General features: G+C 34.6%; 64 protein-coding genes (1 of these 64 running past the window's edge). 35 read left to right on the forward strand and 29 right to left on the reverse strand.

Features of this window, described 5'->3' with window-relative positions; all coding sequences use genetic code 11:
• From ACTIEI_RS06785 to ACTIEI_RS06830, 10 genes are all read left to right on the forward strand, one after another.
• Positions 1-432: DUF2268 domain-containing putative Zn-dependent protease (locus ACTIEI_RS06785; RefSeq protein ID WP_439505537.1), on the forward strand; the 432-nt coding region annotated here is incomplete at its 5' end.
• Positions 433-636: 204 nt separating this feature from the next.
• Positions 637-1,308: a DUF6904 family protein gene (locus tag ACTIEI_RS06790; RefSeq protein WP_439505538.1), complete on the forward strand. Its 672-nt coding sequence runs from the start codon at positions 637-639 to the stop codon at positions 1,306-1,308.
• A gap of 192 nt (positions 1,309-1,500) precedes the next feature.
• Positions 1,501-1,794: a nucleotidyltransferase family protein gene (locus ACTIEI_RS06795; protein ID WP_264901089.1), complete on the forward strand. Its 294-nt coding sequence runs from the start codon at positions 1,501-1,503 to the stop codon at positions 1,792-1,794.
• On the forward strand, positions 1,787-2,122 hold the full coding sequence (locus ACTIEI_RS06800) for a HepT-like ribonuclease domain-containing protein (RefSeq protein ID WP_439505539.1): 336 nt from the start codon (positions 1,787-1,789) through the stop codon (positions 2,120-2,122). The genes ACTIEI_RS06795 and ACTIEI_RS06800 overlap by 8 nt, the downstream gene beginning before the upstream one ends.
• A 211-nt stretch (positions 2,123-2,333) precedes the next feature.
• A complete protein-coding gene (locus ACTIEI_RS06805; RefSeq protein WP_439505540.1) occupies positions 2,334-3,158 on the forward strand; it encodes an SDR family oxidoreductase in 825 nt (274 codons plus the stop codon).
• 219 nt (positions 3,159-3,377) lie between these two features.
• Positions 3,378-4,373 (forward strand): hypothetical protein, encoded by a 996-nt coding sequence (locus ACTIEI_RS06810; protein WP_439505541.1) that lies wholly within the window; start codon positions 3,378-3,380, stop codon positions 4,371-4,373.
• A gap of 265 nt (positions 4,374-4,638) precedes the next feature.
• Positions 4,639-5,124, forward strand: coding sequence for a GNAT family N-acetyltransferase (locus tag ACTIEI_RS06815; RefSeq protein ID WP_439505542.1), 486 nt, complete (start codon positions 4,639-4,641; stop codon positions 5,122-5,124).
• A gap of 450 nt (positions 5,125-5,574) precedes the next feature.
• The gene (locus ACTIEI_RS06820; RefSeq protein WP_439505543.1) at positions 5,575-5,997 is read left to right on the forward strand and encodes a hypothetical protein; all 423 of its coding nucleotides are present in this window, start codon (positions 5,575-5,577) and stop codon (positions 5,995-5,997) included.
• 262 nt (positions 5,998-6,259) lie between these two features.
• Positions 6,260-6,766, forward strand: coding sequence for a VOC family protein (locus ACTIEI_RS06825; protein WP_439505544.1), 507 nt, complete (start codon positions 6,260-6,262; stop codon positions 6,764-6,766).
• A gap of 52 nt (positions 6,767-6,818) precedes the next feature.
• Positions 6,819-7,685: a DUF808 family protein gene (locus tag ACTIEI_RS06830; RefSeq protein ID WP_439505545.1), complete on the forward strand. Its 867-nt coding sequence runs from the start codon at positions 6,819-6,821 to the stop codon at positions 7,683-7,685.
• A gap of 31 nt (positions 7,686-7,716) precedes the next feature.
• Here ACTIEI_RS06830 and ACTIEI_RS06835 read toward each other — a convergent pair whose 3' ends face one another.
• The 8 genes from ACTIEI_RS06835 to fucP are packed head-to-tail and all read right to left on the reverse strand — an operon-like array spanning position 7,717 to position 15,608.
• On the reverse strand, positions 7,717-8,496 hold the full coding sequence (locus ACTIEI_RS06835; protein WP_439505546.1) for an SDR family oxidoreductase: 780 nt from the start codon (positions 8,494-8,496) through the stop codon (positions 7,717-7,719).
• A gap of 8 nt (positions 8,497-8,504) precedes the next feature.
• Positions 8,505-9,332 carry an amidohydrolase family protein gene (locus tag ACTIEI_RS06840; protein WP_439505547.1) on the reverse strand — a complete coding sequence of 276 codons (828 nt, stop codon included), beginning with the start codon at positions 9,330-9,332 and terminating at the stop codon, positions 8,505-8,507.
• Positions 9,329-9,667, reverse strand: a complete 339-nt coding sequence (locus ACTIEI_RS06845; protein WP_439505548.1) for an L-rhamnose mutarotase — start codon at positions 9,665-9,667, stop codon at positions 9,329-9,331. Before ACTIEI_RS06845 ends, ACTIEI_RS06840 begins: the two co-directional genes overlap by 4 nt.
• Positions 9,668-9,673: 6 nt before the next feature.
• Positions 9,674-10,525: a fumarylacetoacetate hydrolase family protein gene (locus ACTIEI_RS06850; RefSeq protein ID WP_439505549.1), complete on the reverse strand. Its 852-nt coding sequence runs from the start codon at positions 10,523-10,525 to the stop codon at positions 9,674-9,676.
• 18 nt (positions 10,526-10,543) lie between these two features.
• Positions 10,544-11,890: an alpha-L-fucosidase gene (locus ACTIEI_RS06855; protein WP_439505550.1), complete on the reverse strand. Its 1,347-nt coding sequence runs from the start codon at positions 11,888-11,890 to the stop codon at positions 10,544-10,546.
• 5 nt (positions 11,891-11,895) lie between these two features.
• A complete protein-coding gene (locus ACTIEI_RS06860) occupies positions 11,896-12,660 on the reverse strand; it encodes an SDR family NAD(P)-dependent oxidoreductase (protein WP_439505551.1) in 765 nt (254 codons plus the stop codon).
• 15 nt (positions 12,661-12,675) lie between these two features.
• On the reverse strand, positions 12,676-14,331 hold the full coding sequence (locus ACTIEI_RS06865) for a UxaA family hydrolase (protein WP_439505552.1): 1,656 nt from the start codon (positions 14,329-14,331) through the stop codon (positions 12,676-12,678).
• Between the two features lie 2 nt (positions 14,332-14,333).
• Positions 14,334-15,608, reverse strand: coding sequence for an L-fucose:H+ symporter permease (fucP, locus tag ACTIEI_RS06870; protein WP_439505553.1), 1,275 nt, complete (start codon positions 15,606-15,608; stop codon positions 14,334-14,336).
• A 111-nt stretch (positions 15,609-15,719) separates the two neighbouring features.
• Between fucP and ACTIEI_RS06875 the strand changes: the two genes are divergently transcribed.
• From ACTIEI_RS06875 to ACTIEI_RS06885, 3 genes are all read left to right on the forward strand, one after another.
• The gene (locus ACTIEI_RS06875; protein WP_439505554.1) at positions 15,720-16,634 is read left to right on the forward strand and encodes a PH domain-containing protein; all 915 of its coding nucleotides are present in this window, start codon (positions 15,720-15,722) and stop codon (positions 16,632-16,634) included.
• Positions 16,615-18,108, forward strand: coding sequence for a PH domain-containing protein (locus ACTIEI_RS06880; RefSeq protein ID WP_439505555.1), 1,494 nt, complete (start codon positions 16,615-16,617; stop codon positions 18,106-18,108). The genes ACTIEI_RS06875 and ACTIEI_RS06880 overlap by 20 nt, the downstream gene beginning before the upstream one ends.
• Before the next feature lie 109 nt (positions 18,109-18,217).
• Positions 18,218-19,129, forward strand: coding sequence for an SPFH domain-containing protein (locus ACTIEI_RS06885; RefSeq protein ID WP_439505556.1), 912 nt, complete (start codon positions 18,218-18,220; stop codon positions 19,127-19,129).
• Here ACTIEI_RS06885 and ACTIEI_RS06890 read toward each other — a convergent pair whose 3' ends face one another.
• Both ACTIEI_RS06890 and ACTIEI_RS06895 read right to left on the reverse strand, forming a co-directional pair.
• Complete coding sequence (locus ACTIEI_RS06890) at positions 19,130-19,966, reverse strand: DUF6671 family protein (RefSeq protein WP_439505557.1); 837 nt, start codon at positions 19,964-19,966, stop codon at positions 19,130-19,132.
• A 10-nt stretch (positions 19,967-19,976) separates the two neighbouring features.
• Positions 19,977-21,317 (reverse strand): dihydroorotase, encoded by a 1,341-nt coding sequence (locus ACTIEI_RS06895; protein WP_439505558.1) that lies wholly within the window; start codon positions 21,315-21,317, stop codon positions 19,977-19,979.
• A gap of 90 nt (positions 21,318-21,407) precedes the next feature.
• On the opposite strand from ACTIEI_RS06895, the gene ACTIEI_RS06900 reads away from it, so the two are divergent.
• Together ACTIEI_RS06900 and ACTIEI_RS06905 are read left to right on the forward strand one after the other, a co-directional pair.
• Positions 21,408-22,607 carry a DUF2130 domain-containing protein gene (locus ACTIEI_RS06900; RefSeq protein ID WP_439505559.1) on the forward strand — a complete coding sequence of 400 codons (1,200 nt, stop codon included), beginning with the start codon at positions 21,408-21,410 and terminating at the stop codon, positions 22,605-22,607.
• On the forward strand, positions 22,600-23,697 hold the full coding sequence (locus ACTIEI_RS06905) for a hypothetical protein (protein ID WP_439505560.1): 1,098 nt from the start codon (positions 22,600-22,602) through the stop codon (positions 23,695-23,697). The genes ACTIEI_RS06900 and ACTIEI_RS06905 overlap by 8 nt, the downstream gene beginning before the upstream one ends.
• A gap of 1 nt (position 23,698) precedes the next feature.
• On the opposite strand, the gene ACTIEI_RS06910 is transcribed toward ACTIEI_RS06905, so the two are convergent.
• The gene (locus tag ACTIEI_RS06910) at positions 23,699-24,334 is read right to left on the reverse strand and encodes a 4'-phosphopantetheinyl transferase family protein (protein ID WP_439505561.1); all 636 of its coding nucleotides are present in this window, start codon (positions 24,332-24,334) and stop codon (positions 23,699-23,701) included.
• A 68-nt stretch (positions 24,335-24,402) separates the two neighbouring features.
• Here ACTIEI_RS06910 and dcd point away from each other — a divergent pair, with 68 nt between their 5' ends.
• On the forward strand, positions 24,403-24,939 hold the full coding sequence (dcd, locus tag ACTIEI_RS06915; RefSeq protein WP_439505562.1) for a dCTP deaminase: 537 nt from the start codon (positions 24,403-24,405) through the stop codon (positions 24,937-24,939).
• Here dcd and ACTIEI_RS06920 read toward each other — a convergent pair.
• Entirely contained in the window at positions 24,936-25,409 is a 474-nt protein-coding gene (locus ACTIEI_RS06920; RefSeq protein ID WP_439505563.1) for a TspO/MBR family protein, read from the reverse strand. The two genes, dcd and ACTIEI_RS06920, sit on opposite strands and share 4 nt — an antisense overlap.
• Complete coding sequence (locus tag ACTIEI_RS06925; RefSeq protein ID WP_439505564.1) at positions 25,399-26,514, reverse strand: DUF3810 domain-containing protein; 1,116 nt, start codon at positions 26,512-26,514, stop codon at positions 25,399-25,401. The genes ACTIEI_RS06920 and ACTIEI_RS06925 overlap by 11 nt, the downstream gene beginning before the upstream one ends.
• Positions 26,515-26,632: 118 nt before the next feature.
• Between ACTIEI_RS06925 and ACTIEI_RS06930 the strand changes: the two genes are divergently transcribed.
• The 13 genes from ACTIEI_RS06930 (at position 26,633) to ACTIEI_RS06990 (ending at position 38,048) form a co-directional block, all read left to right on the forward strand.
• Positions 26,633-27,178: a YceD family protein gene (locus ACTIEI_RS06930; protein ID WP_439505565.1), complete on the forward strand. Its 546-nt coding sequence runs from the start codon at positions 26,633-26,635 to the stop codon at positions 27,176-27,178.
• 27 nt (positions 27,179-27,205) lie between these two features.
• Positions 27,206-27,400 carry a 50S ribosomal protein L32 gene (rpmF, locus tag ACTIEI_RS06935; protein WP_026751917.1) on the forward strand — a complete coding sequence of 65 codons (195 nt, stop codon included), beginning with the start codon at positions 27,206-27,208 and terminating at the stop codon, positions 27,398-27,400.
• Positions 27,401-27,435: 35 nt separating this feature from the next.
• Entirely contained in the window at positions 27,436-28,383 is a 948-nt protein-coding gene (plsX, locus tag ACTIEI_RS06940) for a phosphate acyltransferase PlsX (RefSeq protein WP_439505566.1), read from the forward strand.
• Positions 28,384-28,401: 18 nt separating this feature from the next.
• A complete protein-coding gene (locus ACTIEI_RS06945) occupies positions 28,402-28,971 on the forward strand; it encodes a 1-acyl-sn-glycerol-3-phosphate acyltransferase (protein WP_439505567.1) in 570 nt (189 codons plus the stop codon).
• Positions 28,972-29,010: 39 nt separating this feature from the next.
• Complete coding sequence (locus tag ACTIEI_RS06950; RefSeq protein ID WP_439505568.1) at positions 29,011-30,366, forward strand: pyridoxal-phosphate dependent enzyme; 1,356 nt, start codon at positions 29,011-29,013, stop codon at positions 30,364-30,366.
• A 6-nt stretch (positions 30,367-30,372) separates the two neighbouring features.
• A complete protein-coding gene (locus tag ACTIEI_RS06955; protein WP_439505569.1) occupies positions 30,373-31,272 on the forward strand; it encodes a LysR substrate-binding domain-containing protein in 900 nt (299 codons plus the stop codon).
• A 58-nt stretch (positions 31,273-31,330) separates the two neighbouring features.
• Positions 31,331-32,491, forward strand: a complete 1,161-nt coding sequence (locus ACTIEI_RS06960; RefSeq protein ID WP_439505570.1) for a threonine synthase — start codon at positions 31,331-31,333, stop codon at positions 32,489-32,491.
• Positions 32,492-32,630: 139 nt separating this feature from the next.
• A complete protein-coding gene (locus tag ACTIEI_RS06965) occupies positions 32,631-33,404 on the forward strand; it encodes an ABC transporter substrate-binding protein (protein WP_439505571.1) in 774 nt (257 codons plus the stop codon).
• A gap of 38 nt (positions 33,405-33,442) precedes the next feature.
• Positions 33,443-34,510 (forward strand): class II fructose-bisphosphate aldolase, encoded by a 1,068-nt coding sequence (gene fbaA / locus ACTIEI_RS06970; protein ID WP_439505572.1) that lies wholly within the window; start codon positions 33,443-33,445, stop codon positions 34,508-34,510.
• Between the two features lie 145 nt (positions 34,511-34,655).
• Entirely contained in the window at positions 34,656-36,029 is a 1,374-nt protein-coding gene (locus ACTIEI_RS06975) for an HAD-IB family phosphatase (protein ID WP_439505573.1), read from the forward strand.
• Positions 36,030-36,064: 35 nt separating this feature from the next.
• Entirely contained in the window at positions 36,065-36,991 is a 927-nt protein-coding gene (gene accD / locus ACTIEI_RS06980) for an acetyl-CoA carboxylase, carboxyltransferase subunit beta (RefSeq protein ID WP_439505574.1), read from the forward strand.
• Positions 36,991-37,422, forward strand: a complete 432-nt coding sequence (smpB, locus tag ACTIEI_RS06985) for an SsrA-binding protein (RefSeq protein ID WP_439505575.1) — start codon at positions 36,991-36,993, stop codon at positions 37,420-37,422. Before accD ends, smpB begins: the two co-directional genes overlap by 1 nt.
• On the forward strand, positions 37,422-38,048 hold the full coding sequence (locus ACTIEI_RS06990; protein ID WP_439505576.1) for a methyltransferase domain-containing protein: 627 nt from the start codon (positions 37,422-37,424) through the stop codon (positions 38,046-38,048). Before smpB ends, ACTIEI_RS06990 begins: the two co-directional genes overlap by 1 nt.
• Here the strand turns inward: ACTIEI_RS06990 and ACTIEI_RS06995 are convergent.
• The 8 genes from ACTIEI_RS06995 to ACTIEI_RS07030 form a co-directional block, all read right to left on the reverse strand.
• Entirely contained in the window at positions 37,993-39,048 is a 1,056-nt protein-coding gene (locus ACTIEI_RS06995) for an agmatine deiminase family protein (protein WP_439505577.1), read from the reverse strand. The genes ACTIEI_RS06990 and ACTIEI_RS06995 overlap by 56 nt on opposite strands.
• A 5-nt stretch (positions 39,049-39,053) precedes the next feature.
• Positions 39,054-39,929, reverse strand: a complete 876-nt coding sequence (locus ACTIEI_RS07000) for a carbon-nitrogen hydrolase (protein WP_439505578.1) — start codon at positions 39,927-39,929, stop codon at positions 39,054-39,056.
• Position 39,930: 1 nt separating this feature from the next.
• Entirely contained in the window at positions 39,931-40,662 is a 732-nt protein-coding gene (gene bshB1 / locus ACTIEI_RS07005; RefSeq protein ID WP_439505579.1) for a bacillithiol biosynthesis deacetylase BshB1, read from the reverse strand.
• Between the two features lie 91 nt (positions 40,663-40,753).
• A complete protein-coding gene (locus tag ACTIEI_RS07010) occupies positions 40,754-41,005 on the reverse strand; it encodes a type B 50S ribosomal protein L31 (RefSeq protein ID WP_439505580.1) in 252 nt (83 codons plus the stop codon).
• Positions 41,006-41,113: 108 nt separating this feature from the next.
• A complete protein-coding gene (locus ACTIEI_RS07015) occupies positions 41,114-41,605 on the reverse strand; it encodes a YajQ family cyclic di-GMP-binding protein (RefSeq protein ID WP_439505581.1) in 492 nt (163 codons plus the stop codon).
• 76 nt (positions 41,606-41,681) lie between these two features.
• Positions 41,682-44,138 carry a TonB-dependent receptor domain-containing protein gene (locus ACTIEI_RS07020; RefSeq protein WP_439505582.1) on the reverse strand — a complete coding sequence of 819 codons (2,457 nt, stop codon included), beginning with the start codon at positions 44,136-44,138 and terminating at the stop codon, positions 41,682-41,684.
• A gap of 149 nt (positions 44,139-44,287) precedes the next feature.
• Complete coding sequence (locus ACTIEI_RS07025) at positions 44,288-45,433, reverse strand: prolipoprotein diacylglyceryl transferase (RefSeq protein WP_439505583.1); 1,146 nt, start codon at positions 45,431-45,433, stop codon at positions 44,288-44,290.
• Positions 45,434-45,544: 111 nt separating this feature from the next.
• On the reverse strand, positions 45,545-45,961 hold the full coding sequence (locus ACTIEI_RS07030) for a BrxA/BrxB family bacilliredoxin (protein ID WP_439505584.1): 417 nt from the start codon (positions 45,959-45,961) through the stop codon (positions 45,545-45,547).
• A 206-nt stretch (positions 45,962-46,167) separates the two neighbouring features.
• Between ACTIEI_RS07030 and ACTIEI_RS07035 the strand changes: the two genes are divergently transcribed.
• Positions 46,168-46,587, forward strand: a complete 420-nt coding sequence (locus tag ACTIEI_RS07035; RefSeq protein ID WP_439505585.1) for an Hsp20/alpha crystallin family protein — start codon at positions 46,168-46,170, stop codon at positions 46,585-46,587.
• Positions 46,588-46,659: 72 nt separating this feature from the next.
• On the opposite strand, the gene ACTIEI_RS07040 is transcribed toward ACTIEI_RS07035, so the two are convergent.
• Positions 46,660-46,866 carry a YgaP family membrane protein gene (locus ACTIEI_RS07040; RefSeq protein ID WP_439505586.1) on the reverse strand — a complete coding sequence of 69 codons (207 nt, stop codon included), beginning with the start codon at positions 46,864-46,866 and terminating at the stop codon, positions 46,660-46,662.
• Positions 46,867-46,965: 99 nt separating this feature from the next.
• Here ACTIEI_RS07040 and ACTIEI_RS07045 point away from each other — a divergent pair, with 99 nt between their 5' ends.
• Genes ACTIEI_RS07045 through ACTIEI_RS07055 form a run of 3 tightly spaced genes read left to right on the forward strand, consistent with a single transcriptional unit; the run spans position 46,966 to position 48,975 of the window.
• On the forward strand, positions 46,966-47,820 hold the full coding sequence (locus tag ACTIEI_RS07045; RefSeq protein WP_439505587.1) for a TraB/GumN family protein: 855 nt from the start codon (positions 46,966-46,968) through the stop codon (positions 47,818-47,820).
• Between the two features lie 5 nt (positions 47,821-47,825).
• Positions 47,826-48,329 carry an RNA polymerase sigma factor gene (locus ACTIEI_RS07050; protein WP_439505588.1) on the forward strand — a complete coding sequence of 168 codons (504 nt, stop codon included), beginning with the start codon at positions 47,826-47,828 and terminating at the stop codon, positions 48,327-48,329.
• A 10-nt stretch (positions 48,330-48,339) separates the two neighbouring features.
• Positions 48,340-48,975, forward strand: coding sequence for a hypothetical protein (locus ACTIEI_RS07055; protein ID WP_439505589.1), 636 nt, complete (start codon positions 48,340-48,342; stop codon positions 48,973-48,975).
• 14 nt (positions 48,976-48,989) lie between these two features.
• On the opposite strand, the gene ACTIEI_RS07060 is transcribed toward ACTIEI_RS07055, so the two are convergent.
• Positions 48,990-49,448: a nuclear transport factor 2 family protein gene (locus ACTIEI_RS07060; protein ID WP_439505590.1), complete on the reverse strand. Its 459-nt coding sequence runs from the start codon at positions 49,446-49,448 to the stop codon at positions 48,990-48,992.
• Positions 49,449-49,564: 116 nt separating this feature from the next.
• Between ACTIEI_RS07060 and ACTIEI_RS07065 the strand changes: the two genes are divergently transcribed.
• Positions 49,565-50,593 carry an acyltransferase family protein gene (locus tag ACTIEI_RS07065; RefSeq protein ID WP_439505591.1) on the forward strand — a complete coding sequence of 343 codons (1,029 nt, stop codon included), beginning with the start codon at positions 49,565-49,567 and terminating at the stop codon, positions 50,591-50,593.
• A gap of 9 nt (positions 50,594-50,602) precedes the next feature.
• Here ACTIEI_RS07065 and ACTIEI_RS07070 read toward each other — a convergent pair whose 3' ends face one another.
• From ACTIEI_RS07070 to thrS, 5 genes are all read right to left on the reverse strand, one after another.
• Positions 50,603-52,039 (reverse strand): arginine decarboxylase, encoded by a 1,437-nt coding sequence (locus ACTIEI_RS07070; protein WP_439505592.1) that lies wholly within the window; start codon positions 52,037-52,039, stop codon positions 50,603-50,605.
• A 115-nt stretch (positions 52,040-52,154) separates the two neighbouring features.
• Positions 52,155-52,499, reverse strand: a complete 345-nt coding sequence (rplT, locus tag ACTIEI_RS07075) for a 50S ribosomal protein L20 (protein ID WP_439505593.1) — start codon at positions 52,497-52,499, stop codon at positions 52,155-52,157.
• 60 nt (positions 52,500-52,559) lie between these two features.
• Complete coding sequence (rpmI, locus tag ACTIEI_RS07080; RefSeq protein ID WP_026751942.1) at positions 52,560-52,760, reverse strand: 50S ribosomal protein L35; 201 nt, start codon at positions 52,758-52,760, stop codon at positions 52,560-52,562.
• Positions 52,761-52,882: 122 nt separating this feature from the next.
• Positions 52,883-53,449, reverse strand: a complete 567-nt coding sequence (gene infC / locus ACTIEI_RS07085; protein ID WP_439505594.1) for a translation initiation factor IF-3 — start codon at positions 53,447-53,449, stop codon at positions 52,883-52,885.
• A gap of 48 nt (positions 53,450-53,497) precedes the next feature.
• Positions 53,498-55,435: a threonine--tRNA ligase gene (gene thrS / locus ACTIEI_RS07090; protein WP_439505595.1), complete on the reverse strand. Its 1,938-nt coding sequence runs from the start codon at positions 55,433-55,435 to the stop codon at positions 53,498-53,500.
• Positions 55,436-55,541: 106 nt separating this feature from the next.
• On the opposite strand from thrS, the gene ACTIEI_RS07095 reads away from it, so the two are divergent.
• Positions 55,542-56,729 (forward strand): hypothetical protein, encoded by a 1,188-nt coding sequence (locus tag ACTIEI_RS07095; protein ID WP_439505596.1) that lies wholly within the window; start codon positions 55,542-55,544, stop codon positions 56,727-56,729.
• Here the strand turns inward: ACTIEI_RS07095 and ACTIEI_RS07100 are convergent.
• Positions 56,726-57,671, reverse strand: partial view of a TonB-dependent receptor gene (locus ACTIEI_RS07100; RefSeq protein WP_439505597.1) — the end only. Its footprint extends 1,412 nt past the window's final position; only the last 946 of its 2,358 coding nucleotides appear in the window; the start codon falls outside the window, past its right edge — the gene reads right to left on this strand; the stop codon is at positions 56,726-56,728. The two genes, ACTIEI_RS07095 and ACTIEI_RS07100, sit on opposite strands and share 4 nt — an antisense overlap.

Genomic DNA, 57,671 nt, shown 5'->3' on the forward strand with positions numbered 1-57,671 from the left:
AAACTTAATACAAGTGTTCTTTCAATGGTTGCTCACGAATTAGGACACACTCAACAAAATGGGAATAACACAAACTTATTAGGTAATTGCATAAAAGAAGGTGCTTGTGATTTCATAGCAGAATTGCTACTTGACAAACCAATACAATCACCATATATGACCTATGGTAAAGCAAATGAAAAAATGCTATGGGAATTATTTAAACAAGATATGTACGGACAAGAAACTAAAGAATGGCTTTACAATGGTGGGCAAGCTCCAATAGGGAAAGCAGACTTAGGGTATTATATTGGTTATGTAATTTGTAAGTCTTATTACGAAAATACAAGTGATAAAACAAAAGCCTTGAAACAGATAATTGAATTAGATTTTAGTAAGAAAAGTGTTGTGAAGTTTCTAAAAAAATCTAAATACCTTGGTGGCGGACAGTAATAAAACTGCTGCCAACAAAAGGCTTTACGCAAGTTGGGCTTTCAGCAATGGCCCATCAGCTTTGGAGTTTCAAATCAACTTCAGTAATTTGGCTTTAGCTAATCACGTCAGTAGTGGCCAAGCCAGCAGAGGGAACAATCCTTCCCCACCCTGCGTAAAGCCTCGGCCGTTAGGCACAATTTTAGATAAACAACTCAAAAGACTATGCTTCAATCATATCCAACTAAAAATGGGACAGGGATTTCAATTTTTGGGAACTTTGCGGAATTGAATTTTCTGTATGACACTATTCACCATTTTGCTGAAACCTTAGACGAAACTAAAAACAATATACAAAAAGCTCAAAGCAATCTTTTAATGAATTTTGCTTATGAAGTTCGTAAAGCATCTTACGGAAACCGCTTGACAGAAAAGTTTACCTATTCAGGCGACAATACTGAACATACTTTATACGGCTTTCAACTTGTTTGGACAGATGTTTTAATTTTTATTAATGTTTTACGATTTAATGCAGGCTTTATTCAAAGCGATAAACTTCAACAAGCAATCCTTTATAATCTCGAATACACAGTTGAAGCATCCCTATTTGACTATGACTCTGAAGGGGCAAATCACATCAAAAATTATATTGGACATGGTATTAATATTACAGATGAATTTGCATTTATCATTTACCAAGCTTTGCACATAAAGTATGTGACAATGAAAAGTGGTAAGACAAGGTTTCGTAAAATCCCACATCTTCTGGATGGACATTTTTCAAGTTGGAAAGAAGAATACAAAAATATAATTGCTTCTTTTCGAATATCTGCAAAACAACAGAATTGTGAAGTAACGGATTTGGGATTTTCCGAATTCCCTGAAATTGTATGGTAGAAAATCTGTGCCTAACAAAAGGCTTTCAGCAATGGCCCATCACCTTTGGTTTTTCAAATCGGCTTCAGTAATTTGGCTTAAACTAATTGAGTCTTTAGTGGCCAAGCCAGCTGTATTAACACAGATTATCCAACCAGCGTAAAGCCACGGACGTTATGGGCTATTTATTATCAGGTTTCGTATCTTTGAAGTATGACACAGTTGGAATCCATAAAAGATTTGCTGCTTAGACTCAAACCAGAGCTAATGGAAAAGTATTCTATCAGCTCTATTGGCCTTTTTGGATCAGTGGTGCGCAATGATTTTTCACCAACAACAAGCGATATCGATATCATTGTAGATTTTTCTAAGCCTATCGGAATTGAATTCATTGATTTGGCCGATTACCTCGAACAGAAGATTAAAAGAAAAATAGATCTTGTATCGAGAAACGGAATCAAGCAGAAGTATTTTCAAGCCATAGAATCTGATATCATTTATGTCTAAAAGATCTACAGACCTACTAATTGGCGATATCCTTGATAGTGGACATAAAATCCTTGATTATACTTATGGCTTGACTCTGGAGCAATTTTCAGCTGACTCAAAAACAGTAGATGCTGTAATCAGAAATTTCGAAATCATAGGAGAAGCGGCTAACAGATTACCCGAAGATTTTAAGGAGATGCATTCAGAAATTGACTGGCATAAAATACGTGGCTTCAGAAACAGAATTGTTCACGACTATTTTGGAATAGATTATTCTATTGTTTGGGTAATAAAAGAGACATTTCTTCCTAAAATGCTCGAACAGTTAATTAAACTTAAAGGCTAACTTACACAGCCCATAACAGAAGGCTTTACGCTAGTTGGAGATTCAGCAATGGCCCATCAGCTTAGGTATTTCAAATGTGCTTCAGTAATTTGGCTTTAGCTAATCGAGTCTATAGTGGCCAAGCCAGCAGCGGGAACAATCCTTCCCCACCCTGCGTAAAGCCTCGGCCGTTAGCAGTAACCTTACTTATACTCAGTAAAGATGTAAATGAATGAATAAAAAAATAATTGTTGTAGTTGGAGCTGGCTCAATTGGACAGGCTATTGTGCGGAGAATTGGAGCAGATAAACATATTTTACTTGCAGACATAAACGAAGCAAATGCGAATAAGGCAGATGAGGTTTTAAGCGAAGCAGGTTTTCAAGTAAGTACTACAACAGTTGATGTTACTTCAAGGCAATCGATAATTTCTATGATTAAAGTTGCTTTAGAATTTGGTGACATTGTAGGATTAATTCATACCGCTGGAGTTTCACCTTCGCAAGCTTCACCTGAAACTATTATAAAAGTTGATTTATATGGAACAGCAATTGTGCTTGAAGAATTTGGAAAAGTAATTTCACAAGGTGGTTCAGGTGTTGTAATTGCTTCACAATCTGGACACAGATTAGAGCCTTTATCAATTGAACAAAACAAAGCACTTGCTACAATACCAACCGAAGAATTGCTTGCATTACCATTTCTCCAACTTGACAATATAAAAGATTCACTTCACGCGTATCAACTTTCAAAAAGAGGAAACTCTTTACGAGTAATGGCAGAAGCAGTTCGCTGGGGAAAACGAGGTGCGAGAATAAACACAATTAGTCTAGGCATTATTATTACACCTCTAGCAAAAGAAAAGCTAAATAGACCAAGAGGAGACGGGTATAGAAAAATGATAAACTCTTGTGCAGTAGGTAGAGCAGGCACACCAGACGAAGTTGGAAATGTTGCAAATTTATTAATGGGACAAGATGGAGCATTTATAACAGGGAGTGATTTTCTTATGGACGGTGGTGTAACAGCTGCATATTGGTACGGCGACATTACTTGATTTTAGAATTAACAAGGCTACTGCTAACATAAGGCTTTACGCAAGTTGGGCTTTCAGCAATGGTCCATCAGCTTTGGAGTTTCAAATCAACTTCAGTAATTTGGCTTTAACTAATCACGTCAGTAGTGGCCAAGCCAGCAGTAGGAACAACTATTCCCAACCTGCGCCAAGCGTGGGAACGTTAGCGGCAAATGCTTGACACATCCTAAAACTCATAAAATGATTCGAATTCTGATTTTTATATTAGCATTGCCTATTAATCTTATTGCTTGTTCTTGTGGAAACTTTTGGGGCCCTGTAACTATAAAAGATTACAACAACAGTGAATTTATTATTTCAGGCAAAGTGGCTAAGGTAATAATAAATACAAAAGAAACTGTATACAGACAAAGACAAATTGAATTTCAAATTGACGAAGTATTTAAAGGAAAAATAGGTTTAAAGACAGTGACTATATATACAGCATTAAGTGACGCTACATGTGGTTTATTTGTTAAAGAAAATGAAGAATGGTTAATATGGGCTTATTTGCAGAACAATGCAATTTCAACAAATTTGTGTACGAGAAGCCGTCAAAAAAAGTATGTATCAGAGTTCGATTATAAATCACTGCAATATTTTAAATCAAATCCCTCTACTTCTGAATGGAAAAATGATTCAGGTGTTTTAATCGCTGTTGGCAAATTAGAAAACAATACACCAGTTGGACATTGGAAATATTTCTATAATAACGGATACTTAGAATCAGAGGGTTCATATAAAAATGGAATTTATGACGGCAAATGGATTAAATATCTAGACCCAGAAGGTATAGTAACTCGACTTCGATATGACAAAAAAATTCCTGAAGACTCTACACAAGATTTGCACTTACTTAAAAATAAGGTTTGGGAAATTCAAAACTTCAAAGACGGAATTAGAGAAGGTGAATTTATTCAATATGCTTATCATTCAATAGACAAGCCCAAAAGAATTACGAACTACAAAAATGGAGAATTAGAAGGAAAATCAATCTATTACTTCGATAATGGGATTATTAATTATGAACAAAATTATAAAGAAGGAAAATTAAACGGATATGAAAGGTTTTATCATTCAAATGGACAATTAAAACAAGAAGGAAAATTTATTCAAAACAAAGCAACAGGTGAATTCAAATTATATAATGAGAATGGAGAGTTAATAAAAACTTCTCTGGATAGAAGACCTGAGTAATGCATCTGCCGCTAACAAAAGTATTTGCAAAAGCAGGGCTGGACATTCTAACATCAGCTATGTGCAAGCATCAGCAGCGGTTCGGGCTCGACGTTCAATGTTCAGCTTTAGTTCTTAACTTCAACAACATATTTTCAAATGGGTATTTGTACCGCGCTAGACAATCAATGAATTCCCTGCCTTCGCAAAAACACGGACGTTAGCGGTCAAGCTAAAACGAAACCTCTATAAACTAAGAATATAAAAATTAATTTAAAATAATGTTATGTCTTTTGAGAAGTTCATAATTGAAAAATATTCAGATAAATATCGAAATCAAGTTCTTGACGTTTGGGAGAAATCTGTATTGGCAACACACAACTTTTTAAAACCGAGTGACTTTAAAGAAATCAAACAACTCGTACAGACCTTCAATTTTAATGAATTTGAAGTTTATTGTCTAAAACAAGATGACGAAATAGCAGGATTTATTGGTCTCGCTGAACGAAAAATAGAAATGCTTTTCTTTTCGCCTGAATATATTGGAAAAGGTCTTGGAAGAAAGCTGACTGACTTTGCTTTTTCAGAATTAAACGCCGAAAAAGTTGATGTAAATGAACAAAACACAAATGCGGTTAAGTTTTACAAAAAACTAGGCTTCAAAACATACGAACGAACAGAAAAAGATGACCAAGGAAAGGAATATCCCTTGTTGAGAATGAAACTTGAAACAACAGAAAACAAACAACGAAAACAAAGCACGAACCGCTAACTGCACTTTTGCACCTTCTGTTGCGGACTTATGGCAAAGATGTGGAATTAGTAATAACCTTTTTCGTTTTATTCTATCAGACTTAACGACTCTGGAAATGAAAAGAATTATTTTGTGGGGTGGTGTACAAATGGACAATGAAATAGCTGTGAACTATTATAAAAAAATGGTTTTAAAACATTAGGACAATTTACTTATAACGGAGATAACTATGATATGATTTATGATATTCCAATCAAACATGAAAAATGATTGAACGGCATTCAACAGAAGGCTTTACGCAAGTTTGGCTTTCAGCAATGGCCCATCAGCTTTGGAGTTTCAAACCAAATACAGTAATTTGGCTTTAGCTAATCGAATCTATAGTGGCCAAGCCAGCAGTAGCAACACAGATTATCCAACCAACGTAAAGCCACGGCCGTTATGTGCAATTAATAAAATCTATATTCTATGAAATCAAAATTATCATTTACTACCCTCATCATTCTTTTGTTTATTGGACTTTATGGGTGTTCAGGAAAAGAACAACCTTCAATCAAACCAAAGTTTTCTGATAAGGAAAAAGTAATCGACAGTATTAAAAATGCATACCAAGCTCAAGTTATTGAATTTGAAAATTGGGAAGCAGACGATGTTACAGATTCTACTCTAACAGTCTGTATCGTTAACAGTAAAAAATTGCCTTCCAAAGATCCAGCTATTGCGTCAAAAGAATTTAAAAGCATTGCTTCTGATATTCGAAATTCACTTTTAGACAAAACTAGTTATAATTCGTACTATATTATATTTGTTAAGACTGACACAGCTGGTTTAATGCAAACTCGATCACATGCGGCAGGTGCTGACGTTTCTGTTGAATTACTTAAACCGTAAGTTAGTATTCAAGGTTGAAGAACTAGCTCATTCTGTAATAGAGGCCAAGGAATGGGATAGTATAAAAAGTGTAATTTTTGCTTTTATACCAGTTAATACGCAATCACATGGACAATATGACGAAAACAAAGAGTCAATTATTTTAGGGTACTCTATTATTAGGAAGAAGACAAAAAAGAATACCGGTTTGATATTGCCATCGCTAACGACGAACAGTTAGGAATCATGCTTCATCTTCAATTTACAAGAAAAAACAAAATCAATGATAAAGTTTTTCCTTCTTCTAATTCTATTGTTTAATGCATCCTTTTTAATTGCCCAAAAAAGGACTGCATGGTATAACCATACATTATTGGATGTAAAGAATTTAGAAAAGAGTGTAACATTTTACACAAAAGTCTTTCAGTTAGACACTATACCGTATCCATTTCCTCCCAGCCCCCAATATATTGTAAAATGGTTGAGAGTTGGAGAAGGAATTGAACTGCATTTATCACAGTGGCTTAACGACACCACTAAAGTTATCAGTGAAATACCCTCCGTACCAGGACATATAGGTTTTGTACACTTAGGTTTTATGGTAAATTCTATGGATGCTTTTCTGAAGAGGCTTATGGAATTGAGCAGCGATTACAAATCAGGCAAATACAAGCACCCGATTATTGAAAGAATGCCCTACGGTGCAAAAACTATCGAGATTAAAGACCCTGATGGAAACGAAATACATGTTATTGAAGCAATGCCTGCAAACAATAGCAGGAATCGCTAACTATATTGAATAAATAGGTTTTCTTTGCAATTAAATCAAATTTAATACAATTATGGCTTCAGGTTTTTTTGCAATTTTAGATGATATAGCCGCTTTAATGGATGACGTTGCAATAACCGCCAAGCTTGCAACAAAAAAAACAGCTGGAATTCTTGGTGATGATTTAGCCGTTAATGCGGAAAAATCAACAGGATTTGTATCATCAAGAGAAATCCCTGTTTTGTGGGCTATAACAAAAGGTTCATTCATTAATAAATTGATTATTGTACCCATAATTTTATTGCTAAACTTATTTCTACCAAAAGCTATTATAGTAATTCTGATAATTGGAGGATTTTACCTTGCTTATGAGGGTGTAGAAAAAATTGCAGAATATTTCTTTCATAAAAATGAACCTAATAAGCAAGAGGTAACTGGTGTAATCAAACAAGAAGCTGAACTGGAAAAAGCAAAAATAAAATCTGCTATAACTACTGATTTTATTTTATCTATTGAAATAGTAATTATTGCTTTAAGCACGGTCTTAGACAAAACTTTAAGTTTACAAATTTTAACACTAACTGTTGTTTCTATAATAGCTACCATAGGTGTTTATGGAATTGTAGCGTTGGTTGTTCGAATGGATGATTTGGGATTTCAGCTCATTGAAAAATCGAATAAAAAAGGATTTTTGAATACAATTGGCTTGTTATTAGTGAAAGCGCTTCCTATGTTTATCAAAGCTTTTTCTGTGATTGGAACCATTGCATTATTGCTTGTAGCGGGCGGAATCTTTTCGCATAACATTGAATATTTTCACCACATCCTTTCCCAGTGGCCCAGTATTTTAAAAGAATTTATTTTAGGTATTTTAGGTGGAATATTCGCTTTAGTTCTAATCGTATTAGTCAAAAAAGTGCTTACCTATTTCAAGAAATAATTGTTGAAAATCAGTTAATTCAAAATGTGTGCTATATCGCCCTATCTAAATGGGTGTACCCACCATCTACATGAATCAACTGACCAGTAGTATGTGAAGATTTTTCAGATAAAAGAAAAGCAACCATATTGGCAATTTCCTCTGCAGTTGTCATGCGTTTGCCGAGGGGGATTTTATTGGTAATCATTTTTAATTGCTCTTCTGGATGATCAAATGTTTGAATCCAAGATTCATACAGTGGGGTAAAACATTCTGCAACAATGACTGCGTTCACCCTGATTCCATATTGTAGTAATTCTACTGCCCACTCTCTTGTTAGCGCATTCCTTCCCCCATTTGCTGCTGCGTAAGCAGATGTATTTCCTTGACCAGTCTCTGCCGTTTTAGAGCCAATATTTACAATAGCCCCTGCTGATTTTTTCAATGCGGGCAATGCATACTGTGCCATCAAATAATAATGTACTAAGTTTTTATGCAAGGATGCTATAAATGATTCATAGCTCCCATTCTCTAATCCCACTCCGTCATTCACCCCTGCATTATTTACTAACCTGTCAATTCTACCAGCAATAGCCAGTACTTCATTTACAGCTCTCTCGCAATCGACAGGATTGGTTAGCTCTGCAGTTATAAAATGAGCTCGCCCATTAGCTGATTGTATTGCTGCAACGGCTGCTTTATTATCTGCTTCACTCCTACCTATAATAAAAGGGATTGCTCCTTCAGCTGCCAATACTTTAGCAATCCCCAAGCCAATGCCTTTTGCACCGCCTGTAACAATAATTGATTTCCCTTTTAGCTGTAAATCCATATGGTAAATTATAGATTATAAAATTGAATTGCGTTCAACCCAAATATTTTCTCTTGATCTTCCATTGAATGTTTCGCAAAATATTGTTCCACTATACTAATCACTTCAGTGTAAGAACCTCCTAGTAAGCAAACGGGCCAATCACTTCCAAACATCAACCGATCTACCCCAAATGATGCGGTTACCACATCCAAGCAATACGTAAAATCTTGTATATGCCAATTTTCCCAGTCAGCTTCGGTTACTAAACCAGAAACTTTGCAATAAACATTTTGATGATTCGCAATTGCCCTTATTCCTTTTTCCCATTCTAGAAAATTAGCTTTTTTAAAATCAGGTTTGGCTAGATGATCAATTACAAATGGTTGTGAAGGAAATTTTTCAACTACAGTTTTTGCAAAAGGTAAATGTTTGGGGAAAATCAATAGGTCATAAGTGAAAGGATAATTAGCCAAATGTGAAATGCCCCTACAAAAATCGGGGCGGAGTAAAAAATCATCCGCTGGTTCAGCCTGAACTATATGGCGAAATCCTTTTAGCTTTTTACACGCAGCATAATGTAATAATCTATCTGAAATATTTTCAGCACACAAATCAATCCAACCTACGACGCCTTTAATAAAATCATTATCCGCAGCCAATTGCAAAAGAAAATTAGTTTCTGTTTCACTTTGATCAGCTTGTACTGCAACAACTCCATCAATATTATTTTCTTGACATAATGCATATAAATCATGAGGCATAAAATCTCGCTGAATTTTCTGCATCTCATTGGTAATCCAAGCATCTTTAATTGGATGGTACTTCCAAAAATGTTGATGGCTATCTATTCTCATGGCAGTTCAAATATTTTTTCCATCAACATCCATTTCTCCCCTTGCTTTGCCCATGGTAATGCCTGCTGAAACTTCCACATCAACTGCTCCCATTCTTGCACTTTTTCATTACTAGCATCCAACTTTGCTTTTTTCTCAAACGAAAATGTTTCATCTGCTTCAATAATCATGAACAAACGATTGCCCACACAATAAATATTCAACAAATGAATCCCAGCATCTTTTATACTTTGAATCACTTCAGGCCAAACAGCTTGATGATGGGCTTTATAATCAGCTATCAAAGCTTCGTCTTCAATTAAATCTAATGCCAAACAAAATTGCTGTATAGCCATGATTCATTATTTATATGCAACTGCTATTTGTTTACTAGTGCCTAACCCTTCAATTCCTAATTCAATATCATCCCCTGCCTTAATATATATTGGTTCAGGTTTTATGCCTAAACCCACTCCTGGTGGCGTGCCCGTGCTAATGATATCACCTGGCAGTAAAGTCATGAACTGACTGATATAATGTACTAAAAAGGGAATTTTAAAAACCAAGTTGGAGGTATTACTGTTTTGAAAGGTTTTACCATTTACGGTCAACCACATGTTTAAATTATTTACATCAGCTATTTCATCCCTGGTAGCTAACCAGGGCCCAAGGGGAGCAAAACTGTCGCATCCTTTACCCTTTGCCCATTGTCCACCACGCTCTAACTGAAAAGCTCTTTCACTATAATCATTATGTAAACAATATCCTGCCACATAATTCATAGCATTTGCTTCTTCTACATAACTTGCTTTCTTACTCATCACGAATGCAAGTTCTACCTCCCAATCGGTCTTTTCACTGTTGCGTGGGATAATCAATTGATCGTTGGGGCCACATAATGCAGTGGTAGATTTAAAAAAAATAATTGGTTCTTCCGGAATGGGCGCATTGGTTTCTTTACAATGATCTATATAATTTAAACCAATACAGATGATTTTAGAAGGTCTTGCTATAGGCGAACCAAGTCGAATGCTTTGATCTACTTCTGGTAAAGTTGGATTTTTTGCAATAAAGGATTGGAGTTGATTTAAACCATCCTGTTCAAAAAAAGCTTCATTAAAATCGGTAAAAAATGCAGACAAATCATACCATTTGTTATTCATTATAATGCCTGGCTTTTCTTTTCCTAATTCACCAAATCGTATCAATTTCATATGCTATAATTTAAATTGTTATAATCCCCCCTGCCCTCTATATAATTTAATCGGTTTATCTAAAGTTAATTTAATGACGGTTACATATTTGTCTAATGCAGCTTCTGGAAGGTTGATATAAACCAACCCTGGCACATGACTCCAACTGATCTTTCCTACTATTTTATGTGTTGGTTTAATGCTAGAACCTATAACTGTAATGTCTTTTATTTGATTCTCTAATCCCTTTAACATGAGTTGGCAACTGTTTTTACCATTTACAAAAAGATATAAACTGGTTGAATCTTTTGACAATGTAGAAGGTCCATAATAATGACCTTGAGGGATACCTCCAATGGTATTGAAAATGGCTTCTCCATTTTTTTTATTCCACGCACCCAATTCTTTTAATACATTAATTTGTTCTGCAGGAATTGTGCCATCTTCCATTGGCCCCATGTCTAATAGCAAATTACCTCCATTGGCAACTGCATCTACAAAAATGGTAATTACTTCATAAGGTGTTTTCCAATTATTATCGTGATGAAAACCCCAATTATCATTCGTAGTCATGCAGAGTTCCCACCAATTATCCTTTGGTCTTGATACTGGAAAATTTTGTTCGGGGGTGGCATAATCGCCATAACCTTGTAAACGACCATTGATGATTGCCTTGGGGTTTTTAGTCAGAATCATGCTTCGCACTTTTTCTGATTCCCATTCTTCTGCACTATGTTCCCAGTCTCCATCAAACCACCACAAATCTGGATTAAACTGATTGGCTATTTCTTTGATTTGCCCTTGAAAAAAATTCCTGAATCTGTTCCAACGCTCGTAGTCGTTTTTAACCTGATACCTAGTACTATCTTTGATAAAGCCCGGATAATCTTGGTGTGACCAATCAATTAAAGAATAATAAGCACCCGTTTTAATATTTCGCTTACGTAATTCTTCAAAGAAGGGTTGAATCATATCTTTTTTGGCAGGTGTTGCTTTTACGCTACTCAGCTCATTCATTTTGGTATCATACATGGCAACCCCATCATGATGCTTGGTGGTAATCACAGCATATTTTGCTCCACTTTCGTGAATTAGTTCAGCCCAAGCTGAAGGATTATATTTTTTTAAAGTAAACCCATTCAATTGTTTCATGTAATTGGCATAACTAATTTTTTTGTTATGAAAACTCCATGATTCATCAATTCCATCTACCGCATAAATTCCTGCATGTATAAATATACCCAACTTGGCGTCTGCAAACCATTGCATTTTGTCCTTGATTGAAGCGGGATTTATTTTTTGCTGTGCATTCATGCAAATACAATTAATCAATAAGATTGACATTGTACCCAGCTTACTAATTAATAATCGGTTGATATGATTCATGCTACTTAATTATTCAATTTAATAAAACCACCATCAATAGGATAATCACTGCCTGTTATAAATGCAGCTTCTTCGCTAGCTAAAAATAAGGCCAATGCAGCTATTTCTTCGGGTTTACCCATTCTGCCAATTGGTTGAGATTGTGATAGCTTTTCAAATATTTGCGCTTGTTGATCAGGATAGTTTTTTTCGATAAAGCCGTCTACAAAGGGCGTATGTACCCTGGCAGGTGAAATAGAATTGCAGCGAATATTTTCTTTTAAATAATCTTTTGCTACGGACAATGTCATTGCCATTACGGCGCCTTTAGCAGTGGAATAAGCAAAACGATCTGCGATACCAACCCAAGCTGCTATAGATGCCATATTGATAATAGAACCACCATTTTGCTTTCTCAATTGCGGTATAGCAGCACTGATACAATTATAAACCCCCTTTACATTTACTTGCATGATTTTATCGAAATCTGCTTCAGATGTGGTGTCGGCTTTACCAATATGTGCAATTCCTGCATTATTTACCAAAATATCAATCGCACCAATTTGATTAAAGGTATTCTTTACAGATGCGTTAATAGATACATCACAGGCATGAGCATAGGCAAGTCCTCCCTCTTTAACGATCTCGTCTACTGTTGCGTTAGCCTGCTCCATTGTGAGTTCGATGATATGAATTACGGCACCCTGTTTTGCATATAATTGGGCAATGGCTTTTCCGATACCACTACCCCCTCCTGTTATCACGGCTATTTTATGATCTAGTCTAAACATTTGTCTAAATTAATTTTATAAACTTACTCCTCTTTTCCAAGGAATAAAATCATCTTGATTTAATTGCACCGCTTTGGGAATGATGATGCCACTTGCTGCATTGATACAATATTCAAAAATGGCTTCCCCCATTTCTTCAATAGTTTTTTCACCACTGATTACAGGCCCACAATCTATATCAATAATATCGCTCATCTTTTTGGCTAATATAGCGTTAGTAGCCACTTTTATAACAGGACATACTGGATTTCCAGTTGGGGTGCCTAACCCTGTAGTGAACAATATTAGCGTAGCTCCTGCTGCTGCTTTTCCAGTGGTCGCTTCTACATCATTGCCGGGTGTACATACTAAACTTAATCCTGGTTTTGTAGCAGATTCAGTATAATCCAACACATCAACCACTGGTGCAGTACCTCCTTTTTTTGCAGCTCCTGCACTTTTCATTGCATCGGTTATCAATCCATCTTTGATATTACCTGGTGAAGGATTCATGTAAAACCCTGAACCTACTTTATGTGCCAATTCATCATAGGATTGCATTAGATTAATAAACTTTTGAGCGATTGCCTCATTCACACATCGATCAATTAGGTTTTGCTCTACTCCACATAATTCAGGAAACTCTGCTAGTAAAACTTTTCCACCTAAGGCAACCAATAAATCTGCTACATAACCCACAGCAGGATTAGCCGAAACACCGCTAAATCCGTCACTTCCGCCACATTTTACACCAATGGTTAATTTACTTAAAGGAGCAGGTTTTCTTTGCTTTTGATTAATTTGAATCAGCCCTTCAAAAGTTTGTTTAATCGAATGTGCAATTAATTGTTCTTCGCTTTCAGATTCTTGTTGTTCAAAAATATATAATGGTTTATCAAATTGTGGATTTTGATCCTTAATATCATTTATTAATTGCTGCACTTGCAAATGCTGACAACCTAAACTTAATACCGTAATGCCCCCAACATTGGGATGATTGGCATAAGATGCCAACAAAGCACTCAATGTAGCAGCATCTTGCCTGGTCCCTCCACATCCTCCTTGGTGGTTTAAGAATTTTATGCCATCTACATTTTTAAATACTCGGTTGATATTGGCAGATGGTGTTAAACTAATATTGACTGAGTCAAGGCTTTGGCCATTTTGAAAAGCAGTTAATAAATCTTGTGTATAGCGTAAATATTTATCTGATACAGCATATCCTAATTGATTATGTAAAGCCTCTTTAATAACATCTAAGTTTCTGTTCTCGCAAAAAACAGTTGGTATAAATAACCAATAATTTGCTGTTCCTACTTGGCCATCGTTTTGATAATATCCATTAAATGTGGTGTGTGAATATTTTGATACATCAGGTGCCTGCCAATGATAAGACACTCCCCTGTAACCATAAGGTTCAGCAGCGTGTTTTAAATTTTCTGTTGTCATTAAACAGCCTTTTTTTACGCTAGCTTGCACTTTACCAATTAATACTCCATACATGATTATTTCAGCTCCCGCATCTAAATCACTCGTATAAAATTTGTGCTTGGCTTTTATTTTATCCTGTAATGTATATACCTGATTTTCAAATTCAACTGCTGTATCTTTTTCCAAATCAGTCAATGCAACTAATACATTGTCGGTTGGATGCATGCGGATGACTTGACGGTTAATAATATTCTCGTTCATTTTTATTGCAATACTTCTTTTTTGATTGTCCTCATTTTTAACGCAAATAATAAGACAACAATAAAACAAATGAAGGGAATAAAATACCCATTTTGTATACTGCCTGTCTTATCAGAGATTATTCCCAAGATTGGCGGCAGCAACGCTCCCCCTACAATAGACATAATGATTAAACTAGAAGCTGGTTTGGTTGCATTGCCCAATCCTTTTATTCCTAAAGCAAAAATGGTTGGGAACATAATCGACATAAAAAAAGCAATGCCGATTAGCGAATAGATAGTAATCATTCCTTTACCATAAATAGCGACTAAAGAAAGTAAAATATTAATTATTGCATAAATGGCTAATAGCTTTACCGGTTCTATATACTTCATAAAAAAAGTACCTGCAAAACGTCCTATCATAAATGCAGCACCATAGAATGCAGTATAGGTTGCCGCTTCTTTATCTGTTAAGCCAGCCGAAGTTGCTGCAAAAACTAGGAAAAAGCTCCCCACACATACTTGAGCACCTACATAAAAAAACTGTGCAAAAACGGCCCAGGCCAATTGTGGATGTTGTAGTGCGTATAAGAAGCTGCTATTTTCTGTAGTAGACTCTTCTTTTATATCTGGTAAAGGGGTATAATAAAAAATGATTGCCATAATTAATATTATTATCCCAAGTACTACAAATGGCAATTTTACGCTGTTGGTTTCTGTTTGAATAAATACTGCTAAAGCATCTCCCGATAACGCACTGATTGCTGCATCTGTTTTATCTGTATCAGTTAAAATTAACCACCTTCCTACCAAGGGTGCAATGAATGCAGCCAATCCATTGAAAGACTGTGCCAAATTTAAACGGAAAGCTGCGGTTTCTGCAGGTCCTAATACAATAGCATAAGGATTGGCAGCTGTTTCTAAAATAGCCAATCCACATGCTATAATGAACAATGCACCTAAAAAGAATCCATACGTATGGGTATTGGCTGCTGGCACAAACAAAAAGGCACCGCATGCAAAAAATAATAATCCAATAATGATTCCTGAACGATATCCATATTTTTTCATAATTATTCCAGCTGGTATAGCCATTAAAAAATAGGCGATAAAAACGGCAGAATCCACCAATGAGGACTGCAGAATAGTTAGCTGAAATGTTTTTCTTAAATGGGCGATTAATATTGGATCAATATTATGTACGAAGCCCCAAAAGAAAAATAAGCTGGTAATTAAAATAAATGGAAATAGCCAACCTTTTCGGGCACTTAGGTCATCTATATTTTTGTTCCGCATACTTGTTTGTAGTCCCATAGGAATAAATATAAGGCATATATTTATATATTCAAATACACAATCAATCAAGTTATATTAGACCGCATTTTAGTTAATTTATAAGCAGTAATAATGAACCAATTTTTAGCACAAATATCAATCGTAGTAGATGATTATGATAGAGCGATCGAATATTACACTAAACAATTACATTTTGATTTAATTGAAGATACTAAACTCAGTGAAAGCAAAAGATGGGTAAAAGTAAAGCCAAAAGGGTTGGGAACATGTAGTTTGTTGTTAGCTAAAGCTGCTACTGATGAACAGCAATCAAGAATTGGTAATCAAACCGGTGGTCGTGTCTTTTTATTCTTACACACCGATGATTTTAAACGCGATTATCAAAATTTACTAAATCATCAAATTACCATCATAAGAGAACCTAGTAGGGAAATATATGGAACTGTAGCAGTATTTAAAGATTTGTACGGTAATTTATGGGATTTAATTGAGCCAGTGAGTCAAATAAATCAAGCAATCTCATCAGCTCAAATTCCAAAATATAGCGAAGTAGATTTAGCGCCTGTTGAAACTAGTTACAAAAAAGTGCTCTACATTAGCTGGAGTTTCTTTTTTGGTTTAGTTATTAGTATTCTTTTACCAATATTTTATTGGATTGAGTCATTACAGAAATCATGGATTGTTTTGTCGGTTATTGGAACTATTCTACTATGCATAGTTGTTTTAATAGCATTTATTGAAATTGGATTTAAAAATTTGGCATGGGCATTAAGGGATAAGGATATAATTTTTAAAAAAGGATGGCTTTTTCAATCAACCTATATCATTCCATTTGTTAAAGTGCAGCATTGTGAATTACTTAGTGGGCCTATTGGGAGAAAATTTGGTTTAGCTTCCATAAAACTCAATACAGCTGCAAGTAATGATATTGATATTAGCATTAATGGCTTAAAGCAGGATACTGCTGAACAGTTGAAGGCTTTTATAATTAATAAAATTGAAACTGATGAGCACCAACAAATTTGATTGGTCTGAGCCGCAAAAGCTCTCCCCTGTTGCATTGGTGTTTATTTTAGTCAAAATAATCAAAGATAGCTGGCCCCTTGTTTTAATTGCACTAGGTAGAATAATCATCAATGAACAAAATGAAACAAAAAGAAATACCAGCTTTGGTGTGTATTTTGTTTTAGGAATAACTTTTTTGATATTATTAATACATCTTAAACAATTAATTAATTTTTTCAAATTTCGTATTTACATACAAGGAACTGAATTAATGGTTAAAAGTGGGTTACTATCGAAATCTATTACCATTGTGCCTATCAATAGAGTACAATCTGTTCACTTAATAGAAAATTACTTGCATAAATTAACCAATACCTGTAAACTTAAGATTGAAACGGCAGGATCCGAAGCAACCGAAATAGAAATTGAAGCAATTAGCAAAGAGCGAGCGATATCACTTCAAGCATTGTTACAAAATGCCGCAATTGAAACGATACAGCAAAAAAATATTGAACAGGTGCAGATTATGGGAATAAGATTTGCAGACGTAATAAAATTAGCCATTTCTGAAAATCATATCAGAACATTCTTAATTATACTTGGATTTGCCTATTCAAGAATTGAAGATTTAAAACAATTATTTGGCTATGATGCATCCAATATTATTGATGAGCAAGTTGAACAAGCCGATTTTTCTACTTTGGGTATTTTGACTTTATTAACTTTTGGCTTATTAGTCACATTAATTGTCTCATTTATTCGAGTATTGCTTCGATATAATGAAATGACCATATTTTCTAACAAAAAAGGGTTTCAAATGGAATGGGGATTTTTACAAACCCAACAAAAAATGCTCATTCAAAATAAGGTTCAGTTAATTAGTTGGGACAATAATTTTATTCGAAAAGCGCTAGGAATTAAAATCGTTCGGTTTTTTATGACAGGAGAAGACATACTTAAACCAAAACAACATATTCAGCTACCTATAATGCAATCAGCTTTATTGTATCAATTGATTTCACCTTATCAAGCAATATGGCCTTCGCAAGATGAAAAGCCTAACAGTGTAGACAAAACTTATGGCTGGAGAGAAACTGTTTTATTTGTACTACCGATAACATTAATAGGTGCTATAGCAATCTATTTTTGGAATCCTGTGTACATAATTATCCCCTTACTAATTTTTATTTATTCAACAATTTCAAATTGGGTAAAATATAAAAAATTTCGGTTTTGGATGAATAAGACTACTATCCAAATACAAAAAGGTATTTGGGGAGAAGAAAACATCTTGCTAAACTTTAATAAAATACAACAAGTATCTATCAAAACAAGTCCTTTTCAAAGAAGGAAAAACCTTGCTAGCATTGAGTTATATACAGCCGGTGAAACTATCACAATCCCATTTATACCTCAAGCTCAAGCTCAATATATTGCAGATTGGACTTTGCTTTGCATAGAATTTAATGGGCAGCAATTGGGAAGATTCCGTTAAAGGAAAAGTATTTTTATACGTAATAAGAATAAAGCAAAAGTTTTCTTTTTAGTGGCATAAAAATTGGTTTTAGAATTAAGAATATTTTTTCTTCACCAAACCTATTTTTATGAAACGCAATTTTACATTTTTAACCCTTTTAGTTATCCTTATTAGCTCTTGTACAGTAATACGACAAGGCGAAGTGGGTGTAAAAAGACGATTAGGAAAAATTGATCCAGTATTTGTGGAACAGGGTCCTAAAGGATATAATCTTTTTACGACAACAATCTTAAAAGTGCCTACTCGTTCAATGAATATCGAAGTTAAGCCTGATCTCCCCTCTAAAGAAGGTTTAACCATTCGATCTGAAATCTCTATTTTATATCGAATTAAGCCAGAGGCTGCTCCAAAAATTGTTCAAAATATTGGCCTTAATTATGAAAGCGAAGTAATTCTTCCTGTATTTAGATCTGCATCTGCAGATATTACTTCAAAATTCTTAGCGAAAGATATGCATAGTGGCGAAAGAGCTCAAATTGAGAGTGCGATTCGTAAACAGATGACGGATATTCTTGAGCCAAGAGGATTTGTGATAGACAATGTATTGATGAAAAGCATTCGTTTACCTGAAGGATTAGCAAGAACCATTGAAGAAAAATTGCAAGCGGAACAAGATGCTCAAAGAATGGAGTTTGTTAAAGAAAGAGAAAAACGCGACGCTGAAAGAAGAATAATAGAAGCAGAAGGTAAAAAAGAAATAGCGCGCATTCAAGCTGAGGGAGAAAAAAATGCAGCAATCATCCAAGCTGAAGCAAGAAAACGGATGTTTGAAATTGAAGCTGAAGGTAAAGCAAATGCAATGACCATTGAAGCATTAGCAGTGAAAAGAGCAAATGATACCATCAACAAAACACTAACACCTACTATATTAAAACTGAGACAAATAGAAGCATTTAAATTTTTGTCAAATAGTAACAATAGTAAATTGATTATAACCGATGGTAAAACTCCATTCTTAAGTTTACCTGAAAAGTTTTAATTAAGGATTACAACGGTCGCAATACATTGGGTCTTCTGTGGTTTTACCTTTAGGATATAAGTCCTCTTTTGTAAAACCACAGTGACTACAAACGGATATGTGGGCAACAGTAGATTTCGTGGGCATACCACATAAACTGCAACTCAATCCAGCTCTCCGGTCTGTTATATCGAATCCAGGCATCTCACATTGAGGACAAGTTGATTGAACTTTTGTGACAAGCTTTCGGGCAAGTACTTCAATGACAGACATTCTTGTAGGATTGTACATTGCCCGCATATCTGTTTCTACTTGTACTAAGAAATTACGATGCTTTAAATCATTAAATATTTTTACTAATTCATCTTGATTTATAATGCCTTTATGGATACAATTATTAGATTCATTTGATCCTTTTAGTATTAGTCCATGTGTAGGGAAATTAACCATCTCAGCAAAATCTAATAATTCTGTTTCGGTATGAATCGTTTTTGAATTAAAATTAGTGTTGGTACTTAATTCTCGACAAACTATTTCGATATTATTTTTTGAATCTATCAATAAAAGAAATTCATCATCAGCCTGAATAAAAAACAAACTGGGATGTGGTCCAAAAGATCCCTCACTAGCAATTCCTAAATCGCAACCAGTCAACTCCATTGCTTTTAAGCATTTTCGTCTAGCAGTTTCTATAGGATCAAGTTCACGTTCAATTTCACCAGAAAAAGTACCCCATTGATCTGTATTAAAATGATCTGGCAGTATAGATTTGACTCCTAGCCCAGATTCTAAAATGGGGGCAAGCACTTGCTCTTTTCTGTGCATGGTTGCAATCACAAGCCTTCTGTCTTTAAACATATTCACTTACTTATGTATTAGACAATGCTTTTCCACAAATATGATCAATAACAATTCCATTATCATAAACCAGGTGACCATTTACAAAAGTTTTCCGGATGATAGAATTAAACTGAGTTCCTTCTAAAGGAGACCAACCACATTTGTACAGAATATTATTTTTGCTTACTACCCAGCTTTCATCAAAATCTACAAGCACTAAATCTGCATAATATCCTTCTTTGATGAATCCTCTTTTTGCAATGTTGTAAATAAGTGCAGGATTGTGGCACATTTTCTCAACTAATTTTTCCAATGAAATTAGCCCTTCTTGATAAAATGACAACATACAACTAAGTGTATGTTGTACCATTGGAGCACCAGATTTTGATTGAAAATAAGGGACATCTTTCTCTTCGAGTAAATGAGGTGCATGATCGGTGGTAATCATATCAATCTTATCCTCTAACAATGCCTTCATAAGACCATTTTTATCTTTCATTGACTTGATGGCAGGGTTCCATTTGATGCGCATTCCTAACTTTTCGTAATCTGCGTCTGAAAACCAAAGATGATGAACAGATACTTCACAGGTAATATTCTTTTCTGCTAAGGGTAAATCGTTGCGGAATAAATGCGTTTCTGCTGCTGTTGATAAGTGCAATATATGTAATCGTGCATTGTACTTATTCGCAATATCGATGGCATCTTTGGTTGCTGCATAACATGCAGCTTCACTTCGAATGATGGGATGCATTCTTGCAGGAATATTTTCTCCAAACTCTTTCTTGTATTTTATTTCATTGGCTTCAATAATGGCTTCTTTTTCAGCATGAATGGCAATCAAACAGTTAGATCTTGAAAAAATATGTTCCATTAAATCATTATTGTCAGCTAGTATATTTCCTTTCCCTGAAAAATATAGTCCATCATCTGTTATCATTAAGTACTGCGTTGTATCACTTGCAAGTAGCTCATCCATATTACTCGCACTAATTCCCATTGCAAAGCCATAATTAATAGCTGAATTTCTTGCTGCAATATCATATTTCTGCTTCAGCAGTTCATTCGACAGTACATTTGGTACTGTATTGGGCATGTCAATAAATGAAGTAACCCCTCCTGCTGCAGCTGCCCTAGATTCTGAAAAAATATCTCCTTTGTTACTCAGACCAGGCTCCCTGAAGTGAACCTGTGCATCAATTACGCCAGGCAATAGATATTTACCCGTTCCATTTATTACAAGAAAATCATCCTGGGTTTGAATGAGTCCGATTTTTTGTATATAATCATCATAAAATAAAACATCTCTAATTTGAATCTCTCCTTCATTAACAATAGCCACATTTTTGATTAAATATTTCACACTCATAAATTAGAATTAATAACAAAAATCAACATTCTTGAACATATTTCCATGTCTCCAATCAATTTTAATACCTTCACAGCTGAAAATTGATATATGTCTAGTTTTATTATAACCTGCCCGAATTGTAGCCACCAATTTGAACCCGGCGATACGATGCGAGATGAAATTGAGAAAGAGCTACGTGGTAAAATGAAAGAGTGGCAAAAGAAAAAAGAGATAGAAACTGCTGAATTACTTGAAACAGAGAAAAAGAAGATGCAAACTGAAATGCAGGAAGCAGTTAGAAAATCTTTGGCTGCTGATTATGAGAATCAGCTTAAATTGTTGCAACAAGAAGTTACAGATAACGCGGAAAAATTAAAGGAGTCTAGAAGAAAAGAATTGGAATTCTTGCAAAAAGAACAAGCTTTAAAAACAAAGGAAGCGGAAATGCAATTGACAATTCAACGTCAGTTATTGGAAGAACGCGCTAAATTAAAAGAACAATTACAGAAAGAAGAATCCGAGAAAATAAATTTAAAAGAGCAAGAATACCAATTAAGAACCAAGGAACTAGAAAAGCAAATAGAAGATCAAAAAAAATTGGTAGAAGAAATGCGCAGAAAATCTGAGCAAGGAAGTATGCAATTACAGGGTGAAGTGCAAGAGCTTATGTTAGAGGAAATGCTCCAATCCACTTTTCCCTTTGATAAAATTGAAGAAGTCGGTAAAGGGGTAAGAGGGGCTGATTGTATTCAAATTGTTCGAAATCAATTTGGCAATGAATCTGGTAAAATCATTTATGAAAGTAAACGAACCAAAGACTTTTCTAATGAATGGATTGAAAAACTAAAAAAAGATATGCGCAGTCATGGGGCTGATGTAGCGGTGATTGTTACGCAAACTTTCCCAAAAGACATGGAAAGATTTGGGGAAAAAGATGGGGTGTATATCTGTACATTTAATGAGGTAAGAAGTGTGGCTTTATTATTAAGAAATGCTTTGTTAAAAATTGCTGATGCACGAAAAAGTCAAGAAAACAAGGGCGATAAAATGGTGATGCTTTACGATTATTTAACAGGTACAGAGTTTAGCGAACAATGGAAAGCCATTCGAGAAGGATTTATGAGCATGCGCCAAAGTATTCAAAAAGAAAGAGATACTATGGAAAGACTTTGGAAAGCCCGTGAAAAACAGCTCGAAAAAGTTTTATTAAATGCAGCACATATTCAAGGTTCAGTAGAAGGAATTGCTGGAGCTGATGCAGTTAATTTAAACTTATTAGAAGATAATGATACCTTATTAATTGATTAACTTCTTTGACCATATCAACCCGGAAGGGAAAGCCAATATTCCTTCTAGAAGGAAACCCATGTTCCCTATTAAGGAAGACTTACGTCAATATTTAAAACGCTATGGTAGAGAGGTCTTACTCCCCTTTAGCTATGAAGATTTACAAAGATTTACTTACACCATTCCTTTAAAAGATAAGAATGGGAAAGATACCGCATGGGAACAAGTTTCTTATGATATGCGGGAATGGGATTTTTTAAGGGAAAGCTTGGTAAAAGTGTATGCAATATTAAAAACAGAGGGTGATTTAAGTTTTGCTAACCACTTAGATGTTGCCAGAATTGACTATTGCTTTTTTGGAAATAGCCAGCCATTTCGTATTCGAATAGTGAACAAATTCAACGACAACTACGATCATTATTATATCAAGAGAGCTGATGCCAGTAGAATTTACGGATTAGAATTGGAGCATATTCTTTCGCCTAATCGCATTACTTATTTTACAAGTAAAGACACGCTTATTGAAGAACATATTCCTGGTATCCCAGGTGACTTGTTTATTCGTGATTATGTTGAGGCAAGCAATACTAATAAAATAAGGTTGGCCAAAGAGTTTGTCAAATTTAACGAACGATGTTTTGTACAGCTATTGGGAGATATGCGTTCTTACAATTTTGTAGTTAATATTATTCCTGACATTGAAGACTTTCAGTATCGAATTAGGGCGATTGATTTTGATCAACAATCTTATGAAGGACGTAAAAATTTATACCTGCCCCAATTTTTTAAAGACAATCAGGCATTGGTAAATATGGTGTTAACACATTTAGACAAACGATCAATTGAACAATACCAAGCTGAGGAAAAAACAATGATGACTTTTAGATTGGTGTCTTCTCGGTATAGAGTGAAAGAACTACTAGACATTATGGAAGATGACCCAATTTCTACTGATAATAAAATAGCTGAATTAAGAGAAGCTTTATTTGTTCATTTTAATAATCCCCAATATTTAAAAGCACGAACAATGGGACAATTGTTAAAAACACATTTAAAATGTTCACTTTTAAAATATTTAAAGAAAATGCCGAAAACAGGCAAATACGATTAAATTAGTTATTAGATACCCAAACTAGGCTCAATTCGTTGGTTAACGTGTAATGCAATTCCAAAGCAGCATAAAAATCATCTTTTTTAAAATTTGCATATAAAATACCTGTTGCCCCTAAACTAGTAGCTTTCACCAACATACATTCACTAAAGTCTATATCTCCCCTTCCCCACCATTTAAACATGGCTTCTTTTGCGCTCCACAATAAAGTGAGTGTGCGATATTTTTCTTGTTCTTCCAATTCTTCAATATTCCAATCAATCAATTCATCCGCATGCAAAAATTTTTGCCTTATTTTATTCACTCTGTGGGTAACCAATTCAACATCAATTCCAACTCGTTGAGTGGAACTAACAATAGCTGCTGCATAATCTCCACAATGTGAAATGGAAAAATGATAGGCTTCATCAAGCAAAAAAGGCTTACGGGTATTGGCTATTTGAATTAACTCAATCGGAAAATCAGGATACAAAAATGGCAATAAAAACCTCCCCGCCAAATGCTGCAATCGCTTTTGGGGATGGGTTACCTGCTGTTGTACTGTTACTTTTTGAGCAAAAAAGGACTCGGTTTCCTCAATCTTCCAAACGGCTAATCGAGTAAAATCATTAATTATTTTTTTAAAATAAATGGGCACAAAATGGAATTTAAACTATTTTGCATAATTAGTATTTTTTTGCAACTCATTGGTAAAATATAAAGGGAATGATTTTAAGTGATCTACGCATTTTAGAAGAAATCGAAAAAGGAACTATTAAGATTGAACCTTACGATAGAGCCGATCTAGGAAGCAATAGCTACGATGTACATCTTGGTAAATGGTTAGCTACTTATACGGATGAAGTATTAGATGCAAAAAAACACAATACCATCACTTATTTTGAAATACCAGAAGAAGGGTATGTACTTCAACCAAGTGGATTTTATTTAGGCGTAACGGAAGAATATACCGAAACGCATGCACATGTTCCATTTTTGGAGGGGAAATCATCTACAGGAAGATTGGGTATTGATATCCACGCTACAGCAGGAAAGGGCGATGTTGGTTTCTGCGGCAACTGGACCTTAGAAATCTCTTGTAAACAGCCAGTTCGGGTTTACAGGGGAATGCCTATTGGACAATTAATTTATTTCCCCGTGGATGGTGAAATTGGCGTTAAGTACAATCAAAAGGGTAATGCAAAATATAGTGGCCAGCCCAATAAACCAATCGAGAGTATGATGTGGAAGAATAAATTTTAATTCAATCGCCAAATACTTCCATTAAGCAAACTCGCAAAACTTACCCACAATAAGTAAGGGACTAATAAAACCGCAGCGGTCATAGAAAGTTTTCTGAATTGCATAATAGTGAGTAAAATAAATATCCACATAACAATGATTTCTATAAATGCCCAACCAATTTGGTGCATGGAGAAGAAAATAATAGACCAACAAAAATTCAAAATAAATTGAATAACGAATAATCGGATGGCTTGAGTTCGGATTGAACTTTCAGGCAACTTCCAGATTAGATAGAAGCTGACTCCCATTAATATATACAAGGTAGTCCACATTGGTCCAAAAATCCAATTGGGTGGATTAAATGATGGCTTATTTAATCCAGCATACCAGGTGGGAATTTCTGCGATAGTAAAAATACCGCCTAGCGAGCCAAGTCCAACTATTGTAATTAGGGAGATGATTAATTTAAACGTATTATTAATTTTCATTTTTATACTTTTTTTGATAACTGATCAGCCAGGCAATTACTTCATTGTAACTATCAATTCCTGCCAATTGTTGATTCATTTTTAAAAATTGATCGTACAAACTATTACTAATTGGGCTAATCATATTACGACGTGCAGTAAAAAAATCACGAATATCTTTCCGATCCTTTTTAACTAATGAATCCATTCTGTTTCGATTGTTTTTAACTACTTCCTCAAAAGAAACATAATCTTCTTTTGCATATAAAAGATACTGTTCATTTAACGAATAACTCAATAAATCTAAATACATTGAATATTGCAGATAAATATTAGTGCTGGATTTAGCAGCTAAAAATCCTACGAAACCGGCTTCGCTTTCACTAGCATATCCTAATTGATGCCCAACTTCATGACAAATAATTGCAGGATTTAACACTCCAGGCAAATCCTTTCTCAAATGTGCTTCACCAGTAAATGGATTGTAATAGCCGGAGAAGCCAACATAATCAGCAATTGGTTCGAATAAACTAAATTTAATTGATTGAATATTAGTAGCTAAAAATGGATAATCTAAAGCAGCTTGATTGTATGCTTTTTGAGCGGTTTCAATTAATTGAGCTTTAGAGAAACTGGGTAATGTTCCTGACCCTATTTTTTTTCGATAAAAATTGGCAGAATCAATTAACTGATTTGTCAAACTGGTAATTTCTTTTTGGGTATAACTGGTAGGATTTAAGCCTAGCTGTAATGCAATCCCTCCTTTTTTGTAATTGAATCCCCAAAATATTTGGAATAATATGTAGGTCAATAGGGACAATTGTAACATGTTAAGCAGCCCTGAACCCAGAAAAGCCAATCGACTATGGGAATATAATAATTTGAGAACCCACTTAATAAAATGGAAAGTAAAATATAAAATAAGAACCGAATAAAATAAGTCCCCAATGCTAAATGGCAATAAATTGGATATACTTTTTAAGCAATTAGACCAAAGTGGATAAAATTTTCCAGCATACCAGTTATCCACAAAAGAATCCGATTCTCCGACTAAATAGGTTAAAACACCTCCTAGCAGCAGTAAAAAAGTATTTTTTATCTTTTTTTCATCTATAATTAGCTGCATATTTGCTCAATTCGAGACTAAAGTTAGGATGGAGCTTCCATTTATAGACCTTATTTTTAGTTTACTTTGGCAAATTGGGCTGTTTTTTCTACCTTTGCAAACCCTTAAAAACGTGGATATGAATCATCGGCGCGAATATGAGATCGCATTTGTGGGTTTGAAGCCGGGTGTTCATGTATACGAATACAAGGTGGATGATAAGTTCTTTATTCCATTTGGCGAGCAAGATTTCAGTAATTGTGAAGCTACTGTGAAGTTGCTACTAGACAAAAAATCAGGTTTCATGCAATTGAAATTTGATATTGACGGTAGCATACAGGCGGGGTGTGACCGTTGCGGAAATACGCTTCCACTTCAGTTGTGGGACGAGTTCAACATTATTGTTAAAATGGTGGATGAACCCGACACCCTAAATGAGCAGGAAGAAGATCCAGATGTATATTATATCAGTAGAAACGAGAGTCATCTACAGGTAGCTAATTGGATTTATGAATTTGTCAACTTGAGTATACCTTTGCAAAAAACTTGTTCCCCTGAAGAAATAGGTGGACCAAAGTGCAACAAAGAAGTGTTAGAGAAACTGAGGAAGATGGAAGAAGAAGCAACAAAAGATAGTACCCCAACCGTATGGAAGGGATTAGAAAAGTTTAAAGATTTAGAATAAAAATTTTGTTACCATAAATTTTGAGCAATGCCAAATCCAAAACGCAGACATTCACAGCAGAGAAGTGCAAAAAGAAGAACGCACTATGTAGCACAAGAAGTTACATTGAGCAAAGATTCAACTACCGGAGAAATTCATGTACGCCATCGTGCACATGTTAGCGAAGGAAAATTGTTCTATAAAGGAAAGTTAGTTGCTGAAAAAGCACCATTGAAAGCGTAGCCTTTACAGATCAGTTATACCCTTAGCTTACTGCAATGAATATAGGAATAGACATGATGGGAGGTGATTTTGCACCGTTAGAAGCGGTGAAAGGAGTACTCCTGTACCTGTCTAATAATAATGTAGCAGTAAATTTATATTGCATAGGTGATGAAAATTCATTACAACCTTTAATTAAGGAGTATGAAATTTCATCGCCTAATTTGCATATAATACATGCTCCCGAAACGATAGGGTATCATGAACACCCCACTAAAGCATTAAAAGAGAAACAAAAGTCATCAATTGCCATTGGTTTTCACTTATTAGCAACTGGCAAAATTGATGCATTCATTAGTGCAGGAAATACAGGAGCAATGTTAGTTGGCGCAATGTTCAGTATAAAGGCAATTGAAGGAGTAAGTAGACCTACTATAGCTACTGTAATCCCTAAGTTGAATGGATCCACTGGTGTTTTATTAGATGTAGGATTAAATGCCGACTGTAAGCCAGAACTACTCAATCAATTTGCAATACTAGGTAGTTTATATGCAGAACATGTACTTGGAATTGCAACACCCTCTGTAGGATTGGTGAATGTGGGAGAAGAAGAAGGCAAAGGCAATATTTTAGCTCAAGCCACCTACCCTCTTTTGAAGGATAATCATCAAATTAAATTCATAGGCAATATTGAAGGAAGAGATTTCTTTAATGAGAAAGCCGATGTAATGGTTTGTGATGGATTCACAGGGAATATAATACTAAAAATGGCAGAGTCTTTTTATGACTTAGCAAAACAAAGAGGTCTTGGGAATGATGAATATTTAAATCGCTTTCATTATGAGAATTATGGGGGCACTCCTGTTCTTGGAGTAGCTAAGCCTGTTATCATTGGGCATGGCATCAGTTCTGCAAAAGCATTCTCCAATATGATTGCATTATCAGAAAAAATGATTGCTAGCAATATTTGCACTAAGATGGCTGATTCTTTTCAAGCATCTTAAGACTCCAAAATATTAACCATGTACCGCAAAATTTGTATGTTTCTTTTGAAATTGAGCGGCTGGAAATTAGATACTAATTTACCTAAGGATATCCATAAATGCATTGTTATTGCAGCACCTCACACTAGCAATTGGGATTTTTGGTACATGATATTGTCCTTTGGCGTATATGGATTAAAAATTCGCTTTACAGTCAAGAAAGAATGGATGCAATTTCCATTTAGTTTAATCATGAAGCCACTAGGAGGAATTGCTATTGATAGAACACCTAGGAAAGACGGCAACAGACCTAGTTTTGTAGAAGCAATGACACAATTGTTTGATGATAGACAAGAGCTCATTATTGTAATCACACCAGAAGGCACGAGGAGCAAACGTACCGAATGGAAGACCGGATTTTTTCATGTAGCCATCAATGCCAATGTTCCCATATTATTAGGCTATGTAGATTATAGGAAAAAAATTGCAGGTATAGGTAAAACGGTTATTCCTACTACATATCCAGCTACCATGAAGGAAATAATGGAATTTTATTCTACCATTACGCCGAAACATCCACACTTATTTTCTGTTGATACCAACTATTAGGTCAAAACAATACCTTTGTACAAACAAGCGTTCGTTTTTATGTGGAAGAAAAATGTCTTAGAAACAATTGGGAACACTCCTATTATACAGTTAAACAAAGTATCTAAAGGTATTCCAGGAACCATTTTAGCTAAAGTGGATTATTTTAATCCAGGTAATTCTATTAAAGATAGAATGGCTTTGAAAATGGTAGAAGTAGCTGAACAAGAGGGCAAATTGAAACCTGGTGGTACAATTATAGAAGGAACTAGTGGTAATACTGGAATGGGATTGGCATTAGCAGCTTGTGTAAAAGGATACAAATGTATTTTTGTAACTACCGATAAACAATCGAAAGAGAAAGCAGATATTTTAAAAGCGGTTGGTGCAGAAGTAATTGTTTGCCCTACCAATGTATTGCCCGAAGATCCACGCAGTTATTATAGTGTAGCAAAGCGATTGGGAAAAGAAATCCCCAATTCAATGTACATGAATCAGTACGACAATTTGGCCAATCGTCAAGCACATTATGAAAGCACAGGGCCTGAAATTTGGGAGCAGACAGAAGGAAAAATTACTCACTTAGTTTGTACAGCAGGTACAGGTGGAACCATTACTGGAACTGCTATGTATTTAAAAGAAAAAAATCCAAATATTCAAATTTGGGCGATTGATGTTTATGGTTCATTGTTGACCAATTACTATAAGACGGGTGAGATAGATATGAAATTTGTTCACCCCTATATCAGTGAAGGATTTGGGGAAGATTTTCTACCTGAGAACTATGATATGAGTGTGATTGATCATTTTGAACAAGTGACTGATAAAGATGGTGCGGTAATGGCAAGAAGAATTGCCAAAGAGGAAGGCTTATTTTGTGGATATAGCGCTGGTTCCTGCTTACAAGGTTTAATACAACTCAAGGATAAACTACCCAGTGACGCAGTAGTTGTTTGCATTTTTCATGATCATGGTAGTAGGTATGTAGGTAAAATTTACAATGACCAATGGATGATGGAAAGAGGTTTCTTAGACGTTAAAACCTTCAAAGACATTGTAAATGGCAGACATGCTAAAAGATTGGTTTCTATATCTCCAGATAATACGGTAGCTGAAACCGTTGAGTTGATGAAGAAATATGATATTGAACATATACCGGTAATGCAGGATGGGCACCCAATTGGTTCAGTAAGTGAAAATGGATTATTTCAAAAAGTTTTCAGCAATCCAGAAATCAAGAACGCTATGGTAAACAGCGTAATTGAACCAGCTTATCCTGTTGTAGATTTTGACACACCAGTAGAACGATTAGGTAGTTTAATCAATAAAGAAATTGGAGCCGTTTTAGCGAAAGACGAAAAAGGTGACTATCATATTGTTACCAAGTACGATGTAATACAAAGTCTTGCAAAATAGTTTACCATGATATCAATGCGACACGTGGTTTTCATGAATGTTGCAGAAGAACTGAGTTTTTCAAAAGCCAGTCAATTATTGTTTATTTCTCAACCTGCAATTAGCAAGCATATTCAATTGTTAGAGGAGCAATATCAAACTAAATTGTTTGAGAGAAAAGGAATGCAAATTGAATTAACTGCTGCTGGCAGGTTGTTATATGATAGACTGCAAACAGTAAAAGAAATTGAACATAAAACGGAGTTTGATATTTCAGTTCTACATGATGCTATTCAAGCAAAGGGAAATTTAAAGCTAGGTGCAAGCACTACAGTTGCTTTATATATTTTACCGAAAGTGTTATCCGCTTTTCATCAGCAATATCAACAAATTGATATTAGCGTATTGAATAGAAATTCTGCTTCCGTAAAAGAAGCTCTGTTAGCCAAACAAATCAACTTAGGTATTATAGAAGAAAACAGCAAAGTCAATCAAATTCAGTACACTCCATTTATCACCGATAAAGTGGTAGCGGTTTGTAGCAGCAAAAGTAAACTGTTAAAGAAAAAAAATTATTCCATTCAAGAATTGATTCATTTACCAATTGCTTTAAGAGAAGTAGGTAGTGGAACATTGGCAGTATTAAAAAGAGCACTTACTAAACATAAAATCAATTTTGCTCAATTGAATGTAAAAGTAAGATTAGGCGGAACTGAAGCACTTAAAAATTTTTTGTTAGAATCTGACTCATTGGGGTTTCTTCCAAGAATATCAATAGCAAAAGAGTTAAAAGCGGGAGATTTAAAAGAAATTACTATTGAAGGGCTGGCTTTACAAAGACAATTCTTTTTTATCGAAAGAAAAGGAGAAACCAGTGAATTAAATAAAGGTTTTATAAAAATGGCCAAGTCAATCTATAACTTGTAGTTATTGACTATAACTATATAATCATTTGATGTTATTAAGTGCTGGGTAAATTTGCCCTATGAAAAACCAGCTGATTAACGGGTCATTAATTACCCATCTTATTTGCAGCAAATGCAAGGCATTTTTTGATCATCAAGTAATTCAAACTTTTTCTACTTGCTGCAATGTTCCATTATCTGCAGCATATGATTTGAGTAATCAAACAATCAATGGAATCAACACAAATGATTTTTCTATGTGGAGATATCATTTTGCATTGCCAGTTTTAGATTCAAGCAATATCGTATCCTTAAATGAAGGCTTCACTCCTATTAGCCATCTGAATAAATTATCGAATCATTTGAGTTTAAATGCGCTTTATTTAAAAGATGAAGCCGTAAATCCAACTGGTTCATTTAAGGCAAGGGGATTAAGCATGGGCGTTTCTAAAGCGAAAGAATTGGGAATTAAACGAATGGTTATTCCAACAGCAGGTAATGCGGGTGGTGCAATGAGTGCTTACTGTGCCAAAGCAGGTATTGAAGCAACAGTTGTTATGCCTAAGCATACTGCTGATACATTAAAAGAAGAATGCAGATTATATGGAGCCAATCTAATTCAGATGGATGGACTAATTGACACATGCGGAAAAAAAGCAAGAGAAATAGCTGCTTCAACAGGTGCTTTTGATATGTCTACCATGAAAGAACCCTATCGATTAGAAGGAAAGAAAACATTGGGTTATGAAATTGCGGAGCAGTTCAATTGGATACTTCCAGATATTATTATTTATCCTGCTGGCGGCGGAACAGGTTTAATAGGCATCTGGAAAGCATTTAAAGAATTGATTTCAATGGGGGCGATTAAAGGGATATTACCCAAAATGGTATTAGTGCAATCAATAGAGTGCAGCCCAATGGTTCATTTGTTTAATGAAGGACAACTACCCATCAACTATTCTCCAAAACCTTCTGCCGCTTTAGGGTTAGCTGTTCCATACCCTTTTGCAACCGCTATGATGTTAGCCGTATTAAAAGAAAGCAATGGTAATGCATTAACTGTAACCGAAGAAGAAATGGAAATGGGCATTGAAGCAATCGCTAAAATGGAAGGAGTGTTATTAAGTCCTGAAGGTGCGGCCACCTATATTGCTGCTAGAAAATTATTGGATTCAGGGTGGGCCAAATCATCCGATAAAATTTTACTAGTGAACACAGGTTCCTGGTATAAGTATCGTTAAAATAAAAATGAGAAAAGTAAATTGTTTGCCAAAGTTTTTACAAGATTCCTTTCATGGTAATTTAAGATTATAACAAAAGTTGTATACTTATACCCTCAAATTAACAGATTAATTTTACACGCAAATAAAAAATGACTACATGCGCAGTAATCAATTAAGAATTGTTTCTTTGGTACCAAGTATTACTGAGCTTCTGTTTAGTTTAGGCTTAAATGATCAAGTAGTTGGTATTACTAAATTTTGTGTACATCCATCTGAATGGTATAAAACTAAAACAAGGATTGGTGGCACCAAAAATATCCATATAGAACAAATCAAAGCATTAGTCCCTACGCTAGTAATTGCAAATAAAGAAGAAAATGTAAAAGAACAAGTAGAAGCTTTGGAGGCATTCACTAAAGTACATGTAACCGAAGTAGTGAATTTTGCGGATGCCTTAAAGATGATACAAGAAATTGGAGAACTTACACATAAACAAACAATAGCAAAAGAGCTGATCCAAAGTATCCAAAGCAGTTTTAATGATTTAAGCTCCCTTTTGAACGTACAGCAGCTTCAATCAATCTCTTGTACTTACCTTATTTGGCAAGACCCTTATATGACGATTGGTGGCGACACATATATTAATCATATGCTATCATTAGCAGGATTTAAAAATGTTTTTGAAAACCAACTTAGGTACCCAATAATTTCATTATCGCAAATCGGCCAATTAAATGGTGATATTATTTTTTTATCAAGCGAGCCATTTCCTTTTAAACAAAAACATATTGATGAATTGCAAAAACAGTTTCCCAATAAGCTGATTTTATTGGTGGATGGAGAGATGTTTAGTTGGTATGGTAGTCGCCTAGTGCATGCAGCAAAATATTTTTATGCGTTGAATAAAACCGTTACTTCCCATCTTTCTTAAGCCATGGCTTTTTGATACGTTTTTTGTATCTTAGCCATATGAAAAAATACAGCTCAGGCGTTTTATTTGGAGACGAATTAGAAGCATTGTACAAAGATGCCAAAGACAATCAGTTTGCGCTCCCTGCAGTTAATACTATTGGTACCAATACCATTAACGCGACTTTAGAAACCGCCGCTAAAGTGAATTCTCCGGTAATCATTCAGTTCTCGAATGGAGGTGCACAGTTTGTGGCAGGTAAAGGGATGCCCAATGAAGCCCTCCAAGGGAATATTTCTGGTGGAGTTTCTGGTGCATTGCATATTCACAATGTTGCAAAATACTATGGCGTTCCTGTTGTTTTACATACGGACCATGCTGCAAAAAAATGGTTGCCATGGGTAAGTGGTTTGATTGATGCTGGTGAACAGTTTTTCAAAGAAAAAGGTCGTCCTTTATACAGCTCTCATATGCTAGACCTTTCTGAAGAACCACTAGAAGAAAACATAGCTACTTCTGTTGAATTTTATAAGCGTATGGCGCCCTTAGGAATGAGCATTGAAATTGAATTAGGTGTAACTGGTGGTGAAGAAGATGGAGTTGACAATAGTGATGTTGAAAATGATAAATTATATACTCAACCACAGCATGTTGCTTATTCTTATTCAGAGTTGAGTAAAGTAGGTAATATGTTTACTGTTGCTGCCGCTTTTGGAAATGTTCACGGTGTTTATAAGCCAGGGAATGTTGAATTAAGACCAGAAATTTTAAAGAATAGCCAGGATTATATTCAAGCAGAATTGAAGACAGGTCCTAAACCAGTTTATTTTGTATTCCATGGTGGCAGTGGATCTCCTCAACACCAAATTAGAGAAGCAATTGGATACGGTGCCATTAAGATGAATATCGATACCGATTTACAATGGGCCTTCTGGGAAGGGGTAAAAGACTTTTACAAAAAGAACGAAGCTTATTTACAAGGCCAATTGGGCAACCCTGAAGGGGCAGATAAGCCTAATAAGAAGTTTTATGATCCTAGGGTGTGGTTAAGAAAAGCTGAAGAAAGCTTCTCTAAAAGATTAGAAGTTGCTTTTGAAGACCTAAATTGTATTAATAGAAACGCATAATTGGTTTATATTTAACTTATTCAACTCCATATAGTTACAATCACTATTTGGAGTTTTTATTTATAATATACTACAACTAAAGATTTCTGTGGCATGATGATTGCAATTAATTTTAAGCTTTTTTTAATCAAATTGAAATTCCATCATGATAAGTGTAATTATACCCGCTTTAAACGAAGCGTCTACGGTAAAAGAAGTTGTTCTATTGGCACTAAATGCCAACAATGTTACAGAAGTAATTGTGGTGGATGATAAATCAATGGATGATACTGTAATAAATGCAAAAAATGCAGGGGCTAAAATTATAACAAGTACAAAACTCGGTAAAGGCGCTTCTATGTTAGACGGCATTCTAGTAGCGCAAAATGAATGCATTGTTTTTTTAGATGCAGATATTACAACTTATCAATCTAATGTGATTGAATTATTAACTGTACCAATTTTAAATGATACGGCTGATTTTACTAAATCTTTTTTTGAAAGGCAAGCTGGTAGAGTTACTGAACTAGTTGCTAAGCCATTACTAGCTTTACTCAACCCTGACTTTCCTTCTTTTAAACAACCACTTAGTGGAATGATTGCTGGGAAAAAATCATTTTTTGTTCAATGTAAATTTGAAGAAGGATATGGTGTTGATATAGGATTATTGATAGATATGTACCATTTAGGTGCAAGAATTAAAGAGGTGAATATTGGAAAAATTGAAAATCGATTGCAACAACTTGAACAGTTAGGAAAAATGTCTAGAGAAGTTGCAAAGACAATTATCCAAAAATCTGCAGGAGTAATCAATCAAAACTTAGAAATATTTGAAAATATTCAAGTAGTTAGAGAGCAAATGGAATTTGCCATTCGAGATAGTCTACTTACACTTAAAAAAATGGCCATTTTTGATATGGACAATACAATATTAAGGGGAAGCTTTATTCAACAAGCTGCAATTCAATGCGATTTTAAAGAAAACTTGGTTGAAATAGTTACCAATAACAATAATCCTTTCGTTCGTACTAAAATGATAGCTCAACTATTAAAAGGTAAGCGACTAGACGAATTAATTCAGATTGTAGACCAGATAAAAATAACCCCCAACCTATCGCTTATTATTCAACAATTAAAAGAAAATGGTTATATCGTTGGTATTATTAGCGATAGTTATGATTGTATTACCAATCATTTAAAAAATAAATATGAATTCGACTTTTCCATTGCCAACGAGTTGGAATTTTCAAGAAGTATTGCCACAGGAGAAGTTAGAATACCTTCTTTTTTTATTAATCATTCAAAAAGTAATTGCAAACACGAATTATGTAAACTAAATAGCTTAGAAGTCTTGTGTGAAAAGTACCAAATTGATATTAAAAATACCCTTTATGTTGGCGATGGTGAAAATGATATTTGTTGTATTAGGAATGCTGGAATTGGCATATCGTTTTGCAGCACCAACTACTTAGTAGATACAGTGGCTGATTTTTCAATAAAAGAACCAGATTTTGCATATTTGGGGCCAATTATTGCATAATTGATTATCTTTCCGCCCCAATTTGATTGTACGATATGAAAAAAGAGCGTGAAGAAGACATAGAAAAGAATTTAACAGGTAGTGACGAGTCTACACAACTAGTAGAGCCTGCAAAGTCAAGATGGTTTACTCGTAAAAGTAGAAATATCCAGACTTCTACAGCAGATAAAAAGGAGACGCCTGAAGGGCTCTGGAATAAATGCCCGGAGTGCAGTTATATCTGTACAACCAACGAATTAAAAGAGAATCTTTTTGTTTGCTTAAAATGTAACCACCATCACCGTATAGGTAGTGAAGAGTATTTTGATATTATTTTCGACAATAAGGATTATACCATCCTATATGATGAAATTAAAAGCAAAGACTTCTTAGGTTTTACAGATCTTAAGCCATACCAAAAAAGACTAGATGATATACATGCAAAAACAAATTTAAAAGACTCCATGCGTGTGGCGGTTGGAAAAGCCAACGGAGAAGCATTGGTTATTGCATGTATGGATTTTGAGTTTATTGGTGGCTCGCTAGGTAGTGTAATGGGTGAGAAATTTAGTAGAGCTGTGGATTATTGTATTGAGCATAAACTACCCTACTTAGTCATTAGTAAAAGCGGTGGTGCCCGTATGATGGAAAGCGCTTTTAGTTTAATGCAATTGGCTAAAACTAGTGGTAAGCTTTCTCAATTAAGTGATGCAAAACTGCCTTATATCTCCATGCTAACTGACCCAACTTTTGGTGGGATTTCTGCCAGCTTTGGTATGTTAGGTGATTTAAATATAGCTGAACCTGGTGCTTTAATTGGATTTGCAGGGCCAAGGGTAATTAAAGAAACAATTAAGAAAGACCTTCCAGAGGGCTTCCAACGTAGTGAATTTTTATTAGAGCATGGTTTTTTAGATTTTATTGTTGACAGAAAGAACCTGAAAGACAAACTAGCTCAACTGGTGCAATTATTCAGAAGCTAATGATGAACAACAGACAAGCTTATTTCAATTACCACATCGAAGACAAATTTGTGGCGGGTATTGTATTGCTCGGCACTGAAGTAAAGTCTATTAGAGATGGTAAACTAAGCTTTAATGATGCTTTCTGTATGTTTGACAATGGTGAGTTATGGGTTAGGGGATTATATATTGCCGAGTATTCTCACGGAACCGTAAACAACCATATAGCCGTTCATGATCGCAAACTCTTATTGAATAAGAGAGAACTAAAAAAACTACAGCTAAAGTTAAAAGACAAAGGATATACCATTATTCCTTTAAAAGTATTTTTTTCAGACAAAGGCTATGTAAAAGTTGAAATAGGATTAGCTAGGGGTAAAAAATTACACGACAAAAGAGAGACTATCAAGAACAGAGATTTAGATAAAGAAATGAAACGCTTTTTAGGATAATGACAAAATTTTTATCTGCGGACTATTGGAACGAACGTTATATAAACAATGCTTCCCAATGGGATTTAGGTGTGGTTTCTCCTCCCTTGAAAAATTATATTGATCAATTAGAAAATAAGGATATCGCTATTCTGATTCCAGGTGCAGGAAATAGTTATGAAGCTGTTTATTTAATGGAGCAGGGATTTACGAATATAACAGTGATTGATATTGCCCCCATAGTCATTCAACAACTACAACAGCAATACCCTGATCAAAAAAACATTCGTTTTATTGAGACCAACTTTTTTAATTGGAATGGAGAATATGATTTAGTCTTAGAACAAACTTTTTTTTGCGCAATTGATCCAGTCTTAAGGAGCAATTATGTAAAGCATATGGCTAGTTTATTAAAGCCCAATGGAAAATTGGTTGGTCCATTATTTAATAGAACATTCGAGGCAGGTCCACCATTTGGCGGAGACAAAGAAAGCTACCTTAAACTATTTGAATCTCACTTTAATTTTCAAACGTTTACACCCTGTCATAATTCTATTGCACCTAGAGCAAATACCGAATTGTTCTTTATTGCTACACCGCTGGCTCCTGCTGACTTAAACAATGAAAGCTGCCCAATCCCCAAATAATATCAGTGGAATCAATTCCTACCACTTCCCTATCGTTAAAACAAGATTGAATAATACCTAAAGCCTTATCATCTTTATCACAATTAAATGTAGGTACAATGACGTGCTGGTTACTGATATAAAAATTAGCATAAGAAGCGGGCAAACGCTGGTCTTCGTAAATAACCGCATCAGGCATTGGCAACTCAACAATATTTAATTGTTTACCAGAAAGCAAACGCATTCTTTTCAATTCTTGTAAATTGGTTTGAAGTAAATCATAATTTTCATCCGATTTATTTTCTTCAATCACAGTGATTACAGTGTCTTCATTTACGAATCGAACCGTATCATCAATATGTCCATCTGTATCATCTCCTACAATGCCCTCAGAAACCCAAAGAATTTGTTTAACTCCATAATAGTTTTCTAAATAAGACTCAATTTCTTCTAAAGACAAATGAGGATTTCGATTAGGATTTAATAAACAACAAGTAGAAGTTAGTAAAGTACCAGCCCCGTTAAATTCTACTGAGCCTCCTTCCATTACAATACCTGGATGATATACAGGAAGATTAAAGTGCTTCCCAATTTTAGAAGGAATAACATCGTCCAAATCGAATGGAGGATACTTATTACCCCATGCATTGTAGTTCCAATCAACTACAACCTTTTTATGTTCAGCATATTGATTTATTAAAAAAGCTGGACCATGATCTCTACACCATGCATCATTAGTAGGATGATAAAAAAATTCAACAGCAGACAAATTCACTCCAGCATTGATTAAATGCTGCTTTGCAAAGTTTTCCATGGCTTTGTTGGCAACATTAATTCGTACTTTCTCGCTCATAGCTAAGTATTTCACAAACAAACAATAGTTTGGATAAATACTTTCAATTTTACCTGGCCAACTTGCTTCTTTATGAGGCCAACTTAACCAGGTAGCTTCATGTTTGGCAAATTCAGCAGGGAATTCATATCCTAATATGGCGGGGACTTGGTCTAGAGAAATCATCATAAAATTTAATCTTCGTCAATAAATCTTTTGGTAATAGGTTGGTATGAATCGATTCTTCTATCTCTTAAAAAAGGCCAATGAGTTCTATATTGATCCGTTTTAGTTAAATCTAAGTCAACCACAATTGTTTCTTCATCTTCATGAGAAGCTTTATAGATAAGGCTTCCAAATGGATTCGACACAAATGATCCACCCCAAAATTTCATTGCACCATTTTGTTCTAAGCCAACCCTATTAACACTAACTACATGAACTCCATTTGCTACTGCATGGCTTCTTTGTATAGTTTGCCAAGCATTGTATTGTTCATTATTGGTTGATTCATCCTGAGAAGTAGCCCAACCTATTGCTGTTGGATAAAATAATATCTCTGCTCCCATTAAAGCAGTAATTCTAGCTGCTTCTGGATACCATTGATCCCAACAGATTAACACCCCTAAAGTAGCAAATTTGGTTTTGAATACTTTATAGCCTAGATCACCTGGAGTAAAATAAAATTTCTCATAATAAGCAGGGTCATCTGGAATATGCATTTTCCGATACTTACCTAAATAGCTACCATCCGCATCAATTACTGCCGTGGTATTATGATATAAGCCCTGTGTACGCTTTTCAAATAATGAAGCAATAATAACTACATTTAATTCAGCTGCTAATTTTCCTAACTTATCCGTGGTGTCACCTGGAATAGCTTCTGCTAATTTAAAATTCTCATAATCTTCCACATCACAAAAGTAGAGCGAAGTAAATAGTTCTTGTAAGCAAACAATTTGCGCTCCTTTTGCAGCGGCGTCCTTAATCCCTTGAATAGCTTTTGCTAAATTATCTTCTTGTATTCCGGTGCACGACATTTGCACCATACCAATTTTTACTGTTGCCATATTAAGTAGTTATCTGTATTAAATGGTCTAAATTATTTACGCCAATGGTTTTTTCTGTTAAATAACCTTCCGCATACATAACCCCTATTCTTTTTCCCATCATCATATCTCTACCCTTAACCGTTTCTAAAAACTGCGGAGAAGAAATATAGGTATTGGGTTCGTTTAAATCGGTATTATAAAACTGAGTGGTGTATGCTCGAATTGATTCCATTTTGGTTTCATAATATGGAGTAATATCAACTACAAAATGTGGAATCAACACTCTATCTTGTATATAATGAAAAACATTGGTTGGTCTAAACGCTTCTTGTTGATTACCTTTTTCATCTACCGTTTCAATCTTTCGTAACCCGGCTAAAAAAGCCGCATCTGCCACTAGTTTTGCACTTCTTCCATGATCTGGATGACGATCTTCGATTGCATTTGCTAAAATTATGCTAGGCTTGAATGATCTAATTACTTTGATGATTTTAAGCAGGTTTTCTTGTGAATGTTCAAAAAAACCATCTGCCATATGTAAATTTTCGCGATGGTGAACTCCCAATATTTTTGCTGCATTTGCTGCTTCTACATCTCTGATTTCGGCAGATCCTCGTGTACCTAACTCCCCTCTAGTTAAATCAATGATACCCACTTTTTTCCCTTGATTAATAGAGGAAAGAATAGTACCAGAACAACTCAATTCTACGTCATCCGGATGAACCCCAAAAGCTAGTATATCTAGTTGCATACAAATAAATTATGATAAAGGTAATCAATGATATTGCATAAAAAATCCTGCACCATTAATGGAGCAGGATTTAACTATCTAAAAGAAAAAACTAGTCTTTCTTTGCGTAACGCTTTTTGAACTTGTCAATTCTACCTGCAGTATCAACCAATACATTCTTACCAGTGTAAAAAGGGTGAGAAGTATTTGAAATCTCCAATTTAATTACTGGATATTCATTACCATCTTCGTGAACGATGGTTTCTTTGGTAGCTGCTGTAGATTTACTCAAGAAAGAAGTGCCGTTACTCATGTCTTTGAAGACAACAAAACGGTAACTTTCTGGGTGGATACCTTTTTTCATACTATTTGGTTTAGGTGGTACGGATTTGGCCGTACGATTATTTAAAATTTGGAGTGCAAATGTACAGAAAATATCGTTTTTAACCAAAAAAGAGGCTAATAATTCATTTTAACTTTTCATATTAACAAATTGCAGGGGCACACCAAAATCACTAGACTTGCATTTTGCAATCACTTCTTGCAGGTCATCAATTTTTTTACCGGTAACTCTAATAATGTCATCCATGATTGCTGGCTGAACTTTCGTGCCACTGTCTTTAATCATTTTAACAATTTTCTTAGCATCTTCTTGGCGTAATCCATTTTTAACGGATACTTCTTTTTTGATGGTTTTACCACTTGGGTAAGCGTCTTTTGAAAAGTCAAAAGCGTTGCCATCAATACCCTGCTTCATAGATCTACTAATCAATATATCAATTAGCTGCTTCATTTGCATTTCGGTATTCACTTCTAATGAAATATTATAATCTTTTTTGTTCAAGTCTACTTTAACATCGGTATCCCTGAAATCGTAACGAGTTGCTACTTCTTTTTTAACTGTATTGATGGCATTGTCTAATACCTGGATATCTACAGCGCTGGCAATATCAAAAGATGGCATAATTATTTTTTTACGAAGGTACAAAAAAAAGGCCCTGGTAGAAACCAAGGCCGTATATACTACATGAGAGAAAAACTTATTTGCCACCATCTACCCCTACTCTGCTTTGTTCATCGTCTGCACCTCCGCGTTTTCTTGGTCCTGCAGCTGCTTTGCCTTTACTAAATCTGTATGTAAAACTGATATTTGCAATTCTATTATCATTAAACTGTCTGAAGTTGGCATCCACTGTTCCGTATCTGCTTTCCCCTTTAATGCGTTGTGACCAAAAAATGTCTCTTACGTTTAAGCGAATAGTGCCTTTGTTTTTCATAATTTGTTTACTTACACCGATGTTTACTACGCCAAACCCTTTAATTCTAAAAATGCCTTCAAGCCCTTCAGATCTGTAAAATCCGCTTAGTTCGGCACTGTAGCCTTTATTAAATTTGAATTGTTGGCTAATATTGGCCATAAATGTATTTGCTGAAATACTTACTGGTTCGTTATTAATAGGACCAGTTAATTGATTATTCGCCACATTCAAATAAATATTCCCGCTCCACCATTTGGTATATTGATTAAATGCATTGATGGACAATCCAACCTGTTGTTGTGTAGCAATATTCTCTTGCTTAATAAAAGTTTCATTCTTGGCATCATCTTGCATTAATACTTGTTGAATGATATCAGTTGTTTTAGTATAATTTAAAGTAGTAGTTAAAAACCCTTTATAGGTATGACTGAATTCAATATTATGGCTAAACTGAGGTCTTAAATATGGATTGCCTTGTTCGTAAGTATACCTATCTAAAAACTCAACAAATGGATTAAGACTTTGATAATCAGGTCTTCTGATTCTCTTACCATAATTTAATACGAAGCTATTGGCATCATTTGCTGCGTATTGAATATAAGCAGTTGGAAAGAGTTGAATGTAATTTCTTTTAAATTGCTCATTGGTTGTTTTTTGATCACCTTTTGCAATAGTTTGTTCTGCTCTTAATCCCAATTGCATATTTAACTTTGCATTCAATGGTTTGCTATAATTTATATAAGCCGCATTGATATTTTCTCTGTAAACAAAATGATTACTTCTATTATAATCACGCATCATGACGCCGTTAAATAAAGTATCATATATGGCATTCGCATCGGTGGTTACGAAACTGGATTTTAAACCAGCTTCAAACTTAGCTTTATTCTTTAATGGATGTACGTAATCAACTTTTGCCGTATAGATATCAATCATTTGAGGAAGCTTACCCAACAAACTATCGGTTTTAGCCACTGTTTGACCTTGATTATTTTGATACGCATTATTTAAAAATAGATTAGTATTGCCATCATAAGTTAAATAGTCTGCATCAAAAGTTATTTCACGACCAGTTGAATCTAGTATATGTCTCAAGTTAAAATTGATACTTGAGTTTTTCCAAGAATCTATATTGCCGTTGTAAGCAATTGTTTTATTAACCAAATTATGTTGAGAATTAAAAATATTAATATCTCCTATTGAATTTCCATTGCCTTTGTTATTGAATCCGTTAAAAACCAAGCCAAGCGTCGTCTTATTTGTAGCATAAAAGTCAAACCCTAGTTTAGCATTATAAGAGTGATTATAGGTTAACCTATCTGTTATTTGTTCAAAAAAAGAAACAATTTGCTTAGATCCACCATCAATAAATCGTCTATCGATGGCAATATTTTGAAAACCGGTACGCTCGTTCCTACCGATATTTCCAAATACATTTAATTTGTTTTTGCGATAGTTTAACTGAACAGTTTGGTTATTTCTACTATATACCCCTTGACCATAACCCGCTGTTACAGAACCATTAAATCCTACTACCTTAGATTTTTTTGTTTTAATATTAATTACACCGGCATTTCCTGCAGCATCATAACGAGCAGGAGGATTGGTCATAATTTCAATCTGATCCAATTGTGCTCCTTGTGTATTTTTTAATAAATTAACCAAATCAGGTCCTGATAAATACGTAGGTCTGCCATCCATATATACTACTACCCCTTCCTTGCCCTTTAAGCTGATATTTCCATCTTTATCTACTGATATTCCTGGTGACTTTTCTAAAATTTCCATTGCATTTGCTCCACCATTGGTTGGAGAAGCATCCACATTTACGATGGTTCTATCTGCCTTCTGCTCTATCATTGGTTTCTTTGAGCTAACAGTAACATCAGCCAATCCTTTTGAAAAAGGAATTAATTGCCAATTGGGTAACTTATCTTTCTTTGAACCGTTCCACTCAAAAGGTCCTAAATAGGCTTTTTCAAAACCAACCATATTTGCCATTAACAGATATTTACCCGTAGCTGAATGCAATATGGTGTAAGTACCCGTTTTATCAGTTATGGCAGTTTTAACCTTAGAAGAGTCTTTAGCATTAAGCAAACTAACCATTACAGATTCCAGCGGTTGTTGACCAGAAAAGATTTTTCCACTAATAATCTGGTCATTTTGTTGAGCATTTAGACCTACACTCAAGCTAGTAAAGCTGAACAGAAGGGCTTTTTTAAATAAATTTTTCATTTGCACTAGTTTATTATTTAGTTCTTGGTTTTGATTATTACAAAACAAAACTAACTACTGTGCTTTACATAGTACATTGTTTTAGCATGGGCGGTATTATTTCATGCTAAATGGTTTTGATAGAATGACTAACGGAAATGAAATCAAACTTAAATAGTGGGCCTGAGTCTTTTAAAGTATAGGAAGCTAGCGATTCCCATAATGATTAATGCAGCTGAAATAAGCTCTGCCTGAGTGGGACTAAATAAAATATTGTATTCGGTGTTAACTCTTATTTTTTCAATAAAAAACCGCTCTAATCCATTCAGTACTAAATAGATGCTAAATAACTGACCTGGCACTTTAATCTTATTTCTTAAAAACCAAAGTAAGCCAAAGAGTACAAAACAGATCAATAATTCATATAAAGGAGTAGGATAAACTGGAATTGCTAACTGATTACAATACGGCCCAACACATCTAGTAATGGGTGCACCTTCCCCTAAAACATTGTTTGGATAGGTATACGACCACATAAAGTCGGGTAACCAAGAATATGGATTAGGGGTTGGATTAGCAATACCCCAATCTCCATCCCCACTAATTTGACAACCAATTCTTCCGAATGCATAGGCAAACATCATCGTAGGTGCAAATGCATCTAGCATTGGAATTAAACTTATTTTATTCTTTTTGGCATACCAAATAATAGCAGCGCCAGCACAAATTAAACCTCCATAAAAAGTAAGCCCACTAAAAGCAATTAACGAACCAATGGGATCAGCCGCAAACTCATTCCAATTTTCTAGGTTATGAAATATTTTAGCTCCCAAAAAACCGAATAATGCTGCATAAATTACAATATCGCCTACCCTGTCTTGTGGCCAAATTCTAATAATTCTCTCTTCGGGTTTTTCTAATTGTACCTTTTTCTTTTCCCACCACTTAAGTATACCAAAAACCAATGCGGTAAGCATACCAGTTAATAAATTCCCTTCGCTTGATAGTATGAAAGATTGTGGATCTTCTAAGGCATTTTTAATTGTAAATGCTCCAATTATCTTATATCCAAAAATAAAACCCAATAAACCATTTGTAAGTAATTCACTGATACTTGCTGGTTCTCCAATTTTAATTTTTTCTTCGGTATGCACAAATAATCCCAAACCCTGTTTTCTTCTTAATTCTAAAGTCAATATCCAGGCAGATAAAATAAATGAAAGCGCAACAAAGAATCCAAAACTGTTCACCAACTTAAGTCCGTTGATTTCAATACCAAATAGATCTTTAAATGCGTAGTATAAATTAGGATACATAAAAAAGTTATGATAATGGAGTACAATGTTACTCAGAAAATGTCAAAAAAAGCAAGGCCTCACAAAAGTGAGGCCCATACTTACTAACCCATCTAAAAACAAGTTACAAAATTAATTACAATGCTCATTAAAAGCAGCAATTAAATGTTGCGCAATAGCTTGAGCTGGTCTACCTTCAATTTGGTGTCTTTCAACCATTGTTACCAATTCACCATCTTTAAACAAAGCAATCGCTGGAGAAGATGGAGGATGTGGTAATAAATGTTCACGAATTTTATTTACAGCTTCAACATCAAAACCCGCGAAGCTGGTCATTAATCGATCTGGTCTTTTTCCTGCATTTTGAACAGCCATCAAAACACCTGGTCTGCAAGCACCTGCAGCACATCCACAAACCGAATTAATAACTACTAATGTGGTTCCTTCTTGCTTGAGTGTATTGTCTACTTCAGCAGCAGTAAGAAACTCTCCAAACCCTTCATCTGTTAATTCTGCCTTCATTGGCAGCACAATTTCTGCTGGATACATAATGATAATTTAGATTGCAAAGTTATAACAATGAATGCGATTATCCAATCTAGACTTAAAAAAATGCCATAATGGCTATTTTTTAAAAATATTTTGCCATAATGGCATTATAATACGCCATCCAGATGCCAAAAAATGAATTTTAAGTGGGTGGAATATGATTTGATGTTCATTTAGAAATTATTAAAAATTAAAAACTAAATAACATGTCAATCTTGAAACACAACAACACTAGCGTATTTGATGAATTATTCAACGCTTTCCCTAGCAATTTTGGAACTAATCTCCCAAGTGGCTACCCTACTGCAGCTGTAAACATTCATGAAACATCTGATGCTTATCATTTAGAATTGAATGCTCCTGGTAGAAACAAAGAAGATTTCAACATTAATGTAGACAAAGGATTATTGACTATTTCTTATGAAAAGAAAGAAACAGTTGAAGAGAAAACTTATAAAACTATTAGAAAAGAATTTACTTATAAAAGTTTTAAAAGAAGTTTCTCCATTGATGACGCAATAAACGCAGACGCTATTCAAGCGAGATATGAGAACGGTGTACTAAAATTATTACTTCCGAAGAAGGAAGAAATTAAAAATGCACCTAAACAGATTAGCATAAGCTAATCAAATGATTAGTTGAGATGTATTCATTCAAAAGGAGGTTGCTCTAAAAAGTAACCTCCTTTTTTAAATGCACTATTGCTTAGTTGAACAAGTAGAAACTCCAAACAAAGTGTATAGTGGACAAAAGCTTACCAAACTGGTTAATACAAATACCCCTGCCAATACCAATAGCACAATACCGAATGTGCCTGTAATAATATTGGCATAATACAAGCCAGCAATTACAGCAGCAATGATAATTCGTATTGTTTTATCAATTGAACCCATATTCTTCTTCATAAAGTATAATTTTAGTTAACTAAATATACTAAATGAAAAACAAAGCTTCAAACATGTAATATTTATGTAATTGTAGTTACAAATAGATAAATTTAGTTTATGCGTAATTGGGTATTATTGTTTTTGGCGTCATTACTCAGCATTTCAGGTGGTGCTCAAAAAACAACTCAGTCTTTACTGTGGGAAATTAGTGGGAATGGGCTCAAATCCCCCTCTTATCTTTTTGGTACTTCACATATTATTTGCGCTTCAGATTTTAACTTCACACCTGTTTTAGCCGAAAAAATAAAGTCTAGTAAAAAATTATTTCTAGAAATAGATTTATCTAAGCCTAATATGCAACAAGAAATGTTGCAGATGATGCAATTAGAGGGCACTACCCTTGATAAATTATTAGGAAGCGATTTTGAAACCATCAATACTCATTTTCAAAAAATTACTGGGGCTTCGCTTAAACTCTTCAATCAATTTAAACCTTTTATAGGAGTAAGCATGCTTACGCTAAAAACAGTTGCATGTAATACCCTCATACAGCCAGAAACTGTATTTATGAAAAGTGCAGAAGAAGCAGGTATCGCCGTTGGGGGATTGGAAACGGTTTCAGATCAGGTTGCAGCAATTAATTCACAACCACTATCTGACCAAATTACTGAATTCAAAAAAATGGTAACCAATTTTGATAGCGTAAAACTGCAAATGAATGAGTTGATTAAGGTGTACAAATTAAATGATGTAGAACGTATATGCCAATTTATGCAAGATCAAAGAATGACTGAAGCATTTGAGCAGACGATGCTTATTAAAAGAAACAAAAACTGGATTCCATCAATAATTAATTCAATTCAAATTCAACCTACATTTTTTGCAGTTGGAGCAGCACACTTAGGTGGAAAAGAGGGAGTAATTGATTTACTAAAAGAAAAGGGATATCAACTTACACCAGTAAAGTATTAAGTAATATGCAGGCTGCTGACAAAACTTTTATTCAACTGTTAAACCAACATCAGAAAATCATACATAAAGTATGTAATCTTTATTTGAATTGGCAGGAAGACAAAGAAGACTTATTTCAAGAAATTACTTTACAAGCCTGGAAAGCATATGGACAATTTAGAGGAGATGCTAAATTTTCTACTTGGCTATATCGTGTTGCCCTTAACACCGCAATTACTTTTTTTAGGAAAGAAAAAAGGAAAGATTTTATTGACTCAGTTGCTGAAATACCAGATCATATTCATTTTGCGGAAAAAGATTCAATTGAAGAAAAAACACAGGCAATGTATAAAGCTATTGCTTCCCTATCCAAAATTGACAAAGCGATTGTAATGCTTTATTTAGAAGATTATAGTTATGCAGAAATAAGTGAAATAATAGGCATTACAGCAAATAATATTGCCGTTAAGATGAATAGAATTAAAATAAAATTGAGAGAAGCCACATTAAAAAATTTTGAAAGGATCTAAATGATACATTATGGAATTAGATGATTTAAAAGGATTAATTAACCAGAAACTAATTGAAGGTAGTTTAGATAAGACCGAGCATAATTTCGCTAACTTATTAAAAGGTAAAGCTAACTCTGTGGTTAGTAAAATAAAAAAAAGCCTTTGGTTCGAAATTATTTGCAGCTTCTTGGTAGTACTATTATTTTTAGGGATAGCTTTTTTTTCATCATACCATTCTCTAAAAATCTATTTTGGCTTATTTGGTGCTATATTTATTCCATTTACATATATTCTTTTCTATCTTCTGAAAAAGATCAATGAATTTGAACATTCAGTTTTACCTATTAAAGGAAATCTGCAACAATTAATCAAAATGTTAGCAGATTTTACACGTAGGTATTTCCAATTTAATATGGCTTTACTTCCAATCTGTTTTTTATTAGCCTTTTATTTAGGATTAAATGAAAAGGAACCGGTAGCCATTTTAGATAACTTGTCTATCAAACTAAAACTAACTAAAAGTCTTTACATAGGATTTATTATTGGATACACAATCGCCTTGATATTTGGCCTAGTGTATTTTACCAAATGGTATATAAGAAAGCTTTATGGAAATTATATTGAACAGCTAAAGTCATTATTAGCAGAACTCAAAGAAGAGTAATTAATTAAATTAATTTATTCTGTACATCCCGTTTTTCTTCTTGTATCAATAAGGTATTGAATTCTCCATTTATCATTATTTCTTACCAATTGAAAAGAGTTGACTCCACAATGGCTAAAGTCTGCTCTTCTATAAAAACGATAAGGTGTCCAAACACTGGCTAATGGTCCATCCACTTTTACATTATCAAACACAATTCTCTCATCTGCTAGTCCTTTTGGCATATTTGATACTTGTCTAATAAACGCAGACACCGAATCAGTCCGAACGATTAATTTACCTTCTTTATTGGTTGTAATGGTTTGCATGATGGCATTCTCAGTGAAGCAATCTTGTAACATAGCTCCGTCTGCTTCTATCATTGCAAAAAACATTTTTCGAATTGTTGCCTTAATTGAATCCTCAGCTGATTGAGCTTGAATGTTGGTTAAGCTGCAGCATAATAAGACAATTATTAAAAAGATTTTTTTCATCTAATAAAACTAATAAAAAAACACAGTTATACAATCCAAAAAATCTAGTATCTTCTTGCTTTGAAAAAAAAGGATTTTTCTTTTAAGGTTTGAAACAACCTAGTTAAATGCATTTTATGAAAAAAACCAATGCAAAAATTAAAGCAATTTGGACTACTTTAAAAGAAAGTAAATTTATAGAATCGCCTATTCGTTTTCCTGGTTTAGATGGAGCCAAGGGTTTATTAGTTTTAATGGTAATCATGACACACTGCTTACCTAAGAGTACCTTTTTATATTTCATGTATTTTTTTCATATGCCCTTATTCATGGCAATAAGCGGATTTTTAGTTAAAGTAAGCACTTTCAAAGATGGATTTTCCGGTTACATAAAAAGAATGTGGTCTAGATTAATTGTGCCTTGGTGTATTGCTAGTATTATTTTTCTTCCTTTTCAATTAAATGGAAAAGTTATAGCCGATTTTGGATTTGCAGATTTGATTTATCCTTATTACCACTTATGGTATATTCCTTCTTTGTTAATCGGGGCATTCCTATGTTATAGTATTCTTAGGTGGAATGTTTCTGTTTGGATACTTTTAATCCTATCAGCTATATTTAGTATGTATTGGTATATTGTTTATAGAGATACCCAATTGCCTTTAAAACAATTGCCACTTTACTGGTTAGGAGACAAAAGGCTATTTTCTTACTTATTCTTTTTTATACTTGGATTTAGCCTTCGAAATAAACTAATCAATGTTTCTCTATCGATTCAACAAATTATTCTGCTTCTATCAATAAGTTTTTCGGTAGTTGTTTTTTTTGTTTTTAAACACTACGAAAGCACTGCCCTAGTTTGGCCATATATAATTTTCAATACCGCATTAGTCATATTTGTTTTACTGTTTATAGCACCTAACCAATGGTTACAGAATAAACTATTATTATGGGTTAACACCAATTCATTGGGATTCTATCTCTATCATCCTTTATTTCAAACAACCATTTATGCGTATATCATAAATGACAAGAACCAGGTCACTACAACTCATTCTGCCGCAATAGGGATTTTCCTGATAGTTTTTGCCATCACCAGTTTATTGATTTTCACTTTAAAAAAGTTTAAAATAACCAATAAATTGATACTAGGTAATATTAAGTAAACAACACCCCTATTTTAAATAACCCAATATTTTTAACATACTCTGAGCAGTTTGCTCTTTCGCATATACCCAATCAATCATTTTACCCGTTTTATCCAATTCAACTATCACATGTTTAGGAGAGGGTATTAAGCAATGTTTAATACCACCATATCCACTAATTTGATCTTGATAAGCACCAGTATGGAAGAATCCCACATATAAGGGCTCTTTATTAGATTCTACTTCTTTTTTTTCCGTTGTAGTTAGCTTGGGTAAAAACACTTCATTAATATGTTCTTCAGAATCATAGTAATCATGACTATCACAGGTTATTCCACCTAAAACAACACGTTGGTATTCATTATCCCACTTGTTTACTGGAAGCATTAAAAATTTTTCACCAATACCCCAGGTATCAGGCAGGGTGGTGATGAATGAAGAATCAATCATGTACCAACACTCTCGATCATTTTGAATTTTTTCACCTATTACACTGTATATATGGGCCATACTCTCTCCTACGGTAAAGCTTCCAAATTCAGTATATATATTGGGCATTGGAACTTTCGCTTTTTTACATGCTTTTTTGATGTTCCCTACTATTTCATTAATCATGAACTGATAATCATATTCAAACCCTAATGAATGTTTTATCGGGAAGCCGCCACCAATATTAATTGAATCTAGTTCTGGACAAATCTTTTTTAACTGGCAATAAAGGTTGATGATTTTATTCAGCTCACTCCAATAATAGATATCGTCTTTAATCCCTTTGTTTAGGAAAATATGCAACATTTTGAGCTGAAACTTTTCTTCATTGCCTTCTATCTCATCTACATAAAATTCTAAAATATCTTTTGCACGTATACCTAAACGAGATGTATAAAAAGGAAAGTTGGGTTCTTCTTCCGCAGCAACTCTAATCCCTAATGAAAAGGGTGTACTTGATCGAACACTTCTTTTATAGGCTTGTAATTCTTCCTTATTATCTAGAATTGGCACTACATTTTTGAATCCAGAATTGATTAATTTGGCAATTCTGGAGGTGTATTGTTTTTGTTTATATCCGTTACAAATAATAAAGGTTTCTTTATTAATTTTTCTGCGTTGATATAATCGATTGACTATTTCTATGTCATATGCATAGGAAGTTTCTAAATGAATATTATGCTTCAAGGCTTCTTCTACAATAAATGAAAAGTGAGAACTCTTGGTACAATAACAATAAAAATACTCCCCCTCGTACTTATGCTTCTTAAATGCATTGGCAAACATATTTTTTGCCTTATTAATCTGCATTCCAATCTTTGGCAAATACGTCAATTTCAATGGAGTACCATGTTTATCTATCAACTTCTTGATATCAACACCATTGAATTCTAAGTATCCTTCGTCGCTTACATCAAATCCTTCTTGTGGAAAGTGAAAAGTCTGGTTCACCAGAGAGGTGTAGGTATTATTCATCAGGGAGGTTTCCTTTTTAAAAATTAGGATGTAAAAATAACCCTTGTTACGGATTATAGAAATAAAAAAAGCCAGATGTTTAATTCATCTGGCTTTTTATTTTTTTTGGATCAATTTATTTTACTGAATTAACCAATGCTTTGAAAGAAGCAGGCTCATTCATTGCTAAATCTGCTAAAACCTTACGGTTTAAATCGATTCCTTTTACACTTAGTTTGTTGATGAACTGACTGTAAGTCATTCCTTCTTCTCTTACTGCAGCATTAATACGTGCAATCCAAAGCTGACGGTATTCACGCTTCTTTAATTTGCGACCTACATAACTGTAAGTAAGCCCTTTTTCAACAATATTTTTGGCAACGGTATAAACGTTTTTACGTTTACCATAGTATCCTTTTGCTTGGTCAAGAATTTTCTTTCTCCTTGCTCTTGATGCAACTGCATTTTTTGAACGTGGCATAATAAATGTTTTGAAGTTAGCGGAGCTAACGGTTAATAATCTGTTTTTTTAGCGGGCTAATTAGCCTTTCAAACGTAATAAACGTAAAACGAAATCCTTATTGGTAGAACCAACAATACCTTTTTGTCTTAAAGCACGCTTGCGCTTTTTAGATTTCTTGGTTAGGATGTGACGCTTGAACGCTTTTTGGAAACTGATTTCTCCGGTACCGGTCACTTTAAAACGCTTCTTAGCGCTGGAGTTTGTTTTAACTTTTGGCATATAAATAATCTAATAAAGATTACACCCTGCTGGCGTTTCACCACAGGGTGAAAACTTGTTTTGGCCTTACGGGAAAATTTTGGATTGCAAAAGTAGCAGTTTTTGATGAAATCTACAACTAATTACTTCTTTTTACCTGTTTTTGGGGTAAAAATGGCAAACATACGCTTACCTTCTAATTTAGGCATACTTTCTAAAGTACCTACTTCAGCGAGTCTTTCTGCAAATTTTAAAAGTAGCAATTGACCTCTGTCTTGAAACATGATGGCCCTACCTTTAAATTGTACATATGCTTTAACCTTGTTCCCATCTTTCAAAAATCCTTCCGCATGTTTTGCTTTGAAATTGAAATCGTGGTCGTCGGTACTAGGAGTGAATCGTATTTCTTTAATCTCACTTTGCTTGGAGTTGGCCTTCATTTCCTTCTCCTTCTTCTTTTTCTCGTACAAGAATTTCTTGTAATCGATTATTTTACAAACAGGAGGATCGGCAGTGGGTGAAATTTCCACTAGATCTAATTCTTGTTCCTGCGCAATCTTCAGTGCTTCTTGGGTAGAATAAATTCCTACCGTTACATTGTCTCCTACCAGTCTAATCTGGAGGGCGCGGATTCTCTCGTTGATACGATGTTCAGGCTCTGGTTGCCTGTTGAACCTAGGATTGAATCTTCCTCTTGGTGCTAATGCCATTAAAACTTGTTTGGTTTAAAATTTTGATAAAGATATACCATATTCCGACTATTCTGCGGATTTACGTTCAAGGATTTCTTCTTTGATACTTTCTACAAAAGAATTTAACGAAACAGTACCCAAATCTCCCTTCCCTTGTCTTCTAACAGATAGCTGGCCTTCGTTCATTTCTTTTTCTCCAATTACAAGCATATAAGGCACTTTCATCAATTCAGTATCACGGATTTTTTTTCCAATTTTTTCACTTCTATCGTCCACTTCTACCCTAACGCCAGCTTTCTTCAAAGTCGTAAATACTTGCTGCGCATAATCCATGAACTTATCGCTTATTGGCAGAATCTTGACTTGAAGAGGTGCCAACCAAACTGGGAACTTCCCTGCATAGTGCTCTAATAAAAATCCGATAAATCGCTCATGTGTGCCTAATGGGGCGCGGTGAATGATTAATGGAATTTCTGATTCATTATGCGGATTGGTATACTCTAACTTGAATTTTCTTCCTGAATTAAAATCTACTTGATTGGTTGCCAATGTAAATTCTCTTCCGATTGCACTCCAGATTTGTACATCGATTTTTGGTCCATAAAATGCAGCTTCATCTTGCACTTCAACAAATGGGGTATTGGTTTCAATCAATACTTTACGAACCATGTCTTCTGTCTCTTTCCAAAGCTCAGGTTCATTTACATATTTCTGACCTAATTTAGCTGGATCATGCAAACTCAAACGCATAACGTACTTGTCTATGCCAAAAATGCCAAAGTATTTTAAGTACATTTCATTCACAGACTTGAACTCTTGTGCAAACTGTTCTTTATTACAGTAAATATGCGCATCATTCATATGCAAGCACCTTACACGCATCAAACCAAACAATTCCCCACTTTGCTCATATCTGTAGCAAGTACCATATTCAGCAATTCTGTAAGGAAGGTCTTTGTAACTTTTAGGTTCAGCCCCAAAAATTTTATGGTGATGTGGGCAGTTCATTGCTTTTAAATAGTACTTGGTTCCATCTAATTCCATTGGAGGGAACATGCTATCAGCATAATAGGGCAAATGTCCACTAGTTAAATACATGCTTTCTTTAGCAATATGTGGCGTTACCACACGCTTATACCCTGCAGCTTCTTCTGTTTCTTTAGCCAATCTTTCCAACTCCTCAATGATGACAGTTCCATTTGGCATCCATAAAGGAAGGCCCGGGCCAACATCATCATCCATTGTGAAAATACTTAACTCTTTTCCTAATTTACGATGGTCTCTTTTCTTGGCTTCTTCAAGCATAAGGATGTACTCGTCCATTTCCTTTTGTGTTGGAAATGTTACACCGTAAATCCTGGTGAGCATTTTGTTTTTTTCATTACCCTTCCAATATGCTCCTGCTATGCTGGTTAGTTTAATTGACTTAATTAGTCCTGTATGAGGAATATGCGGGCCTCTACATAAATCGGTGAATTGCCCCTGAGTATAAAAGCTGATTTCACCATCCGTTAAGTTGGCTAGTAAATCTAATTTGTACTCATCCCCCTTTTCGGTAAAATAAGCAATTGCTTCAGCCTTTGCTTTTTGTTCTCTAATGAATTGACTATTTTTCTTAGCTAATTCATTCATTTTTTTCTCAATCGCTAATAGGTCTTCTTCCGAAATCTTTTTATCGGCCAAATCCATATCATAATAGAACCCCTTGTCTAAAGCTGGTCCTACCCAAAATTTCACTCCTGGAAAAATTGATTCTACAGCTTCTGCCATTAAGTGTGCTGATGAATGCCAAAAAGTATTTTTACCTGCGTCATCATCCCAAGTTAGAAACTTTACTGAAGCGTCTTCCGTAATGGGAAGGTTGGCGTCTACCACTTTATCGTTAACACTTGCCACTAATACTTTTCTGGCCAACCCTTCACTAATGGATTTTGCAATATCCAGAGCAGAAATCCCTTGCTCGTATTGGCGTGTTGCTCCATCCGGAAAACGAATATTAATCATAAATTATCCAATTCTTTAAATTCTTGTAGCAAAGGTAGCAAATAGGCAGTCGTATTGAACAAAACCTTAACTGTTTTTTATCACGCATAGCATGTAATATTGCATTATGAAGCTTGTTTTAGCGCTAACTGCTTTTCTTTTCTTCACAGTGAACTCATCTGCTCAAAAAATAACGGGCATTTGGAGAGGCTATTTTAGTTCCTCTAATGGTTTATACAGAGAAGGAATTCAAGAAGAAATGTACAAATACGAAATCCAAATTGACCAACAACCCAATAATGGAATAAAAGGGGTTACTTATTCCTATAAGAGTACTGTTTTTTATGGCAAAGCAACATTTCAGGGGATTTACAATATAAATTCTAAAACAATCATTCTAAAAGAAACAAGTTTGATTGACCTTAAAATTGGAGATAAAAGTGAACCCTGCTTAATGACCTGTTATTTGGATTATTCAAAAATGGGAAAGTTAGAAGTTTTACAAGGCACTTTCATTTCAATCAATGCTAAAGACAAAGGAGATTGCGGAAGTGGTAAGGTTTACCTTGAGAGGGTTCCTGATTCGGACTTTGAAAAAGAGTCTTTTTTAACAAAAAAAGCAATCCCTAAATCAACCACCCCAGCATCTAAATTAACTACGCCTAAAAGTAGTGTGCAAAAACAAAATCCTTTAACTAGTAATATTCAAACAAAACCAACTCCTAAAACAGTCTTACCCAATACCACTGAAAAAAAGCAGCATTTAGTTCAACCTAAGAGAATAGAGCAATCTCCCCAAACAGAGTTGTCTAAGAAAACAGATCCAATTAAACATAGTGAACAAGTAAGTAAAACAGAACCTCACCCCAAAGCAGCTGAACTAGCTGAACAACCCCATTCCAAAAAAGAACATATTGAAACTCAATCTAGAGAGAAAAAAGCCGTTGTTGTTCCTAAAGTTTTGGTTGACAGGGAGAATAAACTAGTGAAAACGATTATCGTTGATGAAGAAAATATCCAAGTAGATTTATTTGATAATGGAACAATTGACAATGATACCATAAGTGTATACCATAATAATAAACAAATTATTAAACAGGGTAGATTAGCCTTCAACCCCATTTCAATTAAACTAAAATGTACTCCAGAAGATAAGTTACATGAACTGGTTGCAGTTGCAGAAAACCTTGGTGAAATTCCACCTAACACTGCTTTAATGGTCATTACGGCTGGCAAAAAGAGGTATGAAGTATTTTTGACTTCTACTGAAAATAGAAATGCTAAAATAGTTATTGAGTATATTCCAAAACATTAAAGTTTTAAATTCCAAGTAACTGATGGCAATACAGGAAACAATGAAACCTGCTTTGCTCCTACATTTAGTGTTCCATTTGCAGCTGAACCTTCTTGGTCAAAATACAAGAAATATGGATTTGCTCTACTGTAAGCATTATATAAACTAAACACCCAATTGGTAGTATACTTTCTTTCTTTCTTTGGCTTTGGAGTATATGTTGCTGCAATATCCATTCGATGGTAAGCCCTCATTCTGTATGAATTGATGCTACTAAATTGTTGCGACAAAACGCCTCCAATAAAATAAAATCTTTCTGGAACAGAAATGGCATTACCTGTACCATAAACAAATACGCCAGAAATTTTCCATTTATCATTAATAGTATAGTTTGCTACAATTGATAAATCATGTCTTCTATCGTATCTACTTGGGAATTTTTGACCTTGATTTAAATCAGGAAATCTTCTCCATGTCCAACCCAATGTATACCCAATCCAACCTGTTAATCTTCCTTTTACTTTGTTGATGAATAATTCAGCGCCATAGCTCCAACCACGACCAAACACGAATTCTTCTTCAGGATCTTTTAATGATGGAGTATAGCCTTCACGGTATTCAATTTGATTTTCCATGGTCTTGTAATACATTTCAAAAGATGTTTCGAACATGCCGTTGTTGAAGTTTTTGAAATAGCCCGCTGCATATTGCCAACTTAATTGAGGCCTAACCCTTAATGTACTTGGAACCCATAAATCAGTAGGCAACGTAGATCCTGCATTCGTAACTAAATGAATATATTGAAGGTTTCTTGTAATGCCTGCTTTTATGGAACTAGTTTCATCTAGCGTGTACCTTAAAGTAGCTCGCGGTTCTAATCCCCCATATTGCTGCACTAACTGACCTGAACCATAAACAGTACTGTCTAATTTATTACCATTATTGTCTCTTACATAATTAGTG

This window comes from Sediminibacterium sp. (genome assembly GCF_051860225.1).
GTDB lineage: Bacteria > Bacteroidota > Bacteroidia > Chitinophagales > Chitinophagaceae > Sediminibacterium.

Coding starts and splice junctions, on each gene's coding strand:
- ACTIEI_RS06790 (WP_439505538.1), top strand. CDS start 637: ATGCTTCAATCATATCCAACTAAAAATGGGACAGGGATTTCAATTTTT.
- ACTIEI_RS06795 (WP_264901089.1), top strand. CDS start 1,501: ATGACACAGTTGGAATCCATAAAAGATTTGCTGCTTAGACTCAAACCA.
- ACTIEI_RS06800 (WP_439505539.1), top strand. CDS start 1,787: ATGTCTAAAAGATCTACAGACCTACTAATTGGCGATATCCTTGATAGT.
- ACTIEI_RS06805 (WP_439505540.1), top strand. CDS start 2,334: ATGAATAAAAAAATAATTGTTGTAGTTGGAGCTGGCTCAATTGGACAG.
- ACTIEI_RS06810 (WP_439505541.1), top strand. CDS start 3,378: ATGATTCGAATTCTGATTTTTATATTAGCATTGCCTATTAATCTTATT.
- ACTIEI_RS06815 (WP_439505542.1), top strand. CDS start 4,639: ATGTCTTTTGAGAAGTTCATAATTGAAAAATATTCAGATAAATATCGA.
- ACTIEI_RS06820 (WP_439505543.1), top strand. CDS start 5,575: ATGAAATCAAAATTATCATTTACTACCCTCATCATTCTTTTGTTTATT.
- ACTIEI_RS06825 (WP_439505544.1), top strand. CDS start 6,260: ATGATAAAGTTTTTCCTTCTTCTAATTCTATTGTTTAATGCATCCTTT.
- ACTIEI_RS06830 (WP_439505545.1), top strand. CDS start 6,819: ATGGCTTCAGGTTTTTTTGCAATTTTAGATGATATAGCCGCTTTAATG.
- ACTIEI_RS06835 (WP_439505546.1), bottom strand. CDS start 8,496: ATGGATTTACAGCTAAAAGGGAAATCAATTATTGTTACAGGCGGTGCA.
- ACTIEI_RS06840 (WP_439505547.1), bottom strand. CDS start 9,332: ATGAGAATAGATAGCCATCAACATTTTTGGAAGTACCATCCAATTAAA.
- ACTIEI_RS06845 (WP_439505548.1), bottom strand. CDS start 9,667: ATGGCTATACAGCAATTTTGTTTGGCATTAGATTTAATTGAAGACGAA.
- ACTIEI_RS06850 (WP_439505549.1), bottom strand. CDS start 10,525: ATGAAATTGATACGATTTGGTGAATTAGGAAAAGAAAAGCCAGGCATT.
- ACTIEI_RS06855 (WP_439505550.1), bottom strand. CDS start 11,890: ATGAATCATATCAACCGATTATTAATTAGTAAGCTGGGTACAATGTCA.
- ACTIEI_RS06860 (WP_439505551.1), bottom strand. CDS start 12,660: ATGTTTAGACTAGATCATAAAATAGCCGTGATAACAGGAGGGGGTAGT.
- ACTIEI_RS06865 (WP_439505552.1), bottom strand. CDS start 14,331: ATGAACGAGAATATTATTAACCGTCAAGTCATCCGCATGCATCCAACC.
- fucP (WP_439505553.1), bottom strand. CDS start 15,608: ATGCGGAACAAAAATATAGATGACCTAAGTGCCCGAAAAGGTTGGCTA.
- ACTIEI_RS06875 (WP_439505554.1), top strand. CDS start 15,720: ATGAACCAATTTTTAGCACAAATATCAATCGTAGTAGATGATTATGAT.
- ACTIEI_RS06880 (WP_439505555.1), top strand. CDS start 16,615: ATGAGCACCAACAAATTTGATTGGTCTGAGCCGCAAAAGCTCTCCCCT.
- ACTIEI_RS06885 (WP_439505556.1), top strand. CDS start 18,218: ATGAAACGCAATTTTACATTTTTAACCCTTTTAGTTATCCTTATTAGC.
- ACTIEI_RS06890 (WP_439505557.1), bottom strand. CDS start 19,966: ATGTTTAAAGACAGAAGGCTTGTGATTGCAACCATGCACAGAAAAGAG.
- ACTIEI_RS06895 (WP_439505558.1), bottom strand. CDS start 21,317: ATGAGTGTGAAATATTTAATCAAAAATGTGGCTATTGTTAATGAAGGA.
- ACTIEI_RS06900 (WP_439505559.1), top strand. CDS start 21,408: ATGTCTAGTTTTATTATAACCTGCCCGAATTGTAGCCACCAATTTGAA.
- dcd (WP_439505562.1), top strand. CDS start 24,403: ATGATTTTAAGTGATCTACGCATTTTAGAAGAAATCGAAAAAGGAACT.
- ACTIEI_RS06920 (WP_439505563.1), bottom strand. CDS start 25,409: ATGAAAATTAATAATACGTTTAAATTAATCATCTCCCTAATTACAATA.
- ACTIEI_RS06925 (WP_439505564.1), bottom strand. CDS start 26,514: ATGCAGCTAATTATAGATGAAAAAAAGATAAAAAATACTTTTTTACTG.
- ACTIEI_RS06930 (WP_439505565.1), top strand. CDS start 26,633: ATGAATCATCGGCGCGAATATGAGATCGCATTTGTGGGTTTGAAGCCG.
- rpmF (WP_026751917.1), top strand. CDS start 27,206: ATGCCAAATCCAAAACGCAGACATTCACAGCAGAGAAGTGCAAAAAGA.
- plsX (WP_439505566.1), top strand. CDS start 27,436: ATGAATATAGGAATAGACATGATGGGAGGTGATTTTGCACCGTTAGAA.
- ACTIEI_RS06945 (WP_439505567.1), top strand. CDS start 28,402: ATGTACCGCAAAATTTGTATGTTTCTTTTGAAATTGAGCGGCTGGAAA.
- ACTIEI_RS06950 (WP_439505568.1), top strand. CDS start 29,011: ATGTGGAAGAAAAATGTCTTAGAAACAATTGGGAACACTCCTATTATA.
- ACTIEI_RS06955 (WP_439505569.1), top strand. CDS start 30,373: ATGATATCAATGCGACACGTGGTTTTCATGAATGTTGCAGAAGAACTG.
- ACTIEI_RS06960 (WP_439505570.1), top strand. CDS start 31,331: ATGAAAAACCAGCTGATTAACGGGTCATTAATTACCCATCTTATTTGC.
- ACTIEI_RS06965 (WP_439505571.1), top strand. CDS start 32,631: ATGCGCAGTAATCAATTAAGAATTGTTTCTTTGGTACCAAGTATTACT.
- fbaA (WP_439505572.1), top strand. CDS start 33,443: ATGAAAAAATACAGCTCAGGCGTTTTATTTGGAGACGAATTAGAAGCA.
- ACTIEI_RS06975 (WP_439505573.1), top strand. CDS start 34,656: ATGATAAGTGTAATTATACCCGCTTTAAACGAAGCGTCTACGGTAAAA.
- accD (WP_439505574.1), top strand. CDS start 36,065: ATGAAAAAAGAGCGTGAAGAAGACATAGAAAAGAATTTAACAGGTAGT.
- smpB (WP_439505575.1), top strand. CDS start 36,991: ATGATGAACAACAGACAAGCTTATTTCAATTACCACATCGAAGACAAA.
- ACTIEI_RS06990 (WP_439505576.1), top strand. CDS start 37,422: ATGACAAAATTTTTATCTGCGGACTATTGGAACGAACGTTATATAAAC.
- ACTIEI_RS06995 (WP_439505577.1), bottom strand. CDS start 39,048: ATGATGATTTCTCTAGACCAAGTCCCCGCCATATTAGGATATGAATTC.
- ACTIEI_RS07000 (WP_439505578.1), bottom strand. CDS start 39,929: ATGGCAACAGTAAAAATTGGTATGGTGCAAATGTCGTGCACCGGAATA.
- bshB1 (WP_439505579.1), bottom strand. CDS start 40,662: ATGCAACTAGATATACTAGCTTTTGGGGTTCATCCGGATGACGTAGAA.
- ACTIEI_RS07010 (WP_439505580.1), bottom strand. CDS start 41,005: ATGAAAAAAGGTATCCACCCAGAAAGTTACCGTTTTGTTGTCTTCAAA.
- ACTIEI_RS07015 (WP_439505581.1), bottom strand. CDS start 41,605: ATGCCATCTTTTGATATTGCCAGCGCTGTAGATATCCAGGTATTAGAC.
- ACTIEI_RS07020 (WP_439505582.1), bottom strand. CDS start 44,138: ATGAAAAATTTATTTAAAAAAGCCCTTCTGTTCAGCTTTACTAGCTTG.
- ACTIEI_RS07025 (WP_439505583.1), bottom strand. CDS start 45,433: ATGTATCCTAATTTATACTACGCATTTAAAGATCTATTTGGTATTGAA.
- ACTIEI_RS07030 (WP_439505584.1), bottom strand. CDS start 45,961: ATGTATCCAGCAGAAATTGTGCTGCCAATGAAGGCAGAATTAACAGAT.
- ACTIEI_RS07035 (WP_439505585.1), top strand. CDS start 46,168: ATGTCAATCTTGAAACACAACAACACTAGCGTATTTGATGAATTATTC.
- ACTIEI_RS07040 (WP_439505586.1), bottom strand. CDS start 46,866: ATGAAGAAGAATATGGGTTCAATTGATAAAACAATACGAATTATCATT.
- ACTIEI_RS07045 (WP_439505587.1), top strand. CDS start 46,966: ATGCGTAATTGGGTATTATTGTTTTTGGCGTCATTACTCAGCATTTCA.
- ACTIEI_RS07050 (WP_439505588.1), top strand. CDS start 47,826: ATGCAGGCTGCTGACAAAACTTTTATTCAACTGTTAAACCAACATCAG.
- ACTIEI_RS07055 (WP_439505589.1), top strand. CDS start 48,340: ATGGAATTAGATGATTTAAAAGGATTAATTAACCAGAAACTAATTGAA.
- ACTIEI_RS07060 (WP_439505590.1), bottom strand. CDS start 49,448: ATGAAAAAAATCTTTTTAATAATTGTCTTATTATGCTGCAGCTTAACC.
- ACTIEI_RS07065 (WP_439505591.1), top strand. CDS start 49,565: ATGAAAAAAACCAATGCAAAAATTAAAGCAATTTGGACTACTTTAAAA.
- ACTIEI_RS07070 (WP_439505592.1), bottom strand. CDS start 52,039: ATGAATAATACCTACACCTCTCTGGTGAACCAGACTTTTCACTTTCCA.
- rplT (WP_439505593.1), bottom strand. CDS start 52,499: ATGCCACGTTCAAAAAATGCAGTTGCATCAAGAGCAAGGAGAAAGAAA.
- rpmI (WP_026751942.1), bottom strand. CDS start 52,760: ATGCCAAAAGTTAAAACAAACTCCAGCGCTAAGAAGCGTTTTAAAGTG.
- infC (WP_439505594.1), bottom strand. CDS start 53,449: ATGGCATTAGCACCAAGAGGAAGATTCAATCCTAGGTTCAACAGGCAA.
- thrS (WP_439505595.1), bottom strand. CDS start 55,435: ATGATTAATATTCGTTTTCCGGATGGAGCAACACGCCAATACGAGCAA.
- ACTIEI_RS07095 (WP_439505596.1), top strand. CDS start 55,542: ATGAAGCTTGTTTTAGCGCTAACTGCTTTTCTTTTCTTCACAGTGAAC.